The organism is Microcoleus sp. S1D4, from assembly GCF_036700765.1.
In the GTDB taxonomy this organism is placed as follows: domain Bacteria; phylum Cyanobacteriota; class Cyanobacteriia; order Cyanobacteriales; family Microcoleaceae; genus Microcoleus.
On sequence record NZ_JAUBPP010000015.1, the window covers coordinates 9656 to 67326 of the forward strand.

A 57671-nucleotide genomic window follows, 5' to 3' on the forward strand; every position below is an offset into this window, starting at 1 on the left:
GTGACAGATGTTGTCGGAGTTGGAGTCGGAGTGACAGATGTTGTCGGAGTTGGAGTCGGAGTGACAGATGTTGTCGGAGTTGGAGTCGGAGTGACAGATGTTGTCGGCGTTGGAGTCGGAGTCGGCGTTGGAGTTGGCGGTGGCGGCGGTGGCGCTACATCGTTATCTGCGATCGCCACTCTCACCCCTGGAACCACCACCACATTATACTTAGCATCAGTGCTGCTCGCACTGTGAGTAATTTTCCCGCTGTGTGAACCTTCCACCACCGCATCATCAACAGCTATCACAGTAACGGGTTGAGCGACATTCCAATTATTGGGTGTGAAAGTGATAGGGGCGATCGGCTTAATCTCATTATCTGTTGTGAGAGTGAGAGTTACAGGGGCGATCGGCTGCGATTTCAGTGCTAAAGTGTACGTACCGTTTGCACCGCCTTCGGTAGCAGTTGTTTCGGCAACACTAACAGAAACACCAGCCGTATCATTGTCCTTATTGGTAATACCAACATCCGCCACCTCTCGGTTGCTGTAATTCGCATCTGTACTAACAGCAGCAGCCGTGACAATTTTGTACTCAATATCGCCGTCAGCAATACTGTCATTAACTCCAGTTACTGTCACCGGTTGCGGCACATTCCAGCTAGCCGGAGTGAAAGTTATACTGTTAGTTGAAACTGTTCCTTCCGCAACATTGGAACTATTCAAACCGATAGTCACATCAGCAGTCGGCTGAGTATTCAAAATCACAGTAAAGTCAGTCTTAGTGCCATCTTCGCCCGTAGTCAAGCCCGCCGTCGGATTCACCGTAATTCCCGGAGTTTCATTGTCACTGTTAGTGACGGCGACATCATCAGGATCGAGGTTATTGTAATTAGCATCGGTACTGACAGCAGCAGCCGTGACTATTTTGTAAGGTTGAGGCCCATCAGCTACTAAATCGTCAACACCACTCACCGTGATTGGTTGTGGTTGATCGTAGTTAGCAGAAGTGAAAGTTAAGCTATTAGTTGAAACGGTTCCTTCTGCAACATTGGAACTGCTCAAACCGAAAGTAACATCAGCAGTTGGTTGAGAGTTGAGTTTGACAGTGAAGGTAGCAGTGCCACCGACTTCACTTGTACTTAATGCTGTTGGGTTAACAGTAAAGCCAGCTTTGTCATCATTAGTAATAGTTGTGGTAGCGGTAGCAGTGGTAATTGTCGGTGTTACGCCTGGGCTGGTGGGATTGGACAGGGTGACGGCAATGGTTTCGTCGGGTTCAACTAGGGTGTCGCCTAATACATCGAGAGTAATGGTTTTGGATGTTTCACCAGCCGCAAAATTAATTGTGCCAGTAGCAGTAGTTGCCCCTGAAGTGCCGCCGATGTTGTTATAATCGCTGACGTTTGTAGCTGTTCCGGCGATCGCATAATTGACGCTACTTGCCCCGCCGGTGTTGCCGCTGCGAGTCGCAGTGAAAGTCAGAGGTTTTGTGCCGCTATTACCTTCGGGAATGCTGGCAATACCGGCGGCAATGGCATAAGAAACAGTACCGTTGGTTGCAATAGTTAATGTTGTTTGTTTTGTTGTACCTGCAACGCCTCCGGTGATTGTGCCAAAGTTGAGGATTGCGGTTTCGGCGTTTTCAGGGAGATTGTCGGGTTTGATAGTAACTGCAACATTCTGGGTGAGAGTAGTAGTGCCGGCGAGGAAAGTAACAGTAGTAGGCGAAAAGGTGTAGTCTGAATTTTCGGTGGCTGTGCTGCTGGGGTCGATCGCAATTGGCACCGTTACATCGCTCAAGGGAGTGCCGCCACTGATGGTGACGGGAATCTCAACTGCGGTGTCTGTGGTTCCTTCTGTACCGCTGTATGTTGCAGTACCAAAATTAACTGTATTGGGTGTATTTAGCAGCACCGAAACGTTATCGGAACCGCTGTTCGTTAATGCCAAATCCGGGAGAGTATCAGCATTAAAGTTGCCGGCAATAATGGAATATGGATCTGTGCCCGCAGCAAAGTTAATGGGTGCACTAAAACCGCCAGTACCGTTACCAACTAAAATTGATGCGCCGCTGCTGCTTCTTACTGCTAAGTCAAGTTTGCCGTCTCCGCTAAAGTCATTCGCAACAATGCCTTGCAGCCCTGTCCCCGCGCTAAACTCAGTGGCCGCGCCAAAGCCACCAGTGCCATTTCCTAATAGAATTGAGACATTGTTAGAACCGTTGTTAGCTGTGGCTAAGTCGAGGAGATTGTCTCCGTTAAAGTCCCCAGTGGCGATCGAATTTGGATTTATCCCTGCTGCAACATTAGTAGGTGCACCAAATCCGCCGGTGCCATTCGCTAAAAAAACAGAAATGGTGTTAGATAAACTGTTCGGCACAGCTAAATCGGAAAAAGTATCTCCGTTAAAGTCCCCCACTGTCATGAAAGCGGGAAGTGACTGCGCGCTCAAGTTTGTGCTGAAATTCAATGCCCCGCTGCCGCTGCTATTTGCCAGCAAAATTGTGACAGTGCCAGAGGTACTGCCAGGGCTTGCATTGACTACTGCTACGTCGGAAAAGTTATCTGCGTTAAACTTCCCAACTGCAACCGAGATAGGGTATATTCCTGTAGGATATGGAGTGGGGCTGCCAAAACCGCCCGTACCATTTCCTAAGAAAATTGAGAGGGCGCTGCCAGTGCCGCTACCCACTACTGCCAAGTCGGGGAAATTATCGCTGTTAAAATTGCCGATCGCGATCGATCCGGGATTTGACACCGCCAAGGTAGGAATAGGAGCAGGATTAAAGCCACCAGTACCATTTCCTAACAGGATAGAAACATTATTATTAGATCCTACAGCTATATCGGGTTTGCCATCAAGGTCAAAATCGGCAGTAGCAATACCGTAGGGATTTGTTCCCGCACCAATATTAGTTGCCGCACCAAAACTATTCAAAACGTACTCGTAACCTGCCAATACTTCGGCTGCAAATATTAGGGGTGTTTTGATTTCTCCGGTGCTGATTTCCAGTTCCCAGTCCCCGCCCTTTGCTACACTTCCCGTGAGGTTTTGGGAAGCTGCAACACTAGCGCCGGTTAACTCACTCAAGCGTTTGACAAATGCTTTACCTGTCTCGCCTGCCGCTACGGAGCACCCGTAGAGTAGGATATTAGCTCGATTTTGACCGATCGACTCAGTTGGTGGCGCAAACCACTTCTGTAGAGAATCCCGATCGCCCTCAATATCATCTAAACTCAAGCTACTGCCGCCGAGTTGCAGGCTACCGGGAGCACCGTGAGAAACTATGTGAATGCTGTCAATATTGGTTCGATCGCGTAAAACTTCAGTAATTTGGGCGATCGCATCTTGATTCCCATCCAAAACTACTACTTCCGTACCCGGTTTTACTCCGGCAATCAAACTTTGATAATTTGGTACTTGAGTGTCGATAAAGGCGATCGCACTTACTGAAACTCGATTATTTAATTTCGGCATAATACACCTGACTCGGGTAAAAAAGACAACAATTCCCCGGTTTCGCGACTTGCATCCGAAACTCTTTTTGAAGCTTGTAGCAACCATAACAGTTGTTTCAGAGAAAACATATAAATTTTTCTCCATATAAACACTTAGTTATTAAAGCTTTGATAAAGATACAAAAATTAATTAAGTAATATTGCGTACTATCCAGCACGAAGTTGATAATTCAACACAAAATCAATGAGTTGCCAGTGTAATTATATCTAAGTATTAATATCGTCTTTTTGATAGATATGTGCGATCGGGGCGGGTTTATGAGATTATGGGTCTTAGGCAATTATTTCTCGTAAAACCCGCCCCTACAAGTTATTCGTTAGAATATTTAAGGGCGATCGTAAATGAAATGCACAAGGGCGATCGGGTGCTTTATTTCTGAGCTAAAATTGCATCATAATCGCCATGAGTCCCTATCCAAAACCAGATAATACCTTCAGGTTTCTCAACTCCCAGAGCTCGGTAACTATCGCCTACTCGCACCGATTGCAATTGCTTTCGCCTGCCAACTTTTTTTTAAATGCAGTGAAGGATGATACGGATCGACTTTTAGTAATTGTAATTTTTATCAGCTAAGGCTTGTATTTCTTTAGGTAGCTGGCGATAGCACTGCCAAAAACGCGGTAAAGTCAGATGTTTCATAACACTTTAGTCAATCCCGCTTCATACTCTGCATCAACTTCATCAAGTAGCGCATCTAACCGCCCATCCTCCAAATCCTCTTCAATTTGCCGGTCCCAAACTTGTTGGCGATACTCTATCAGCCAAGCCGTTAGCTCCGATAGTTCCTTAACCGACAAATTCATAATTGCTGTTTCAAGTTCTTTAACGCTCATACATTTTGCCACATTATGATATTATTAATATAGCAAATTATTTGCACTTAAATTCAACTCCCATCAATCCCTGCCAAAATCCTCTCAGCATCCCCGCACAAAGCATCGTGACAGCAACCGTTACTCGCCAACAATCCCCCCCACTGACTCACATCTCCCCGGTTGTACTGCAAAGCAGAACCATCAAAACGAGTAAATCGACCGCCCGCCTCAGTCAAAATTAATTCCGGTGCCGCCAAATCCCAATCCTTCGGTGCAGACTTCCCCGAAAGCGCAATATAAACATCAGCTTTTTGTTCCACAATTGTCGCAATTTTGCAGCCGATACTGCCCACAGCTAGTTGATTTTGACAAGGGAGTTTTTGTAACAATTGATTAAAGCGATCGTCCCGGTGACTGCGGCTGGTTACTATAGATAAATCTGCCACTACATTGCGCGCAGAAACCTGCAATTTCACCGCAGAACCCCCGCGACTTTCCCCAAAAGTACCAGCATCTCGAATTGCGTAATAAATCTTTTGCTGTTGCGGCCAAGCGACAACTGCCAATACCGGTCTTCCATGATATGCTAAAGCAATGTGAACGGCAAATTCGCCTGTCCTGTCAATAAAATCGCGCGTTCCATCCAAAGGGTCAATAATCCAAACCCAATCTTGAGTTAAGGCAACTTTCCCGTTTTTTTCTAAATAAGCTTTGTAAGTTTCTTCGCTGAGATAACCAAATTCTGCATTCCCTAAAACAGACTGCAATTCATCTAAAATGTAAGAATTAACAGCGACATCGGCCGCCGTAACTGGGCCGTCTTTTTTCTCTTGAATGTCCAGGTTTGGAGTCTGGGAATCGGGGTGATAGTAGGATTGCAAAATATCTGTCGCACCCCAAGCCGCCGCCCGCGCAATTTCGCTTAATTCTTCAAGATTTTTCATTTTTTAAACCGTAGATGAACGCTGATAAACGCAGATAGATGTTCGTGTTTGCAAGTGGTCAACTGTCAACTGACAACTGACAACTGACAACTGTCAACTGACAACTGACAACTGACAACTGACAACTGACAACTGACAACTGACAACTACCAATTGATATGAGGATATTTCCATTCATAATAATTGGGAAACACAAAATTAGTAAACGACACCGAAATACTCACCTCTAGCGATTTTACATGATGCCACCAACCCACAGGAATAAATATAACTTCTCCCGGTTCCAAAATTACCTCAATGATTTTTGCATCTCTGTAAAGCGGATATTTGTCATAGTCGGGATTTTCGCCATCAACCTTGCTAAAAACTCCGACATGATTGTAAAGCAGAGGTGTTTGCTGGGGAGAAATCAATTTAATCAGCTTGCGTCCCGATACCTGTGCTAAAACTAAGTTAACTGGGTCGTGATGCAGCGGCGTAATTGTACCCTTCGGGCCGAACCAAAAGAAAACTCTGCCTTTTGTATCACCGGGATTGAGGTATTCTGGGAAAATCTCAAAGTCGTTAAATAGCGATTTAAATTCTTCTCTTTCCAGAGTTTGATTGTTAGCAACCATGTAGCAGTCGTTGCTGGGGCCACCGTTGACGACCATATCTACATACTCGCGGAAGAAAACGATTTTTTTGTGGTTGTGTACCTTAATTTCGTAATCCGGGTCTGAGTTGCGGTTGGCTTGAATTTCTACCTCTGCATCTCCATATTTTTGCTGCAAATACTCCGGTGTCCACAACTGTAATGCTTTCCAGTTGTGCATGATGTTGGTAATAATTACGGGAGTATTTTTAGCGTAGTAATTTTCTAAAAAATACTCTCTGGAAAGGCTGCTTTTGCGTTCGATTGTGCCAAACTTGGAAGAGAGTGCGGCTAATTGATTGTTGATGTTAAGTTGCGATTCCAGTTTCTGCAATAGCTGTACGTAATGGCTACCTGCTTGGAAGTAAGGATGAGATGATATTTCGGTAACTTCTGCAGTTGCTGTTTCGGCATCTATGCCTGTATTTACTAGGGCTTGAATAATTTCTGCGTCTGCTTTATTTAATAATTTGTTGGCCGCTACCCACTGTTTCAAGTTGTCTGGGACTTCTGGTTTGCTTGGCGCTGCTGCGAGTAGGTTTGGTAAGTTTTGCGTCAGCCATTCTAGATTAACCTGTTGTTGTTCGGTTAAGGTAATCCGCAAGGGGGGAAGTGTGATGCTTAGGGGTTGAGTTTCAGCCATGATTTGAGTGTTTTGTTTTGGGGTAGTTTTGTTTTGCTTGCAGGTGTTTTACTAATATAGCAATCTTGTTTGATTTGTGGATTTTTTGGGCGAACCGCGAAGACGCAAAGGGCGCAAAGGAAGAAAGGAGAGGGTTGATATGATTATTTTAGCTTAACAAGTGTTGTCTGTTTCTGTTTTCTGGGTGCGATCGCTTTTTTCCGGATAGTTGGGTTATTTTAAAGTTAAGGTTGAATGTTTTTTATCCATTGACGGGTTCCGAAAGTTTTGCAGGAATCGGAAGCTATTTTGGCGGCGGCGGTGATGGCAGTTGTAAAGTTATTTTGTAAAATATAGTGACAGAAAGCGCCGTGAAAAATGTCGCCTGCGCCTAAGGTGTCTGCGGCTTGGATTTGAGGCACTTCTAAACTGCCGAAACTGCCTTTGCTGAGGTATTTAATCGGTTTTTCGCCGCGCGTGATGGCAATGTGGGGAATTCCGGCTGCTGAGAGGTAAGCAAAGACTTGTTCTGAATTGTTGCAGTCGGGCGGATGAAAGTTATCGGAACATACGGCCCATTCAATGAAGGGCAATATTTCTTCTAATCCGGGTTTCCAACTGCCGCCATCGAGGACGATGGGAATGTTTTTTGATTGGGCGAGTTCAGCGATTTCTTGGCTGGCTGGAATTTGGTGTCCGTCAAACAGTATGATATTAACTGATGTTAAAATATCCTGGTTAATTGTTTGACTGTCAACTTGCGATTTCGTAGCATTGATGGAAATTACCGATCGATCGCCCGTTGCTTCAGTTACAATAATCGAAGAAACTGGTGGAGTGTGCGAGATCCCTGGTTGCAAATCAATTATCCTGACATTATACTCCGCTAAGTCTGCACGAATCAATTGGGCGATCGCGCCAGTGCCCAAAACCCCCGCCAACACCGACGCATTCCCCAAACAGCTAAAAGTCACCGCAGCATTTGTCGCCGGCCCGCCCGCAGCAATGGTACAATCAGCAGCAACAACTTTCTGATTTTCACCCGGAGGCTTCTCGGCTAAATAAACTAAATCTAAAGTCGCCAATCCCAAAAATAATCCAGTTTTCATATCCGCATTAATCCGCGTACATCTGCGGTTAAAAACAAAAAAATCTCCTAATGCAGCCAAATCCTAACACAGGAACACTTTACATTGTCGGAACCCCAATCGGCAACCTCGAAGACATGACATATCGCGCTATCCGAATTTTACAAACAGTAGATTTCATCGCCGCCGAAGACACCCGCCACACAGGCAAACTTTTACACCACTTTCAAATCAAAACACCCCAAATCAGCTATCACGAACACAACCAACAACAGCGACTCCCCGAATTAATCGACAAACTGCAGTTAGGAAAAAGTATCGCCATTGTAACCGATGCTGGAATGCCGGGAATTTCAGACCCCGGATACGAGTTAGTCAAAGCTTGCGCCGATGCTAATATTAACATTATTCCGATTCCCGGCCCCAGCGCCTGCATAGTCGGGATAAGTGCATCGGGATTACCTACAGACAGATTTGTATTTGAAGGATTCTTGCCCGCCAAAGGTCAAGAACGCCAGCGCGGTTTAGAAGCTTTGCAAATAGAATCCCGCACTATTATTTTATACGAATCTCCCCACCGATTGCGGCAAACTTTACAAGATTTAGCAAATACCTTGGGAAGCGACAGACAGATTGTGCTGGCGAGAGAGTTAACTAAAATGCACGAAGAGTTTTGGCGTGGTAGTATAGAAAGTGCGATCGAACTTTACACCGCACGCGAACCCCAAGGAGAATTTACCCTCGTAATTGGTGGCCTGCAAACAGACGCACCAATTTTCTCCGAAGACGCCATCAAAGCCGAATTACAAACATTAATAGCAGAAGGCATCAGCCGTTCCCAAGCCAGCCGCCAACTAGCCCAACAAACATCCCTCCCCCGCCGCCAAATCTATCAACTCGCCCTCACAATTGGCGACAATGAATCACTAGAACAACCCTTAGATGACTTGTGAATAACCCTCTCTTCTCCTCCTCTGCGCCCTCTGCGCCCTCTGCGGTAAAAAAAGAAACTCAATAATCACACTAAAAATTATATGGTACGCGGAAACTACGATCGCCAAAAACCCTACTTACGCAACCCCAACATCAACAAACCAATCGCCGAAATCTATGCAGACTTAGACGCCTTTAGCTGGGAGATATTTGAAGACCAACCCCACCGCTTCGATACCGTAAGTTTCTACGTCTTGCTTCCCCCGCTATTTTACGAAGGAAAATTCATCAAAGGAATTTACTTAAGCGAAGGAGTCGAACTAATCAACAAACTATTTCCCCAACTTTCCTCAGTATTTTTATCCTTCACCTATTCCCCCGGAATCTCCTATTCCTGGGCCCCTGTCGCCGACGCATACTCTAGTTTATACAAAAACCCGCAGCGAGATAAATGGTTTCGCGAAACTTATCCAAATCGCGCCAACAAACCGATCGTACCACTGCAAGACACAGACTTCATCAACGAATACTTAATTTCTCCCCGCAACGTCCCCGCCAAAGACATCGACTTGCTAGCCGTCGCCCGAATTTCCGAAGAAAAGAATTTGCCGACGATTGCTAAAGCCTTAAAAATTTACCGCCAAAAATATCCGCAAAAACCAATAAAATTAACAGTTGTCAGCGGTCACGACTTTGATGTTAATAACCTAAATACTCTCGACGAACTCGCCTTAAAAGAATGGCACCAAGTAGAGGCAATTTTAGGCAATCCCTCCGACTACATCAACTTACTACCGCGAGTTGACTACTACAGCGAAATGCCTGTATATTATTCGCGCGCCCAAGCCTTCGTCCTCGGTTCCCTCCTCGAAGGAAAAAACCGGGGAATTACCGAAGCAATGAGTTGCAACGTACCAGTAATTTGTTTTGAAGAATTCAACCAATACGCCAGAGGAAACTCGCCTGTTTTCCCGGAAGGTGCGGGACTTTACGCCAAATTTGACCCGGAATCCTTAGCCGATACTATTCATACAGTCTTGCAAAATCAAACCGAATTTAAGCCGCGATATCAGTATTTAAAGCATTGCGGGCGCAAGAATTTTTTTAACACTTGTATCGATAGTTTTCCTTACTATCAGCATAACATTCCCGACTACAAACCGGGAGAAGCATTTAAGAATTTGTGGCTGGATTTGGCGGTGCAGCAAAATTATCAAATTAGTTTGGATAGTTTTTTGTACGGAGGTTCTCCCCTGTCTCATATTCGCGGCATAAATACGATTCAGCAAAATCTCGGTGAGTTAACTAAGTTTCAATGACAGATAATTCGGAATGATTAAACCGCAGAGGCCACAGAGGACACAGAGGAAGAGAAGAGAGAGATGAATAATTCTGATGTCAAGGGATTTGAGATTAGTCTTCATGGCGAGGAATTTCGCTAAAGGGCTCGTGGAATTGATTCCCTAGCGACTGGTAGATGGTCGGCTTCAGTTGACACTAATGCCCTATTCCCTATGGCAATATCCTCAAAAATCTTACTTGCCAAAACTCTTGCTAAATTCACAGGAACAGCATTCCCGACCATCTTATATCCATCCGCAATATACTTGTACTTGAAGATAAACTTATCCGGGAAAGTCTGAACTCTCGCACACTCTCGCACAGAAAGCCGACGGTAAGGCTGAGGGGAATTCGGGTCAAAAATGCGCTTATCTTTGCCAACCAAAATCATTTTACTAGCTTGAGGGTGCAGAGGTGCGTGTCGGCCGCCCGCCTGAATTGTAAACGAAGGTTCGCCCCAACTTCTAACTCGATTTCGCGACATATAAATGCTCGAAAACCCCAAATCTGCACATTCGTGATTCGCGACAGCATCGTGATAATTATCTACTTTACCCTTAACTGACATTGGGGCGATCGCCTTTAAGTCAAAAATCGCATCTTCCAGCGTCAAAACATCCGTTTCAGGTTTGGGAAACTCAAAACCAAAACCCAGATTTTCCCGATAACCGACAACAATTACCCTTTGTCTATCTTGCGGCACACCAAAACTTTTAGCATTCAGCAACTGGAACGAAACTCGATACCCGATCGCCTCAAACTGCGATAATATATAAGTGAAAGCATCACGATTTCTAGGCGCTAAAATACCCCGAACATTCTCAGCCAAGAAAAACAAAGGCTGCTTGTCCCGCACAATTCTGATATACTCCCAAAAAAGCTGACCCCGACTATCATCAATCCCGCGTTTCGCACCAGCCGCACTCCAACTTTGACAAGGAGGCCCGCCGATAATTCCAATACAGTCGGGAATTTCATCAGAATTAATTTTTCTGATATCTCTGCGGTCTAAAATAGTGTCAGGATGATTGAAATTATACGTATCCCAAATAGACTTATCATATTCATTCGCCCAAACCGGATTAAACCCAGCCAACCGAAAACCCAAATCCAACCCACCACAACCCGAAAACAGAGAAATAATATTTTTAGTTATCAACATCTATCTCTTTTCTTCCTTCGCGCCCTTTGCGCCTTCGCGGTTCGCAAAAAAAATCTAATTCACAAATAAATATAACACTTATCATCCTCAATGAATGCAGAATCCATCCTCCAATCTTACCAACACTTCGGCGTACACCTCGGCCTAGAAAGAATCCAACAACTCCTCCAAAAACTAGATAACCCCCACCAAAAAGTCCCCATTATCCACATTGCCGGCACAAATGGCAAAGGTTCAGTCTGCGCTTACCTCTCATCCGTACTAACAGCAGCAGGCTATCGAGTCGGGCGCTACACATCCCCGCACCTAATCGATTGGACAGAAAGAATTTGTATCAATCAAAAACCAATTTCTACAATAGCATTGCAACAGTGTCTAGAACAAGTTGTCAGCGCTGCAGAAGGTAACACAGAAACTCCCACTCAATTTGAAATCATCACCGCTGCAGCTTGGCTGTATTTCGCCGAACAAAAAGCAAATATTGCCGTCATAGAAACAGGATTGGGCGGTAGACTAGACGCGACTAATGTTTGCGAAACTCCCCTTGTCAGTGTCATTACTTCTATCAGTCTCGACCACTGCCAAATCCTCGGCCCTACTGTCGCCGATATTGCTGGAGAAAAAGCCGGAATTCTCAAATCAAAGTGTCCGGTAGTTGTCGGAGAATTGCCAGAATCTGCTAGAATAGTAGTAGAAAAACGCATTAAAGAATTAGACTCTCCGGCAATTTGGGTAAAACCAGCGGTAGATTTAGGACAAGGATTTGCAGAATATCAGTTAAGTCAAAATTCGGTTAAAATCAAATATCAATTGCCATTGTTGGGACAAATTCAATTAATGAATTCGGCGATCGCACTTGCAACTCTCCACACCCTCCAAAACCTAGGATGGCAAATCTCCCCCACCGCCATCGCCGACGGAATCGCCAAAACCCAATGGCGCGGAAGACTTCAGCAAACTACCTGGAAAAACCGCACCATCCTGATTGACGGCGCGCACAACCCCGCTGCTGCGATCGCCCTGCGCGAATATGTAGATCATCTTACCAGTTCCCCGTCCCCGATTAACTGGGTAATCGGCATTTTGGCGACGAAAGACTGCGATGATATTTTACAAGCTTTACTCAAAAAGGGCGATCGGCTTTACCTAGTACCCGTACCCGATCAAAACTCATCATCCCCCACAGAATTAGCCGCCATCGCTGAAAATATCTGCCCCGAATTAACAGTTTGTCAAGCCTTCCCCGACTTAACAACAGCCTTAGATGCTGCTGTAGCAGGCGACAATTTAACAGTGCTTTGTGGTTCCCTGTATCTCGTCGGCTACTTTCTGCAACAACAACAATCCCAAGCTTAAACGCATTATAATTGCGTTTCTTCTTCTGTAAAAATAGGAGGCCACAGTTCCGAAACGGGCAATTCCCAACCGGGAAAAAGTTCTGCTACTGTTAAGATATCGCCATTTCCTAAAACAGTGGGTTCACCTGTAGAGCGATAAATAGTCACTGTTTCTTCATCAGGATCGATCAGAATTCCGACGATCGCACCCAGTTCTATAAACTTCAAAACCTTGGTTTCTATAGGCTTAATGCGATCGCTCTGAGATTTAATCTCAACCACCAAATCGGGGACAAGTTCTCCAAAATAACGCGGACTTTGGCGCAAGCGGGCCGCCCGCACAAAAGAAACATCAGGTGCTTTGACATTCGTATCCGGCATGATGAAACCGCCTGCGGAGTCAAAGACTCTTCCCAAGCGACGGGGATTTATCCAAGCGAAAAGAAAGGCGATCAGACGGCTACTGATTTCACTGGATACGATGTCTGATGGCCCCATAATTGAAAGTCTCCCGTCTTCTAGTTCCATTTTGTAATCTAAACCCGCTTCGGAAAAAAGGGTTTGAACTTGGTTTAAATCTTTGAGTGTCATCGCTGGCATAAGAATTTTCTCCTATTCCGATCTGAGCTTTGATTTTAACACGAGTCAAATTCATGAATATTTAAGGAATTTAGGGTATTTTTGTAGAAATTATCAATCAAGCTGAATTGAGAAAGGCGAACACACGGGATAAATAAACTCGGTTTCTGGGATGAGCGATCGTTCTTATCAACAAACATTTATCTCTAAAATAGTCTAGATTAACTTATCCAGACTTCTCCTCCGACTCCGCATTGTGAAGAGGCGGTAATTTCATCATTTGATAATAACTTAAAAGCTTATATATGCTTATATATATGGTGGCACATATTTCCATTATTTAATAATACGTCAAGTTGCCAAAAAAAGCAAGGGGCGAGAGAAAATAAAATCCCGCCCCAGCTTCAATTAAAAACTACCTTTGATCCCAAGCCTTAGCCGCATCAGCAACAGCTTGGTCTACCGACTTCTCATCCAACATTGCCGCCTGCAAATTGTCATAAATCGCCTTTTGCAACTTCTTAACATCCTTGAGAGGGGGAATTAATAACTCAGCTTTCGCCAAGCCAGAAGCACTGACAATCCGAGCTCGATCGCTCGGAGCAGCATCAGCCGGAACATTCTTAAAATAAGAGTCCTGCAAAGCCTCAACCGTAGAAGGCAAAACATTAGCAACCTTCGCAAAAGCCAACTGATTTTGAGAATTAGTCAGAAACAAAGCAAACTTGACAGCATCGTCGGGGCGCTTGCTGTCGCGAGGTACAACCAAATTCATCACTGCCACAGTCTTCTTGCCGGTTTCCCCCGTAATTTGAGGCGCAGCAGCCGAGACAGCACCGATAGTCGGAGCATTGTCAGCGATCGCCTTTAAAAACTGCGGCCCAGAACCCAACAAAGCAGTTTCTCCAGCTTGATAAAGCTCGATCGCCCTGCGGTGGCCCTGCACCAAAACATCCTGTGGCAAAAGTCCGCCCTTGTACAAATCCACCCAATACTGAAAAACAGCCTTCCCCTTATCAGTATTAAAAGCAGCCTTACCTTTAGCATCAACCAAAGGCACGCCCATCTGCACAAAAGATTGCAAAACCTCCGACGAATCTTCCGGTACAAAAGTCGCAAAAAAAGCAAATTTACCAGTCTTCTCCTTCACCTGTTTCGCCACAGCCGCCAACTCAGCATAGGTAGCGGGAGGCTTAGCAATTCCAGCTTTTTTAAACAACTCCGTATTGTAAATTGTCACCCCAGTTGTCAGATACCAAGGAATCCCAAAAGTCTTGCCATCAAGTACGCTAGCTTTCCAGATATTTGGCAGATAGAGCGATCGCACTTGCTCCGAAATTCGAGAGTCCAAATCCAGCCAAGCATTGCGCCCCGCCAACAGCGAAGCAAAATCAGGATTCAGGTTCACCACATCCGGCGCAGTTTTCGCCGAAACAGCACCCAAAATCTTACTTTCCATCGCCGACCAAGGGACATCCACCCAACGCACCTTCACGCCCGGATTTTTGGCTTCAAAATCAGCGATCGTCTGATTAAAATACTCAGTAAACTGAGGTTGAAGCTGCATCGTCCAGAACTCGATTTCGTTAGCATTCTTAGTTTGGGAATTAACAGCAGGCTTGCTGCAACTGACCACCGCAGCCAGCAGCAGCCCCACCAGCCCAAAAACAGCAAACAGTTGCCAAGATTTACGCTTCATAGAATTTAATTTCAGAATCATGGGAACCGTTAGAGAAAAAAAAGCACAGCCCGCCGAGAAAACCAGAGAGTCAAGTTCTAGTCTTGGTTGCGCCAGAGCCCTGCGAGGGAAAGAGTCGGTTTTGCAGCCGCACCGGCAGGTTTTCGGTCGATCGAGCTGAAAATTGTTGACATTCGCCGGAGAATAGCTATTGTCAAGTAAATTGGATAGCATAAAATCGGAACTAGCGATCGCGCAACCAAGACCCTGCAGCGCAGCACCGCCAACGGTACTGCGAACACCGAGATTACAGCAGGCGCGTTGGAAATACATACTAGGCCAGCAATCCAAACCCGCCGGCCGATGGGTCATTCCTAATTGAAAATCCCAAATGGTATCACCCTCCAACAGCCAACGGCTGAGTCAGGCTGGCCAACCACAAAATAAACAAATAGCAACTACCGGCGACCCAATCACATGGTTAACTTTTTCAAAGGTCTACTTTCCCAACGCCAGCCAGGAATCGGGATCGAAATAGCCCCAGACCGCATCAACATCATTCAGCTCGAAAAGAAAGCTCAGGCATTAAAATTAGGCATCCTAGCCTCAATAGAAGTACCAGAAGACATAATACAAGAAGGGCAAATAGTCGATCCGCCCGGAATGGCAGAACTCATCCGGTCAGTCCTCGCCGAAAACAAAATCAAAGCCAAGAAAGTAGCCACAGCAATTCCCGGCCGCGAAGCCGTCATCCGATTAATTCCAGTTCCCGCAGAACTCAACGAAGAAGAACTGCGGGATTACATGAACGCAGAAGCAGGGCTGTACTTGCCGTTTCCCAGAGAAGATGCCGACGTAGACTATCAAAAAATCGGCCTATTTGTAGATGACGACGGCGTAGAAAAAGTGCAAGTGGTATTAGTAGCTACCCGCAGAGAAGTTACCGACACATACATCGAAACCTTCAAAGAAGCCGGACTGATCATAGACGTGCTAGAAGTAACCAGCTTTGCCCTGATTCGCACCCTCAAAGACCAACTGCAACAATTTTCATCCCAAGAAGCCGCCGTCCTCACAGACATAGAATTTGACAGTACCGAATTAGCTATAGTAGTGGACGGCATACCACAATTTAACCGTACCATCCCGATCGGCACCTACCAAATCCAGACCGCCCTCAACGAAGCCATGAACCTGCCCCCAACCAGAGACACCACCGAACTGCAAGGCATGACCCTGCCAGTAACGGATACAATGGGCGCATCGGGAGACGCCAATCCAGGCACAAATGCCATGATTAAAGTATTGGGAGAACTCGCAGACGAACTGCGCCGCTCAGTAGACTTTTACCTCAACCAGAGCGAAGAACTCGAAGTAGCGCAACTGCTGCTAGCAGGCCCCGGAGCCGCGATCGGCAAACTCGACGAATTTTTCATGCAGAGATTAAGTTTGCCCGCATCCCAAGTCGATCCCATCGAAACCCTAGGACTCGAAATCAGCCAAGAAATTAGCCCCGAACAGCGAGCAGGCTTAGGAGTAGCCCTAGGCTTAGGACTCAGGGAGGTGCTCTAACCTAACAGTTTTAGATAATAGTAGAAAAACAGATTTGAGAATTTTAGGAAAAAGCTTCCTCCGAAAAAAGAAGACCCCTGATGCAGAAGGTAAAATATTGGAGGTAAAAGGTAAAAAGTAAAAGGTAGAATATCCGAGATAGAAGCAGCCAATTCCTTCGGAAAAAGGCAGAAAGTTGTTTCCTTCTTCCCTAAATAAACCCTTAACTTGTACCGATAATCTGGCGCTCACTCTAAAATCTAAAATTTCACATTTAAAGCAACCGCCCTCACAGTTAAGACGTTCTTAATTGCTCAAACCTCAGCCGTCGATTGCCACCAAAAATCTCTCGCGCCGATCGCTAAAGCCTTCCTCCGACCTTCTTTTTTCTGATAACTGATAACGTTCGCTCGCGGGGAACAGCACTGATGACTAATGACCAATAACTAATGACCAATAACTAATGACCAATGACCAATGACTTCTTCCTTCAGCTATAAAATCGAGTGAAGCCATGTACAGCCTAGATATTAATTTTCTCAACGATCGCCCGGACTACAAACCAGTCACAGCAGCCAAAAGCTCAGCTAAAAGAAGTTCCGGTGGAGCCAAAGACCAACTGCCCCTCATAGGGGCGCTGCTGTTTGCCTTCGGCCTCAACGCCGCAGTCATGGGCGCCTGGTGGTGGGCGACCAACGAAAACACCGGCTTAGACAAAGAACAAGCAACCCTCAACCAAGAACTGGCAAAATTAAACACTCAAGCCAGCACCATCAAAGCCATCAACGCCGAAACCGACAAAATTACCGGCGAATACAAAGCATTAGCCGGAGTATTCGACCAAATTAAACCGTGGTCGGCCATGCTGCAAGACATCAGCGCCCGCACCCCCGCCGGAGTGCAAATTTCCAAAATCGAGCAAATCGACCCAAGTCCCGCCCCCGTCGCAGCACCCCCACCCCCGGCAGCAACTCCCGCCGCCTCCCCAGGGGCCAGTCCGTCTCCGGGTGCAACTCCCCCAGCCAGCCCCACCCCAGTGGCTGCTCCCACCCCCATCGTCCCGCCCCAAACTGCAAAAGTACAAATTTCAGGGATAGCAAGTACCTTTGCTCAAGTTAACGACTTTATTCTGCTAGTCCAGCGCTCTCCTTTCTTCCTCGACACCGATACCAAACTGGTAGCGGCCACATTAAAAAACAACCCCACACAATTACAAGTACGCAACCCAACCGATTCAGCAGCAGAACTTCCCAAACTCCGACCAGTGGTGGAATATAAAATTGAAACCACACTCAGCCCGACTGGAGCCTCCGAGTTGCTCTCCGAACTGCGGAACAAGCAAGCAGACGGACTAGCAATACGGATAGAAACACTTCAAGAAAAAGGAATACTAGAATCACAAAAAGGAGAAGTGAAAAAACCATGACAGCAGCAAACGAGTTTATTCCCAGCGGAGCAGAAGAGACAGGGGGTAAGGAAATATTCGGCATTAAGCTGACACCCCAAATCCAAGCCATAGGCATCGCGGTTCTCGGCCTCGGCGTGGCCGGCTACCTAGGCTACCAGTTCGTACTCCCAGAATTCCAAAAAAGCGGCGAATTGAAGCAAAAACTGGTCGAAAGCAAGCAAACGCAAGTGCAATTGCAAGCTCAAATTCAAAAAAAGGCAGAAGCAGAAGCCAAGCAAGAAGAAGCAAAACAGCGCCGCGCCCAAGTGACGGCAATGTTTGCGAGCGATGGAAGCGCCAACACCCTGCTGCTTGACATGACCCAACTGGTTAATCGCATCAACGCCGGCGTGCAAGGAGACGACCTCAAGGCTAAAATTACCAAATTTGAGCCGGATATGCAGCCAGCTACAGCAACCGCTGCGGCGGGAGCTCCAGACCCTGATATTCTCAACGATACGTCCTTCGGGCCGTCCCTTGTTGGCAAGCTCAGGCGCAAAAAATATAAGGTAGAGTTTGAAGGCAATTTTGCTCAAACCCGCAATTTTATGCGTAGTTTGGAGTTGATGCAGTCCCTGTTAGTAGTGAGGAATTTGAAATCTGAATTGCTAGCATCAAATCAGGCCATAGAAATCGATTTTTTGAAAGGGAAAATCATCCCAGTAGCTCAGCCGCAAACAAAAATTAAAACGGCTTTTGACTTGTACGCGCTCCTGCCGTTAAAGCAAGAAGAAAAACCGCCAACTCCGGCTCCGATTCCTGCCAAATAGCGCGAGGCGAGCGGATATAGCGGTTTTCAATTTCTGCGAGGTACATGAACTCCTTAATTACATGGCTTGTACAGAAGACTCTAGAAAACTGGTTTTTTACCGAAATCAAGATTTTTTTGGCTAGTGTTTTGGTGGAAAACCCGGTTTCGGGGTACTATAGCAATCAGTTTATCTAAGTCCGCTCTTGCTCGGGATATGCGTTACTTTCGCAAAGTCGGGTAACGAGCAATCCCACAAATTCTGCAAGAATTGCTGTAGATAAGTCATAAATTGTCCATTAGGAAAAATTCCATCGCACCTCATTTTTCGCTCGCAAGGCAATATTAGGAACGCAAATTGAATAATTTCAAACATCTGCTAGACTTTTTTCTCTCCAAACGTGGCGAGGTAAAAAAAGGAAGAGTATCCGACCCTGCATTACCAGGAATGGCCTGGTAATGCTCGGAACGAACAACAGTTATTTAATTGCTATTCCTTAGCTATTTCAATTCGCTGTTTCGGGAGAAGGTTGAAGGCAAAATGTCGAAGATTTGATTCACCAAAAAATATCAAAAATATTTGTGTGTGAATTTTAAATGATAGTTTGTGCCTAATTATGCCTATTTTCTCAATTCAAAAAAAACTGAAAACGAGAGAGGTTTCAGTTAGTGCCAAAAGCTCGCTAGTCAAGATTGCGAACAATAAATAACCAAGTGTAGTGGAGGAGAGAACGTGAAACAGCATCTACGGTTAAGTGGTGGAATCTTCAGCAGCGTTGCTGGAATTATAATCGCCCAAGCGCCAGTCTCGGCAGCGCCGACTCAAGTCACAGGAGTGCAAGTAAGTCAAGCCAATAATGGGGTAAATATTGTCCTGGCTACGGAAAAGGGCGATCGCCCGCAAGTTTTCGCCATCAACAGCGGCAATACCTACCAAGCCACAATTACCAACACCAAGCTCCGCTTGTCCCAAGGCAACAGCTTCCGTCAAGATAACCCAGCTCCGGGCATTTCCTCAGTAGAAATCACCCAGATAGAAGCTAACAGCATCCGCGTTGTGGTAGCCGGCACCAACGGAGTTCCCAACGGACAAGTTATGCCCGGACAAGGCCAAAACATCGTCCTCAGCGTTGCCGGACAGGGCGGGACTGTGCAATCTACCCAAGCAGCAGCGCCTGCATTGCCCGCGCTCAACCAAACCCAAGCTTTGCCCCCGCCGCCTCCGGGACTGCCGCTGAACCAAACAGCTCCCCGGCCAGCTCCCCAAATCCGCACCTCGCAAAACGAGCGCGTGCTGCTGCCAAATCCCGAAGTTACTGTTACTAGGGACGATCGCCCGCCCCTACCAAGCGAAATTCAATCTCAAACCAATCAAGCTGCCCCTTTCCTGCCCAGGGCTGTAGCACCGCCATTGGGAGATATCTCCGTATCTAACATCGCCCCCGGCGTAGGAAATATTGAGCTGAGTTCGGGAGAACGCATCCCCCGCTTGGTGCTGCGGGATGCCCCAGTACGAGACGTTTTAGCTCTGCTCGCTCGCGCTGCGGGATTGAACATTGCTTTTACAGGCGGCGGGGCGGCGGGGCCGGGGCAACCGGCGGCCGCACCCGGAGCAGCAGGAGGCTCCGATGAAGGGCCGAAGATTTCCTTGGACATCGAAAATGAGTCGGTGCAAGATGTTTTTAATTACGTGCTGCGGATCAGCGGACTGCAAGCCAACCGCGTCGGGCGCACGATTTTTGTGGGTTCTAATTTGCCCCTAGACTCGCGCAATATTATCGTTCGGACTCTGCGGCTCAATCAAGTCAGATCTACCGATGCAGCTAACTTTTTGAGCGCTCAAGGTGCGGAAACTCAACTGCCGATTACTCGGGTGACTATTCAAACCGTGGGCCAGGGAAATGCGGCGCGGGATGTGGAAATTCGGGAACCTGACATTAAGGCAATTGGCGCTAGGGACGGCAACGGGCCGCTGTTGCTGAGGGGACTGTCGGTGCTGGCGGATGCGCGGCTCAATTCGATCACTTTGGTGGGAGATCCGCGCAAAGTCGATATTGCCGTAGCTTTCTTGACTCAGCTAGATTTGCGCCGCCGTCAAGTGGCTGTCAACGTCAAGGTGATCGATGTCAACTTGCTGGGAAACAACCAAAGTAGCAGCAGTTTCTCTTTCGGAATTAATAACAATTTCTTTGTCAATGACAACGGAGCAGCAAGTCTCAATTTTGGTGGCATCAATCCGCCCAGTGGAACTGACCTTACGGGTATCAGCGCTCGGCCGATCGTCGGCAACCGAGACATTCCCACAGAAAACAGGACACCTTTCTACGATCCTAGGGGCAATTTAATCAACGTACCGCTCACGGGACTCGGTGGCGGGTTGTTCGTCCAGCCGACAGCGCCGATTACTAATGACCCCGCGCGAGTTGGGATTAGCGATTACACAGCGTTTGACCCTACAACGGTGAATTCTGCCGGAAGTGCGACTTTTTCCCTGTTCCCGCTGTTCCAATATCCGAGGAGGTTCTTGTCGGCGTTGCGGGCAACTATTCAAAGCCAGAATGCCAAAATCCTCACCGATCCGACTCTGGTGGTTCAAGAAGGAGAAACGGCGAATGTAAATATTACTGATGAGGTGCTCAGTAACGTCACGTCGCAAACGCAGACTACCGGCAATACAAGTACCACAACGGTGACGGCTGTTAAGGATCGGGCGGGTTTGCAGTTGGGGGTGGCGATCGATCGGATTGACGATAATGGCTTTGTTTCTCTGCGGGTGAACCCGATTATCAGGACACCGGGCGTCGAGCAAGCACTGTCTACGGGCGCGAACACCAATATTATCAGGCTGCTGGGCGAGCGCTCTTTGCAATCGGGGTTAATTCGCCTGCGGGATGGTCAGACTTTGATTGTTTCGGGGATTATCCGCGACGAAGAACGGGTTACGGCGAACAAGATTCCTATTTTGGGAGATTTGCCGATTATCGGTTCGTTGTTCAGGAGTACGACTAAGGCCAACCAGCGGGCGGAGTTGATTGTGTTGCTGACTCCGCAGATTTTGGATGATAGCGATCGATCGAACTTTGGCTATCAAAACAACATCAGTCCCGACGCGCGCCAACTGTTGCAGCGCAGCCAGCCCGTCCAACCGAGATAGTTGGCAGTTGGCTGTTGTCAGTTGGCAGTTGGCAGTTGGCAGTTGTCAGTTGGCTGTTGGCTGTGAGTGCCCGCCCTCTTAGTTGGCAGTCCGGCATTGCGTTAGTCCGGCGGGCCGCCAGGGTTAAGTCCCTGGCGGCCCTGCCCAGAAAAGGGAAAGGGACAAAGGAAGAAGGAAAAAAAAATCCTTTAGCCATTGACAAATGACATTTTGTTCTTTCTATTTCTCCTTTTGTCCGCTCTGAAATCCACCGAGGCAAGAAATCGGCTCTCCAAAGTGGTATTTTTTTAACGAAATTTGGGTATTAATTTAAAAAGTTGGCAAGTTCCATATAAATTAAAGGTTCCACCGATCCATAACGGTCGGCAAGACTTTAGAATAATGCAGTGAAAATTAGATGCTGTGGGGTTTTCAGCAATTAAAAACAAAAATTCCTTTTCTGACCAATTATCCTAGGGTAATTGGTATTCAGCAGGAGTTTTTCAGGGGGAAGCGGGCTGGAGCAATAGGGGACTACCCAAATCTCCAAATCCAAACTCCCAATGCAGTTACCACTCACAGCTAATAGTTGAACTCGGTTTGACGTATTTTACAAATTCCAGAAGGAGTTCGGAATGAACAAAGGTGAATTGGTTGATGCAGTCGCAGAAAAGGCTACTGTCACTAAAAAACAGGCAGATGCGGTTTTGAGCGCTGCTTTGGAAGCAATTATGGAAGCTGTCTCCGAGGGCGACAAGGTGACGCTGGTCGGTTTTGGCTCGTTTGAGTCGCGGGAACGCAAGGCCCGTGAGGGTCGCAATCCAAAAACCGGCGACAAGATGGAAATCCCGGCAACCAGAGTTCCTGCATTTTCCGCAGGGAAGTTGTTTAAGGACAGAGTTGCACCGGCGAAAAACGCCGAATAACGGGCAAACTGAGTCTTGATCAGACCTGTACACGGTGGAAATTTAGCTTGGGCAGCCGCATTAGCTGGCTGCCCAGCTTCTGCTATTCTCGATTTTTCTGCCAGTATCAGTCCTTTGGGCCCTCCTGAGTCGGCCTTGGCTGCGATTAAAGCTCGCTTGAGCAGTCTGACGGCTTACCCAGACCCGGATTATGGAGAGTTGAGGGCTGCTTTGGGTGAGGCGTTTAATGTTGACCCGGATTGGGTTTTGCCGGGGAATGGTTCGGCGGAATTGTTGACTTGGGCGGCTTGGGATTTGTCGGATCTGGAGGCTACTTATTTGGTGACTCCGGCTTTTGGCGATTACTGGCGGGCTCTTTCGGGTTTTGGGGCGCAGGTGCTCGATTGTCCTTTGGATCTCAAATCGTTGGGCCAGGAGCTTTTGAGCGGGTTAGTAACTGATGGTTTGTCGGTTTCTAACCGCTCCTTTGTTTCTCTTTTTCCTGCTGTCCCGGTTCCTTTTGCTCTGGGGGCCGATCGAGGTTTGCTATTGAACAACCCGCACAATCCTACGGGTTTGCTGTTCGGTAGGGAGGCGATTTTGCCTTATGTGGAGCAGTTAGGTATGGTGGTGGTGGATGAGGCTTTTATGGACTTTCTACCACCGGAAAAACAGCAAAGTTCGATCGCTGCTGTTGAGGAGTTTCCGAATTTGGTGATTTTACGATCGCTCACTAAATTCTATTCTCTGCCGGGACTGCGGATGGGCTGTGCGATCGCGCATCCCGATATTCTCCGCCGCTGGCAGTTGCGGCGCGATCCTTGGCCTGTGAATGCTCTGGCGGAGGCGGCGGCGGCTGCTGTGGTGCGAGATGCTGCTTTTGAGCGGAAAACTTGGGATTGGCTGCCTGTGGCTCGCCAAGAGTTGTTTGAGGGTTTGGCTAATTTACCTGGTTTGCGGCCTTGGACGGGGGCGGCTAATTTTTTGTTGGTTGAGTCGTCGCTGTCGGTGGCTGCGATTCAAAAAAGTCTGCTGGAAAAACACCGGATTTTGATTCGGGATTGTTTGAGTTTTCCTGAGTTGGGCGATCGATTTTTTCGAGTAGCTGTGCGCGAGAAGGCGGACAATCTGCGACTGATTGCTGGACTTGCGGATGTCTGTTGTCGTTAACTCGGAAATTCATCTCACGTCATAATCTTTGATTTTGGCGTGAGATGAATGTCAGAAGATCCAGAAGAGCGGGCGAATGGAATTCGCGCCTATACAGACAAAACCCGCGGAGGCGGGTTGAAGAGTGGGCCGTTGAAATTACGTTGTTTTCTTGAGTCGCATCCGGCGGACATCGATTGTATAGGCGTGGCTTCAACCGCCCTCCTATCTACTACTGACTTCTTTATCGAAAATATGGGTCTAAAACCCTGTCCTGCCAGGACGGCTTTACTTTTACACAAACTTAGTTTACCATAGTAATAGTAGTTAGGTAAGTGCAGTGTTAAAAGCCCACAAGTACAGAATCTATCCGACTAACCAACAATCAATACTGCTTGCCAAGTCGTTTGGTTCTGTACGTTGGTTTTACAACTATGCACTTAGCCTAACCAGTGAAACTTACAAAGCAACTGGCAAAGGTTTAAGCCGTAACGACACGATTAACCTGTTACCTTCCTTGAAGAAAGAGTATCAGTGGTTAACAGAACCTCCATCACAATGTTTGCAGCAAGTAGCATTAGATTTGTCTAGTGCTTTTCTGAATTTTTTTGAAAAGAGGGCTAAATATCCTAATTTCAAAAAAAAAGGACAAAAGCAATCTATTCGCTTCCCTCAAGGTATCAAGCTAGATGGCCAATTTTTAACCTTGCCCAAGTTAGGTAAGGTTTACTGCAAAATATCTAGGTTGCCTGGGGGGAAACTTAAATCTGTGACTGTATCTCTAACTGTGTCGGGCGAATATTACGCTTCTTGTCTTTACGATGATGGCAAAGCTCTGCCTGCAACACTATCACAAGGCAAGGCTATTGGCGTGGATTTGGGTATCAACCACTATGCCATAACCTCTGATGGCACTAAACATGACAACCCCAAATACTATCGTAAATATGAAGTAAAATTGTCCCAAAAACAGAAGCAACTCAGTCGGAAGCAGAAGGGATCTAAAAACCGCTATAAGGCTCGGATTAAAGTTGCTAAAGTTCATGAAAAAATCACTCGATGTCGTGAAGATTTTTTACACAAACTAAGTCGTAAATTAGTTGACGAAAACCAAGTCATAGTCGTAGAAAATCTAGCGGTGAAAAACATGGTCAGAAACCCTAAGTTGGCTAAATCTATTAGTGATGCTGGGTGGGGAAAATTATGTACCATGTTGAAGTACAAGTCCGAGTGGTCAGGGAAACTCTACATTGAAGTAAATAGATTTTTTCCGAGTTCAAAGATTTGTAGCAACTGTTTGCATCAGATAGAGCGCCTCAGTTTGGATATTCGTAGCTGGCAATGTCCCCAATGTCAAACGATACATGACAGGGATATTAATGCGGCGATCAATATCAGAGATGAAGGTTTACGACTTTTGGCGGGAGGGCATCTCGCTACCGCTTCTGGAGAAAAAGTAAGACCAAGTAAAGGTACTGCTTTTACAAGGCGTTTTTCTGTGAAGGAAGAATCCTCATACCTTTAGGCTGGGGAGTTGTCAATTATGCTTGATTATGATTTAGTGATTATTGGTGGAACTCCGGCGGGACGTTATGCTGCTTTGACAGCAACTAATTTCCCGGCCCGCGTTGCTTTGGTGGAACCGTTAAGCAATTCGCCAGATTTGCCGAGTGAGGAGAAGGTGTCGATCGACCTTGGCTTGAGATACAGCCAAACTTTGAGCGAGGCTGCTCGTTTTTACCAGCAGCTTCGCCGCCTACAGTTGGCGGTTCGCCCGGATGTGGCTGATTCGTCGGTGCGGCTCGAATTGCCCTTAGATGGTCTGTTCAAATGGACTGAAGGTGTTGTTTCTAATTTAGAAGAAATTGACGATCTCGGCGTTTTGGCTGCTCGCGGGGTCGATATTATTTTTGGTAGCGGCGAGTTTGTTGCAAAACCGAAGTTGGCTTTTGTTACGGGCGATCGATCTTTGCGATCGCGCTGTTATTTGCTAGCTTCTCCAACTTTACCGACGGTTCCCAATATTGAAGGACTTTTGTCTGTCGGCTTTTTTACTTCGGAAACTGTCGCCCAATTGACCAAACTTCCACAGTTACCTCAAAGTTTGGCTGTAGTTGGTGCCGATCCCAGCGGGGTAGAAGTGGCTCAAACTTTTGCTCGATTAGGGGTGGCTGTGACGCTTGTGGTCAAGGCTTCGCGGATTTTGGCCAAAGAAGACCGGGAGGCTGCAGGCTTGGTTCAAGCTGCAATGGAGGCGGTTGGAGTCCGCATTCTGACTTCTACTGAGGTGACTCAAGCTCGGGTGATTGAGGGTAAAAAGTGGATTCAAGCCGGGCCCAGGGCGATCGAAGCTGAGGAGATTTTTTTGGCTGCTGGCCGCGGACACAATTTTCCATCGTTAAATCTCGAAGCGGTTGGGGTTAAATTTAACAATCGCAGGTTGATTTTAAATGAAAAATTGCAAACAACTAATTCGCGCATTTATGCGATCGGCGATGTTGCTGGTGGTTATCCGTTTCCTCATATTGCTAATGCCGAAGCTGCGGTGGCTGTGAAAAATGCTTTGTTTTTGCCGCTGTTTCAAATAGATTATCGCGGGATTCCTTGGGCGATTTTTTCCGATCCGCAGTTGGCGAGGGTTGGTTTGACTGAGGCGCAAGCAAGGCGTCGTTTTGGAGACGATTTGATTGTTTGTCGAGAATATTTTAAGAATGTTGAAAAAGCTCAAATGTGCGGGGAGACTACTGGTTTTTGTAAGATTGTCGCGCGTCGCAATGGGGAGATTTTGGGAGCGAGTATTGTAGGGGCACAAGCTGCTGAGTTGATTCATGCGATCGCTCTGGCTGTGCGTCACGGGATGAAGGTTGAGGCGATCGCGGAACTTCCTTATATTTGGTCGAGTTTTTCGGCAATTAACGGTCAAACTGCTACTATCTGGGAGTCGCAGCGCTTCCGCAGCAATACTTTGATGCAGAATTTATGCGAGAATTTATTTCACTGGCGCAGGTATTGGAAATGAAAAGATTAGTCATTGGGCATTGGGCAAACAGGGCATTGGGCGAGCGCGAAGCGGAGGGATTGGGCATTGGTAATTGGTAATTGGGAATTGGCCAAACAGGGAATTGGGCATTGGTAATATCAAATCCGGTAGCATCGGAATTATAAAATCGAGTCAGATCAAATCCGCGCTTCATAGTTCTGTATTCATCTCTCTCTTGTCTTCCTCTGTGTTCTCTGCGCCCTAGCGCCGGTTAAATCACCTGACGATGCTACCGGAAATGATATAATTCGGAATTAGCACCCTAGGGTTAGTTATTGTGTTTATAGAACCCATTTGATATCTTTGAGTTTTTGGGTTGGGTGATGAGAAATATAGAGAGAAACTGGTTTCTGAGATTTACGCAAGGGGCGAGAAACCGGGTATTCTTGGAGTTTTTAGTTGGGTGACGAGAAATATAGAGATCAACCCGGTTTCTGAGATTGACGCAGAATAGATATCAAATGGGTTCTATAAGGACGGGGCTTTAGACCCAATTTTTTGGTAAAAACAAAATAGCGGTATATATAAGTGGTATCTGTACCACTTAATATATACCGCTACCTATTAAACCGAAGCTGTGGCGGAGGAAGCTGATAATGCCCAAGCCTGGTTTGGTAAGTGTTCTAGGACGGAGAGGGTGGGATTTGAACCCACGTTAAGATTGCTCCTAAAGTAGATTTCGAGTCTACCGCATTCAACCGCTCTGCCACCTCTCCAATTAAATTGAGATGCGAGCTAGAAGTATCTTACCGCACAGTGCGCCACTTTGTAAATCCTTAGAGAAAAGAAGTTTGATTTTCTTCTGATTCCAGAGTCGTCTTAAATCCCGTTGTGGGTGTCCACTGAAGAGCTCCGTCGCGCCCCGTCCAAAAAATCCGGGTTTTGCTTTGGTGCAGTTTGGCTGCGGTTTCTGGGTCGATTTCGTCTGCAGAGGCGATCGCCACTTGCGGCCCAACTGCCTCCAATAACTCGGCTGTCAGGGTTTTTCCCGACCACAACAGCACTTGCGCCGCCTTGAATGTTCCTGCGGCTGCTAATCTTTTTGATAATATATTTTGGGATTCCGGTGTCATGTCACCGACAATCAACCAAGTACGCCCCCTCACCAATAATTCTACTACCGGAATCTCTGCATCCAAGAACTGCAACCGCGTCGAACCCAAATCGATGGTACTGTTAGTTTCTAAAAGAAAGTAAACGCCTTGCCGAGATTGCACAGCCGTCATAAATTTATCATCGTTGCCGCGGTGAATTTGTTTGGAATCTTTATTATCATAAAATGTTTTAATGGGCAAGCGTTCTAGTAATTTTCCCCAACCGCCGCTCAAACCTAAATGACCGTGAGTGGCGATCGCAAAATTCACAGAATTAATACCTTGCTTCTGCAAAAAAGGCAACACTGTAAACTTCACAGTATTTTCATCACCGCTATTAATTAGCGCCACTTTTCCCCGATCTTGAATTACCAAAACTGGATCGCCAGATGTCGCCAGCAAAGTAACTTGAAACACAGATGATTTAACGTGCCAAGCAGGCAAAACTACGATCGCAATTCCCGCCATTAGCGCCAGCGGGAAAATCCAAGCCGCAGAAATCCGCAGCCGAATAACTCTGGTTTTCGCCTGCTTCCCTCTCCCCTTTCCCTGATTTTTTCCTCTTCCTACTTCCTGCTTTCCTCCTTTTTCTGCCTTGCTTCTTCTATTAGTGACATCCCGTAGATCCGTTACATCCCGCACATTGCTCGTTGCCGAACTTCCCCCCAGCCAAACCCAACAGATTAAAATGTAAAGTGCGATTAACTGAAACACCGATACTTGACCGACAGCTACCGAATTACCTGGCAATTGTGAGAAATATTGGGCGATCGCAATTAAGCCCTTTGCCGGATAGTCCAGCAGTTGCGCCAAAACGCTTCCCGCCGGCGGAAAAATCAATCCTGCTAAAGCACTAACCATCCCGCCAATACTCAAAATCCACAGCAAAGGAGCCGCAATAATATTGACTAAAATGCTGTAAGGTGATACCACACTAAAAACGTAAAGTAGCAGCGGCAGCACCCAAACAGAAGCTGCGATCGGAACCACCACAATTGAAGCGATCGCGGGCGGCATCCAGTCCAACTTTGCCATCAGCGGCGGGGCTGTCACCACTAATCCCAAAGTAGCCAAAAAACTCAGTTGAAAACCTAAATCCCAAATCCACAAAGGGTTAACTAGCAGTAAAATAGTCGCAGCAATTAACAGCAATCCTAATGGCTTAACTTCGCGGCTTAACACCAAAGCAAATAATGTGCCAAATCCCATCAATGCGGCGCGGCAAATTGAAGCTTCAAAGCCTGTTAGTGCCACCAACAAAATTAAAGCGCCTACACCAAATCCAAATTGTAACTGTTTGGAAAAACCCTTGGTTAAAGCTATAACTAAAGCCAAAACCATTGAAACTTGAGTGCCCGAAGCTGCGATCGCGTGGGCCAATCCAGCTTGCACAAAATAGTCGCGGATGTTGTAAGGTAAATCGACGGTTTGTTTGCCGAGGGCGATCGCACTTATCAGCGGGCCTTCGGGAACATTCAAATGCGATAATTGCGATCGCGCGATCCGCATCCGCATCGCTTGAATTGGCGATGGCTGCATCCCGGTTGAGTCCCAGAAAGCGCCAGTTGTGCTGTTAACTCGATTGACATCGGCGATCGCCTTTTCTCTCTTCCAGTCAACCTGACGCCCTTTGAGCCCTGCAAAAGCCCCTTCTCGGGCTAAATATGCTCGAAAATCAAAAGCCCCCGGATTCGAGGGCGGCTGTGGTTTGTATAGCGATCCCACAACTGCGATCGTATTGTCGGCGTACAAGCCCGTTGCTTGCAGTAGAGGTACTGTAACGTAGAGTTTGCCTGATACAGGGCGGTTGACGACTACTCCTCCGTCGCTACCGTTGATTCCGCTAACTACATCTGTGTCTAGCCAAAATTGCGATCGGCCCGATCGGGTTAATCGAGGGTTACTCGCCACTCTACCGCGAACTGTCACTACGACTTCTTGAGTGTTTCCCTCCGCCGGAATCAATTTGCTGATGTCATTAATTGCCGGTTGGGGCGATCGAAATACCAAATAAAAGCTAGCTAAAAATGCCAGCAAACCCGCCATTGCCCAAACCCATTTTGCTCTCGGCAGCACCTCCAACAAACTCAATTTTTCCCTCGTCTCTAAGGGTTCTTCTATAGCATTTTTGGGAGTTCTGGTGCGTCTTTTTTTAGTAGTTTTAAAATGTTTTTTAGTATGCTTGAGCAACAACTTAGGCATCGCGATTGCGACGGCGATTCCCAAAGCTAGTATCGCGTATCTACCCCAAAAAACTCCTGTAGAAATCAATCCCAGAATGTAGGCTAGACAGAAAATGACACCCGTTGCTTGATTCATTAATTAGAAACTATGGAATAAGGCAGAAGGCAGACAAGTCAACATAGATCGTGTCCGATCTATTACCACAAGAAAAACGGTTTGTAGTGCGGGCTTGAGTCCGTAGTACGAACCTTAGTTATTGCGATCGATCGGACATGATATTAGACTTTCCGATCGCCTTTTTTTAAGAGATACTTTAATTCTCTTGTCCCCCTTTTTTTAGGAGGTGCCTGGGCGATCGAGTCTAATCTGAATCACAAAAGACTGGTATTGCGTTAAATAGACAGACCCAATTTTAAACCGAAAGCTGCGTGCAGTACCATAAGTGCTAAAGCCGTCGTGCCTAAATAAGCGTGAACCGCGCGCAGTGCTAGCTTGTTCCCGCCAAAACCAGTCAGCGAAATTAAGCTGCTAACAGCCAACAAAACCAGCACTGTCGAACCAGTCCAAAAATGCGGGCTTTCCATCACGGGCTGATGCTGCATCACCAGCGACAGCAGTCCACCAGTGTAGCCCAAAGCTAAAAATAGAAACATCCACGGTGCCAGCTTGCGGTGATCCGAGCGACTTTTGAGTGCGACATCTTTATCGGTGGCCAAACGTCCCTGCCATCCTGTATAGCCGACAAAACTGCCCATCGCGACTACCACGATCCCCATCATTACAGGGTGTCCCCAATGGGTAATTGGTTCGGGAATTCCCAGACTGCGAAATTGACTGGCGATGGGTTCTAGAAGTTCGCTGAGATTGATCATTTGCTTGAGATTCCTAACTTGGCGATCGCTAATTTTGGTTTAACCAACAACTTACTATAAATAGCAATATACCTATCGTGATTTTCAATCACTGTTTCCAGCCAGAAGTCTGTATAAAATAAAAGAACCGGACACAGGAGAAGTGTATTGCCTAGCCTCAGCAGAGGATCTGCCATTTTAGTTAATTTGAGCTGAGCAGTATCCAGTTTTTTGTCCCCACACCAGTAAGAGGATGCTATGGCAGACGGCGCTATGATTAAGCCTTACCGATTTTTGCAGCGAATTGCTCAACTGTTCGCCTACGCCTACTCAGCACTGATTTTCGGTTATTTGATTCTGAGACTGATCTTTTGGGACAGGCTGTGGCCGGTTGCCTTGATGGGGGATTTTGTTCCTTGGATTTTCTTGCCAATCTTCCTGCTGCCAATTCTAGGGTTTTTTCTCATAAAGAAACGCTGGTTCGCGATTGTTTCATCTGTGGCTAGCCTCTGCCTGCTGGGTTGGCTACACGTCGCCTACTTTTCTCCCCAGCCTGCGAACATCAGTGACTCCCAGCCAACCCTCAAGATTTTTTCTCTCAACCTCGGCTGGCATCGCAAATCCCGACAAGCTTTGGTTAACCTCATTCAGTCAGAAAAACCCGACCTCATTTGTTTGCAAGAAATTAACGAGGATTACGCCGAAGAAGTATTCTCTAAGTTGGCCGTATTATACCCGCACCACCTGGGGCGCGGATACCATGTGATTCTCAGCAGATATCCGATTCGCTCTTTCCAAAAGTTAAAGCTAGCCGGTGGGAACGAACCACAACAACGAGCTATTATCGAAATGAACCAGCAAGATGTAGTTCTTTATAACATTTCAACAACCCCACCGTGGTTTCGCCAGCATAAAATTTTGCCTTTCCTCAAAATCCCAGTTTACGAGTACGGCGACCGACCAGCACAAATTCAAGATTTAGTGCGGCGACTCCAGAAAGAAACGCTGCCGACTATTGCTGCGGGGGACTTTAATCTGACTGACCAATCTCAAGACTACTATTATTTGAGAGCAGTTATGCAAGATGCTTTCCGAACAGCAGGACTCGGTTTTGGCTTTACTTTTCCTCACGGGTGGGATCTGAGTTTACTGGTTAAACAGTTAAACTGGAAATTAACTTTTCCCCTGGTGAGGCTTGACTATGTTTGGTATTCTCAGCACTGGGGGGCGAAATCAGCCCAGGTTTTACCGGCAATCGATTCAGAGCATCTGCCGGTGGGGGCAGAACTGCGGATGCGACCGAAATTGGGACGAGTGTAGGGGTGCACAACACTTTTGTGCGCCAACCATAAGGGAATTGGTGTCAATTTAAGCTCCGGGCGAAAATCATGATGATGTTGGCGAATCCGTGAAGGGTGACACCCCACATTTGCTCCCGTCGCACCCCTCTTAGATTTTCAGTAATTGCCCGCAGTTAATTTTTCGGCGTTGCTGATTTATGGTATGAAAAGCTCAAGAGGAAAATCATACAAATGATTATTCACAAAGCTGCTGGATTTTCAACTGATTTTTTTTTCATACCGTGATTAAGCAACGCCAATTTTTCTATTACTCTTTCTCTTTCTTCTTCTTTTTTGGCGTACTGGCATCTTGGCTGTTCACTATTAAACCCTCCCAAGGAAATCAAGTATTGATCCGCCAAAATTCTCATGGAATTCGCGGCTATCCAAACCAGGAATTTTAGACAAATGAAGCTGTTTTCAATCCAGCACACACTAATGGCTTGAATTAAGCCTTGCCGGCTTTGCATTTTACTTCTGAATCCCTCGTTGGTCATACTCCTCGGTCTGCGATTCACCCAATCTTCACAGCCTCATCCTCACTCTGGATGTTAAATTTGACCTGCCTGCTCAAAGTTAATTTCAATTCCTTGACTTTTGAATGCCAAAGTGGGAAATTAACATCGCAGCAGACGAGCAGTAGCACTTCTACATTTTGTTGATCGCTCTCAAGGGAGAGTCAACTGTAGCACCAAAAAACTAGGGGTTCCAAGTTTGAGGCGAATTGCATAAACTATGCCGTCTGACTGGTGGGAGTTCGATCGACTCAGCGCTAAACTGAATGTCTGAAGGCACTCTCAAAGCACCCTTGTCGGTTGAGCTACCATCAGTCTACAACCTTTAAATCCTCTCAATTAAATCGTTGGGGGTTGCCGTTGTAGGAGACAAGCACCGAATTTCGGGCTTAACCTACCTCGGAACCGTACCATCGCTAAACTCACGGCGCCGTCGCCAAAGTAGCTTCCGCAGGTTGGATCTGATACTTCACCAGATTTGCCAGTTCTTGTAACTGACTAATCGCTTCGGCACCTTCGAGTTTCATCAGTTCGCGATCGTCCCGCATCTCAGTCCAAGTGATACCGTAATCTGACACTAAAAATCGAATCAGATGGTTGTCCGTCAAACTGACCATAAATGAGGCACTGTTCATCTGACCCCCGCAAGTGTAGCAGGATGCCAAATAACCCCTACGCTCTAGCACGATCGCCAAAGCCTGAAGGTTCATTACCAAATCTTGGACGAATTTACGGTGTTGTTCTGCAAGTCTCAGAAACACAGTTGTTCTCCTATCACCACGCCGTGTATTTTACACCCAATTTAATAATTTCTTAACTATTGGGTATTTAGGTGCTGGTTCAGTATATGTTTAGTATGCTCAAAAAAAATCGAATTAGCGACCTCTTCAGCTTACTTATACTAGACTAACCGAGTTGCGAGCGCAACTAAGTATCATCAGCGACATTCAGCCAAAACAGGCTTTCCTCCGGGACTCCAGCCTCAAAAATATCCTACAATGACGGTTGATTCAGCCCTCGGACAGGCCAAAGATACAAATAACTAATCATAGCAATCGGGTTAGTTAAGAATAAGAGTTCAATCGCCCTGGGGATATTCCTCCCAAAGTGTCGTAGTCTGCCGCAAGCTCAGAAAATCGCCATTTCCCAAGATCAAGTGATCCAACAGCGGAATCGACAAAAACTGCGCTCCCGCCAGCAACTGTCGCGTCAAAGCAATATCCTCCGGGCTCGGATCGACAATTCCCGAGGGGTGATTGTGCGAGATAATCGCCCGCGTCGCCCCTTGGCGGATCACTTCTCTAAATATATCCCTAGGGTGAGCTAAAGTTTCGGTAGCTGTGCCGATCGTAATTACCTGAGTTCCCAGCAGCCGATTTTTTACATCCAGCAGCACCACAGCAAAACGTTCCTGAGACTGCCACATCAAATCCTGACTCAGAGCATCCGCAGCCGCTTGTGGAGAGTCAACCACAGCCATTTCCGGCGGTCGCGACTGAAACACCCGCTTCCCCAACTCCACCGCAGCCAAAATCGAAGTCGCCTTAGCAGGGCCAATCCCGTGAATTTGAGTCAACTCCTGAACGCTAATACTGCGGAGCACCGCCAGAGGGTCACGGGAATGCTGGCTCAACTGATTTAAAATATACTGTCCCAGTCCGACGGCGGAAAGTTTGCCCTGTCCCTGACCGGTACCCAGCAGAATCGCAATCAATTCCGCCGTTGCCAAACTTTTCGGGCCGCCCGCCATCAGCCGTTCCCGCGGCCTTTCGCTGGTTGGCAAATCGACAATTCTGAGGCTATAAGTCATAGATGCACTCTTTACCGCAAGCTCAACAATTAGATCATGTTAGCCGATCGATTTGCGTTCTTCACATCAGTAAGATTACCGAAAAAATCCCAGGCCTTAACTGATGTTTTTGGCGATCATAATTTTCGTGAAAAAAACCGATTTATCGCCCTAACCCGGCATAACTCCTGGTAAAATTTTTCGTAACGCTGCCACAAAAGTGAGGTGTACGGGCAGCTACGTTCAGCGCAAAGGTTCGCTGACCATAGATTCTTGGCATTGAGTTGAGGCTAGCAGCGCCGAAGCAACTGGCTGCGGCGGCTTAGGTGCTGTCACTCCCACCAAAACAAACGAAACTGCCATCAAAACGCCGTATAAACTTATAGATAGCTTGCGATCGCCCATTCCCACCCATTGCGGATTCACCAGACCCAGACAAAAAGCTGGCATTGAAAACATAAAAGTTAAAACAAACAAGCTAGACATCACAGCACCTCCGACTCGCTAACTCCACCGATCAATTACTTCTCTCTTCCATTAACCCATCAAAAATCCGCTAAAAAAAGTTGTAATTGATGATTTATGACTTGGGAAGTATTCCCTGTTACTAAACAATAAAAAAATCAGTTAAATCTACTACTTGAGGTATATGTTAAAAGAATTAATAGCTTTTGATATCATCAATAAATCACGTTTAAAATAGACACTAAATTTCTCAATCAAAATATGCAAGTCCGCTTTAACGTAGTCCGCCAAAATCAAAACGAGGCTCCCCGCGTTCGCGCTTACACCCTAGAGGTGGAAGAAAGCAATACCATCCTAGACTGCCTCAACAGTATCAAGTGGGAACAGGACGGCACTTTAGCTTTTCGGAAAAATTGTCGCAACACAATTTGCGGCAGTTGTTCAATGCGAATTAATGGGCGATCGGCCTTAGCTTGCAAAGAAAATGTCGGTAGCGAACTCGCCAGACTGCAAAAAATAGCTTATTCCAGTTCGACAGAACAGCCTGCCGATTTTATCCCAGAAATTACCGTCGCCCCAATGGGAAATATGCCGGTAATTAAAGATTTGGTTGTTGATATGACCAGTTTTTGGGACAACCTAGAAGCAGTGGAACCCTATGTCAGCACAGCCTCGCGAGCAATCCCCGAACGGGAATTTCTGCAAACTCCCGAAGAGCGATCGAAACTCGACCAAACAGGCAACTGCATCCTCTGCGGCGCGTGCTATTCTGAGTGCAACGCCCGCGAAGTCAACCCGGAATTTGTCGGCCCCCACGCCCTCGCGAAAGCTTACCGCACGATCGCCGATTCCCGCGATAGCGAAACCGAAAACCGGCTCGAAAAATACAACGAAGGTACTTCCGGCGTGTGGGGATGCACTCGCTGTTATTACTGCAACTCGGTTTGCCCGATGGAAGTTGCGCCGATGGATCAAATTGGTAAGATTAAACAAGAGATTCTCGATCGCAAAGACGACCAAGCTAGTCGATCGATCCGCCACCGCAAAGTATTGATCGAACTCGTCAAAGAAGGCGGTTGGATAGACGAGCGCAAATTTGGGATCGAAGTAGTAGGAAACTACTTCCGCGACGTTAAAGGTTTGTTCAGTCTCGGCCCCTTGGGCTTGAGAATGATCGCTCGCGGCAAATTTCCCCTGTTTTTTGAGCCTTCCGAAGGTACCGAAACTGTGCGGAATCTGATCGAATCGGTTCAAAATTTAGAAAATTCAGCAGATTAGCTATCGGCTGTCATTTTCCGGTAAATTGGAAGTTGTGCGATCGCAAAACTTCCCAAAAATCTTGTTTCAAAACTCGCAACTCAAAACATTTAAATGACTGCTAAAACACCTCCATCTCCCCAACCAACAGCCCCAAATACCCCAACACCAGCAGCACCAGCCTTTGGCTGGAATGCCTACTCCGAAAGAATCAACGGACGATTTGCGATGGTGGGATTCGTGGCACTTTTGCTGCTAGAATTCTTCACGCGCCAGGATTTTTACACTTGGCTCGGCCTGCGTTAAATCGATCGCCATCTGCGCTAAAAATGCTAGGAAACCTGCTTATTTAACGATTCTATGGCTGTCACCAAGTATTTTTGTTAAAAGACTCGGTTTCTGGCAACCCATGCGTAATATCAAATCAGTTAGCATCGGAATAGTAAATTCAGGCGTTGACTGTTGACTGTTGACTGTTAACATCATGTATGAGTGTAACTGGAATTGATATAATATCGTGTTCGATCGGCGATCGTAACAAAAACTGTTCGTAGTGCGGAATGCGATTCCGCACTACGAACCAATTTTATCTTTTTCAATCGATCGCACACGATATAAAAAATAGATAATTATCTATTTTTTACCTGAATCTCTGCTTTATCAAAGCGGGAATAGAGTTAAGTTGTTGCAAATTTAACCTGTAATTGTGACCCTGGTTTGTAACTCGCAGATCGAGGAATTTTAGAAATAGATAATCGATTTCGAGACAATTAATCTGGTGCTGTTTCGCGGACGGTCAAACTGTACTTACCTCTACCTTTGGGAGGCGCATCGTAAGCATTGACAATGACGCGGTAGCGACCGCTCGCAGATAAGGTAACAGTCAGCTCTGAATTGGAATTTTGCTGCGTGACATCATCATTTTCTGCAAGTAGCTCGCCCTTGGAGTTGAAAATAGCCAGATAAGTATCAAATTCGCTACTTTCTACGCTAATAACCACTTTCTGACCCTGATTCCCTTCAAAGGTATACTCGTCGTACAAACTGCTGTCAGAGGGCAGTACAGAAGACTTAGCAGGGCTGAGTTCTCCCTTTTGATCTAATATGACCTTAGACGAAGCCCCTGCTGGACTTGGCGAAGGTTCGACAGTTGGACTCAGAGTTGGCGAAGGCTTGGGGCTTGCTTGAGCTAGAACAGCTTTGCTTGTAGAACTCGCATCAGGTGAATTTTGAGGCAATTCTGCTGAAATGAGGGTAGAACTGTTGTTAGCAACTCCTTGGGAGTTTGAAACTGGCACCGAGAAAGTCGGCTTGCTAGAAAAAGTAGCTAGTAAAGCAATTGGCGCGATCGCCCAAAATCTAAATTGACGCATGAATTACCTCGATTTGCAACGAAGGAAGAAGGAAGAGGGAAGAAGGAAGAAGGAAGAAGGAAGAAGTTATTAGTTATTGGTTATTGGTTATTGGTTATTGGTTATTGGTTATTAGTCATCAGGAAGAAAGAAGAATAAAAATAATTCGACCAATGCCCACCCTTCGACTTGCTTCGACTTGCTTCGACTTGCTTCGGCTTCGCCAGCGGACAAGTCGTGATCGGGCAAGATGCCCTGTTTTGCCAATGCCCAATGCCCTGTTTTGCCAATCCCTCCGCTTCGCTGGGGCCAATTCCCAATGCCCTGCGCGGGCCAATTCCCAATGCCCTGCGCGGGCCAATTCCCAATGCCCTGCGCGGGCCAATTCCCAATGCCCAATTCCCAATTCCCAATTTTCAACGGACAGTTAGAGTATAACGACCCCGGCCCGAAGCATCAAAAGCATTGACAACTACGCGGTAGCGACCCGTAGCGGGCAAAGTAACACTCAGAAACGCATTTTTAGTCGCATCGCTCACATCGTCATTTTCTGCCAGCAATCGGCCGTTGGGGCTAAAGATAGCCACATAGGGATCGAAATCTGTACTTTCTAGGGAAATGGTTACAGACTGACCCGATCGACCTTCAAAAGTATACTCGCGATACAGACTGTTGTCAGACGGCAATACCGGGCCGCCTGCGACTAAAGCGCCTTCTTCTTGCAAAATCGCCTGAGAAGGTGCTGTAGAAGCACTCGCTTTCAGTTCTAACGTATAAGCCCCGGACTGCCTAGCTTGGTAGGAATTTGCCAGTAGGGTGTAAGTGCCGTCTGCTGGCAGCCTGAGCGTTATTTTGGCGTTTTTACTACCTGCACCGTCATCGTCTTGCGCGATTTCGCGCTGGTTGGGCCCGAGTAAAATTAAATAAGGGTCAATTTCTTGACTTGTCATTTCAATTGTGATTTCCTGGCCCGCTTTTCCTTCAAAGGAGTAGAGGTCAAAAAAGCTGTTGTCTGCGGGGAGAACGCTAGACTGGGTGGTGAGTTTGCCGCTCAGGGCGGGCCCGTTTAACGCAACTTTTTGAGGTGATTTGTTGCCAAAGGGCGATCGCCTCTGAGCAACGCGGGGAGCTCGCCCTTCTCGCACGGCTGTCAGGAAATCGGGTACTTTGTCTGCTGAAATTGCAAAACCAATACCGATATTCCCTCCACCTTGACCGCGAGTAAAAATAGAAGTATTGACGCCGATTAATTCTCCAGAACTGTTGAGCAGCGGGCCTCCTGAATTGCCGGGATTGATGGCTGCGTCGGTTTGAATTAAGCCCCGCTGCGGGTCAATGCGGCTGACTATTCCCACTGTCAAAGTACCTTGAAATTGACCGAAGGGATTGCCGATCGCAAATGCTTGTTGTCCGACTTTCACCGAACCGGGACGGGCGATCGAAATTGTGGGCAAATTGTTTTGACCGCGAATCTTTACGACCGCTAAGTCTAGACCATCTTCGCCGAATCCGACGACATCGGCGACAACTTTTTTGCCGTCTGACAGAATTATATTCACCGTACCGCCTGCGGAAACAACGTGGGCGTTAGTTAACACCATGCCGTCGGGGCTGATAATTGTGCCGCTACCGTTAGATTTATCTGTATCGACGGTGACAACCGCCGGACTTGCTTTTTCGTAAACTCGAATGTTGATTTGTTCTTCGGCATTATTTTGGGCGATCGCACCTGGGAAATGCACCGAGTTAAATTCATTTAAATCAGCCTCCGGCCGCCCCGGGATCGCCGCAACAACCGCAGCAGGGCTGGCTGCAACCCCAATTGTGACAATTCCTGATACTGCTAAACTTAAAAGTTTGAAATTCATGGTCGTGAATTAGTATTTAACTGCCAACAGGTAGCAGTTAAGTTTTTGGAATAAATGCTAACTGCCGCCTCTAATTATTTTAGGACTTGCGCGAGGGTATTGAAAAATTGAAAGTTGAGATTGCTTGAATTTTTCACCTGCGGCTGGGTTTTGGGAGAATTGGTCGATCGCCACAGGGTGAGTTTTTTGTTCGTAAACTACGAGGTTCCAACAGTTTCGGCAATTCTAGAATCGAGTGGGCGATCGATATAATGAACATTAGCTTGCCGCACCTTAGCATCCTCATTGCCATAGAAAAAAGACAGCAAAGCAAAACGCTGCCCGCTAATCACCGGTGTTGCTTCGTGCAGCAGAGAACACGAAAAAATAATCGCCGTACCAAAATCCCCTTTATAACCGTGAGGCGCGTACTCAGGAAACCGCAAAAATCCCCCCGTATACTCCGCCGGATTCAAGTTGAGAGTCATCGCAAATCGGCGGTGCATAGTACCTTTGCTCGTATTGTCGCGGTGCGGCCGGAAATAACCGCCGCTCTCAGCATCGTAACAGCCCACCAAATACCGTTCAAACCTAGTAATTGTAAACTGGAAAGCTTTTTCAACTTCCGGCTGCACCCGGCGCAAAATAATCGCACTCAATCGCTGCTGCAATTCGGCGTCTTCAATATAGAAATCCCGGCGTTTCTTAAAATTATCGTCATGAATGCCAACAGTTTTCCCGTCTATTTGCCTCATAAAGCCCGAGGGACTGCCACCGTGAGTTTTGTATAAATCGATCAAAGCGCCGCAAGAAGCTTTGTCTAAAACGTTAGGAATTACTAAGACGGGGGCGTGTCGAGTAGCTTGTCGGGCTGTCTCTAAGGGCGGCAAATTTTTGAGAAAATCCAATACTTGCAGCGCGTGTTGGTGGGGATCTCCCATCGGGACAATGTTAATTACCTGAAGGTTTTCGTTGAGAACAAAAGTTTGAGGTGCATAGTGAACTCCGGCTACTCCATTTTCTTCGATATCTCGGCAAACGCCGTACTCTTGGCTGAGTTTTTTATCAAAATCCCAGAAAAAGATGAATGACGGAGCAATTGTTGTCCGTCTGTCTTGTTCTTGGTCTGCAGCATCAACGCTAACTCCGAACAGCGGTACTTGCAAGTTTTGGAATTCTGCTGAAAGTTCTTCAAAGCTTTTGAGCATAACTTGAATTTCTGCGAAAGCTGTGCTGGCAAAGAAAAATAGCACAGTTCGTCGGCCGCCAACCGTCGAAAAATGAAATAAGGGGTTATTGGAGGCAGCTATGGAAAACCAAGGCGCGGGATCTCCTATTTGTAGTATTGGCATATTGCTGATTCGAGGTTTGAGATTTCATATTTGAGACCTTTATATTTTTTGTTTGTTCCACAAGTTGTATTTTGGGCGATCGCACAGGTTTGTAGTGAGGACTTTAGTCCTTCTCAAATGCGAACCAAATTCCTTGCTACAAACCTGCAAAAAACGTTGCTTGGGAATATCATTAAATATTTTAAATAGTGTTTCTTGTATTAGTTTTTATTTTTATTTTACTTAATCTAGCTAACTTGATATTCATATTTTGGTGTTATTTTAAAAATATCATAATGTTTGAAAACATAGCATTCTTCCTAAAAATCGGATGAGGTATTGACCGAGGAAGCATCTGGTGTTTTGTATTAAGAGTGCTGTCCCCGATCGCGATTTGTACAAAACTCGCTCTTCGGGGACAGCACTCAAGCAAAAAAATAATTTTTACAATGCAGGAAATGCTTCCTTGACTGATCGATCCCTCAATCCTTCAATCCTTCAATCCTTCAATCTTTCAATCTCAACTTGTTGAGAAAGGCTATAAGTAGATGGGCATCGATAAACGCAACTTAATATTTTGCCTTGCTGGCGCGAGAAATGTTGAGTTTCACCCACCTACTTATAGCGGTTCTCAAGCGTCATGAGGTATGCCCGATGCCCGATGCCCGATGCCCAGCGGCACCTCATCTTTCGCTCGAAATGCTATATATTTTCCTATTTGTCGAAACTGGGAGAATTATCCGGTTGGTCTTCCGGGTATTCCACTGGTCGGTACTCTACGTAGTCTGATGGCGGTGCTTCCACATCGCGGGCGGTGCTGGGGCGAGACCTCGACCCTTCCGCAGGACGGGTTTTTTTGGTTCTCGGCGGTGTGTCGGAACTCGGGTTTTCCGAAGCGGGGGGGCGACGGTTGCGGCTGCGGGCCGGTCTTTCTTCGGGGTTGTCTGAAATGTCCCAGTTGTCTGAATCTTGCGCGGGCGGGGTTTCAGGGCGGGAAGGACGTTTGCGCGATGGTCGATCGACCATCGAGTCTGGCTTGGATGTATTAATGCTGCCGTTGCGACTCGAAGGACGACGGCGCGACTCGTCGTCGTAGGTTTCCCGCGAAGAACGGTAGTCTTGGCTACCCCTAATACGGGGACGCTGCGGGTAGTCTTCTTCTGGTTCTAGCTGGTCGATGTCGCTATCGTAGCCCTCGTAAGCGTAGGCGTTGCTGACGGGCCGCTCTTCATCTACGTATTGGGCGCGACTTTTGGCTTGGGCTGTGGTCGCTCCCCGCAGCTTTATGCTTTCGGCTGCAAAAAATATTGCCGAACCGGTGAGCAAGAACTGACCGAAGGCCAGAATTGGATCGAGCCGCCATCCTTGAAATAACAGAATACCGCCACACAGCAGACCGACTGCTGCAAAAAAAATATCGTGGTCTCGGGCTAGTTTGGGACGCCACGATCGCAGAAAGTACAGTCCTGCCCCTGCTACTGCTAGGATGATCCCTAGCAGGCTGCTCCAGTTCAATCCTAAATTGACCATTAGCCTATCTCCTATGTCTTTCCTATGTTAGCGAGTTAGATTTTAGGCGTTGCTTAATCAGGGTATGAAAAAAATAAGTTGAAAATTCAGAAGTTTTGTGGATTCTGGTTTCTATGACTTGCATATTTAGCCTTTCATACCGTAAATCAGCAACGCCAGATTTTAAATCTATCAATAAGTCTGTTATCCCGACTGTACTTTTAAATGGCAGCACCCACCCAGGCTTTCAGCTTGGTTCGGGAACCTTATAGTAATGAGTTTAACGGGAAAAAACCTCAGCGAAAGCCCTCAACCGAAGGTTTTGCCTTCACAGTTGCTGGTAGCCGAGGTTTCTTGGATCGGGGAAATGCCCGACGTGTAGTCGAAAATTGACTTTCACGCCGGACTTAGAAACCCCCAGACTTTTTAGGTGCGCTTGATTTTGTCTTTTTGGCTGATGAAGATCAGACCGATCGTTGCTGGAATCACTACTACCGCCACGCCCGCCAGCAGGCTGTACAAAAAGTTCGCGAGTGAAGGAGTCATAGATTCAAGACCTTTGTTACAAGAGTTTGATTTTTATTAATTTTATCAGCACTCAGTTCTTACGGGGAAGTTCGGCCAAGGATGTTGCAATGGATGTAGGGATGTCGCGGATCTAGGGCCGAAGCAATATTTTCCCTCTCGCCAACTCGAACCCTCGCACCCTCAAAGTCTAGCACTCTGTCGCTTTGAAGGTATAAGACCGGAAAAAATCTGCCGTTTTTGTTCGATCGCACCTGTGAAACGGTTAAAATTATGAAAAGCTGACTTAACAAAACTTAAAATTTCGAGATAAGACCCATGACTGGTATTACCGTTGCAAGTTGGATTCTGGGCTCTGTCCTAGTGGTGATGACTTTACTATTTATTTTTCGCATCGTCCTGACTTGGTATCCCGAAGTAAATCTGAGCAAATTGCCGTTGAGCCTGATTGCTTGGCCGACGGAACCGTTTTTAGCCGTAACTAGAAAGATTGTACCGCCGATCGGCGGAGTGGACATTACACCGATTATTTGGGTCGGTATCTGTAGCTTGTTCAGGGAAATGCTTCTCGGTCAGCAAGGAATCCTGACGATGATGATGTAATAGTCAGTTGTCAGTTGTTAGTTGTTAGTTGTCAATTGTTAGTTGTCAGTTGTCAGTTGTCAGTTGTCAGTCGTCTTGACTACTGCCAGAAAGAAAATTTCGAGTTCTTAAGGATATTCTTCACCAGATTGACGCGGGCCGCGCAGGCATTGCCCACCTTAATCCCACTAAGGCCCACTGCCCACTGACCACTGCCTACTGCCCACCAATAACAACTGCCCACTAACAACTGCCCACTGCCTACTGCCCACTGACAACTGCCCACTGCCTACTGCCCACTGACAACTGACAACTGCCTAATGACCATTTTGGTTCATAAACTGTTCGACAAAATTCGTATAAACTTCGCCGCTGAGAAATTCGGGGCTATCGAGGATTTTTTGGTGGAAGCTGAGGGTGGTAGGAACTCCGGTGATGGCGCATTCCCGCAATGCCCGTTTCATCCTGCTGATGGCTGAAGGTCGATCGCGCCCCCATACAATTACTTTACCGATTAAAGAATCGTAGTAAGCAGGTATTTCGTAATCGGTGTAAACGTGAGAGTCCATCCGCACGCCGGGGCCGCCGGGAGGCAAATAACCGCTGATGATGCCGGGGTGAGGCCGGAAATTGCGATCGGGATCTTCAGCATTGATCCGGCACTCGATCGCGTGGCCGCTTAAAATTACTTGATTTTGCTTGATTTGCAGTTTTTCACCTTGGGCGATGCGAATTTGTTCGGCGATCAAATCCAGGCCCGTAATCATCTCCGTGACAGGATGTTCCACTTGAATCCGGGTGTTCATTTCCATGAAATAGAACTTGCCCGATTTGTCAAGCAGAAATTCGACAGTACCCGCACCGGTGTAGTTGATAGCTTTTGCAGCAGCCACCGCCGCGTGACCCATTTGATCTCGGAGTTTCTGGCTGAGGGCGGGACTGGGCGCTTCTTCCAGAAGTTTTTGGTGCCGGCGCTGAATCGAACAATCTCTCTCACCGAGGTGGATGACATTACCGTAGTTATCCGCGAGAATTTGGATTTCGATATGTCGGGGCTTTTCGATGAATTTTTCCAAGTAAAGTCCCGGATTACCAAAAGCTGCATCGGCTTCACCTTGGGCTGCATGGAAAAGTTTGGGAAGTTCCGACGCTTCTCTGACTAGCCTCATACCCCGGCCTCCCCCGCCGGCGGTAGCTTTAATCATCACAGGATAGCCGATGTCGCGGGCTACCGACAAAGCCTCATGTTCATCTGCCAGCAATCCGCCGCTACCGGGAACAGTCGGAACTTTCACCCGCTGCATAGTTTCTTTCGCCGTGGATTTGTCGCCCATCGCCCGCATTGCTGCCGGGGACGGGCCGATGAAAGTAACTTGATGGTCAGCACAAATTTCGGCAAATCGGGCGTTTTCCGCGAGGAAACCATACCCCGGATGAATCGCTGCGGCGTTGCGCGTCAGGGCCGCCGAGATAATGTTAGGGATGTTTAAATAACTTTTACTGCTGGTGGGGGGGCCGATGCAAACGGCTTCGTCTGCTAACTGGACGTGCAGGGCGTGTTTATCTACGGTGGAGTGAACGGCGACCGTGGCAATCCCCATTTCCTCGCAGGTGCGAAGTATGCGGAGGGCTATTTCCCCCCGATTAGCGATTAAAATTTTTGAGAACCCCATCTTCGCTGCTTAATTCACTCAATATTCTGTACAATAATGCCTTTCGGTATGTTCTGGACAATGCTTTTGCAGAAATTGTTCATAAAAATTTATTTTACATTTTGCGCGTAGTGGTGCTATGATTCTAAATCGGCGGTGCAAAAGGGCAAGTCACAAGTTAAATGTCAGGAACCTCAACCTGTGAATCTTTAACTCGTAACGCAAAAAACCCAGAGATTGCCGGAAAGAGCGGATGTGGCGGAATTGGTATACGCGCACGCTTGAGGTGCGTGTGGCATTATGTCCTTGCGAGTTCGAGTCTCGCCATCCGCATGGAATATGTAAAACAACTGTTGACGGTTTTGGCTGTCGGCAGTTGTTTTATATTTGATTTTGAGGCGTTGCTGAACCAGGGTATGATGAAGTTGTCCTCCGAGCGCCAAAAATAACACACATTTAAAATAAATATTATGCAATGCCCTGAATGCAATTCAACTCATATCAATAAAAATGATCACAAAAAAGGCAAACAGAATTATATTTGTGCGCAATGCAAAAGATAATTTATAGATGACTATAAGCCTCAAAGAGGATATTCGGAAGAAGTTAAACCTGAATGCCTAAAAATGTATGATAATGGCATGGGCTTTAGAGCAATTGAAAGAGTCAAAAATGTACATCATACTACAATCATTAATTGGGTAAAATCAGCCGGTAACTCTTACCAGATTTTGACGAATCAAAAACAAATCCCGAAGTGGGAGAATTAGATGAATTACAAAAATTTGTGGGCTAAAACGAACAAAGCCTCGCTGTGGAAAGCGGTAGATCATTTTAAGCCAGGTATTTTAGAATTGGTTTTAGGCGACCATAGCGCCAAAATTTTTGAACCACTATGGGCGGAGGTTAGTAAATGAAAATGCTACTTTTCTGTAACAGGTGAGTGGAAAGTTTACCCAAATTTTATCCCGGAAGGATACCCGGTTTTCAGCAAAACCTATATGACAAAAATTGAGGGTAAAATACAATATTTAGACATTATTTGGTCAGGAAAAAAAGAGAATTATTTTGTTATTTTCGCTTATAAAAAAGCCAGGGCATTCAATTAAATTACTAATTCATGATTTAAAATTTGGAGATGTTCCAATTACCCACCAAAATTCCAGAAATCATTTTCGGCTCCCCTCTCGTATTTTTGCCCGTATCATACTCTGATTCACCAGCGCCGATCAAATAGGCTTACCAGAAAAATTGGGTTTAAAGCCCTGTCCTTATAGGACGACTTTAGTTTCTACAAAGTGTAAAGAATGATTAAACATACGCATTTTGTAAACATAGTGTTTCGTAGTACGGTAAGATACTTGAATGATCGCATTAGAGTTTAAGTTGAAAGCCAAAGCGAAGCAATACCGAGTCATTGACGAGATGATTAGGACGGCTCAATTTGTCCGAAATAAAACTCTTAGGTATTGGACAGAGAATCAAGGGGTTAAGTTGGTTGACCTGTACAAACAATGCGCCATTATGGCAAAAGAGTTTGAAGGGGCAGGTAAGCTTAATTCGATTGTACGTCAGGCTTCAGCCGAACGTGCCATTTTTGCTATCCAACGTTTTTGGGCTAATTGCAAAGCCAAGAAACCAGGAAAAAAGGGATACCCGCCTTTCAAGAAACACACTCGTTCGGTCGAATACAAAACGTCAGGATGGCTACTTTCTACTGACAAAAGATGTCTGACATTTAAAGACGGTTTTGCTGCTGGGAAGTTTAAGTTGATCGGTAATCGGGATTTGCATTTCTCGGTGCCTGATGAGATCAAACGAATCAGAGTTGTGCGTCGTGCCGACGGCTACTATGCCCAATTCTGTATTAACGTGGAGCGAAAAGAGGAGCCTGTTCCTAATGGTAAAGCTATGGGGATAGATCTGGGATTGAACCGCTTTTACGAAGATAGCGATGGTAAGACGGTTGCCAACCATCGCTATCTTCGTAAAAGTGAAAAAGCTTTTAAAAGATTGCAGAAGCGGATTTCTCGAAAGAAGAAAGGTTCTAGCAATCGAAGAAGAGCGCTCAACAAGTTAGGAAGAAAGCATCTGAAAGTCAGCAGGCAGCGCAAAGACTTCGCCATTAAGACGGCCTTGTGCGCGGTAAAATCTAGCGATTTTGTAGCCTACGAAGATCTTCAGGTGCGGAATATGGTGAAAAACCATAAGCTTGCGTTGCGAATTAGTGATGCAGCGTGGTCACAATTTACACAATAGTTAGAATACTTTGGAAAACTGTACGACAGAACAGTAATTGCTGTTGCAGCTCAGTACACTTCTCAAGACTGTTCAAACTGTGGCAATACTCTCAAAAAAATACTTTCAACTCGCACCCATATTTGCGGTTGCGGTACGAGATTGGATCGGGATCGTAACGCCGCAATTAACATTTTGGGAAAAGGTTTGAAAGCCCGTGCAGGAATCACTTTAAATAGGGTGGGATACACCGAAATTAACGCTTGGAAACCGATCTCTACTCGTTGGTGGCAGCATCAACGAGCAAATTAACTAATTGATCCAAGAATCCTCGCGTCTTCAGACCGAGGAGTGTCAAGCAGTTACTAAACTGATAAGATGCGTTGCAATGCACGCTAGGCCGAGTGAAAGCTTTTGAGGTGAAACATGAAACGTCTGGTTATTTGCTGTGATGGAACTTGGCAACAGCTATCGAGTCCTTACCCAAGCAATGTAGTTAAGCTGGCTCAATCTGTGAAACCGATCGCAAGTGATGGAGTTCCACAGGTAGTGTTTTATGACGAAGGCATTGGCACCGAGAGTCAAAAGATTTTAGGCGGAGCCACGGGACTCGGAATTGATCGCAACATTGAGGATGCCTATCGGTTCCTCAGTCTCAACTATGTAGATGGTGACGAAATTTATCTATTCGGGTTCAGTCGCGGTGCTTACACCGTCAGAAGTCTAGCGGGAATGATTTATTGCGCCGGTCTTCTATCACGCCCTCACGTGACTAAAACCCACGAAGCTTACGAGCTTTACCGTCATCGAGACGTTAAACCGCGAGATAAAATGGCTGCCGATTACCGCGACACCTATGGCGATCGCGTCCCGATTACCTTGATTGGTTGTTTCGATACCGTCGGTTCCCTAGGAATTCCTAGTGTACCTGCCTTCAAGCAGGTTCACGAACAACTCAACAAGCGCTACAGATTTCACGACACGACTTTAAATAAAGGGATTCAGAATGCGTTGCACGCCGTGGCGATCGACGAAATCCGCGAAGCTTTCGACGTAACTCCCATGAAAAAGCATCCTGATACTGAGAACCAGCGGGTAATTCAAGTTTGGTTTCCCGGCGGACATAGCTGCGTAGGCGGTGGAACGAAAGAATACAGTGGGTTATCAGATGCCGCCTTGCAGTGGATGTTGGATTCAACCCGTAAACTGGGACTTGGGCTAGAATTCGATCCTAGCGTCATTCCAACAGGTATCAATCCTAATTATGAGTGTGACTTTAAGAACGATCCAGGGGTTTTCAAATTAGCAGGAATCAAGTTGCGTGAAGTGAGCGATGCAATTGAAGAACTGCATGAAAGCACGATCTTGCGCTTGCAAAACCGCCAGGATTACCGCCCCAAAAATCTACAACGACATCTCCCAAAACTTGATTCCATCCAGCAGGCAGAAAAGACTGCATCACAATCTGAAAAATTAGCAACATCACCACCTAGAACCGAGCAATACCGAGAATCTGAAAAATTAGCAGCATCACCTCCTAGAACCGGAAAATACCGAGAAAGAAAAACCATAATGGCAAGCAAAAGAGATACTTCACGGGACGGATTTAAAAACAAACTGGAGACGGCAGCTTTAACTGGCTTAAAGCCAATTTGGAGCTTTATTCAAAACAATTCAGGTCTTGCCCAAAAAGTCAATAAGACACTGATCAACAATGCCATCAATAAGATTCCGGTTCGTCCCTATCAGTTTAGCACTATGTCTCCCTACACATCTTGGGATTCATTGATCGATCGCTCGTACTCTGGACTCCAGTTGCCGCCTTTAGATTGGAAACCCTTGACCAACGAAAATCACGTCGGCATTAATTTAGCGCCTACCGAAGAGTTTGAGAAAAATCTGCCGCCGATTCAGGATTTGGAAATTTTGTATCGCAAAGACGGGGAGACACAATACTCGCCCAAATCTTCACTGATGTTTCCCTATTTTGTGCAGTGGTTCACTGATAGCTTTCTGCGTACAGCCCGCGACGATCACCGTAAAAATACTTCCAACCACCATATCGATCTGTGTAATGTCTATGGGTTGAACCCCAAGATTACACAGATGTTGCGATCGCACAAAGGCGGCAAGATGAAAAGCCAATTTATTAATGGCGAAGAATATCCTCCGTTCTACTACGACGAGGATGGACGAGCCAAAGAAGAATTCGCAGAATTACCTCATCTTTACACCGAAAATTCCATCCCAAAATCCGAGACATTCTCTCCCGAAAAAAAACAAAAATTATTCGCGATGGGAATTGAATTAGAACGGGCAAACGTGCAAATTGGCTATGTCATGCTGAACGTTCTTTGCTTGAGAGAACACAATCGCGTGTGCGACATCTTAGCAGAAAACTATCCAGCCTGGGATGATGAACGTCTGTTCCAAACTGCCAGAAACATTGTAGTAGTTGAATTTCTCAGGATTGTGTTAGAAGATTACATCAACCATATTACTCCCTATCACTTCCAATTCTTCACCGATCCACAGGCCTTCACTAATGAAAAATGGTATCGCCATAATTGGATGTCGGTAGAATTTAGTTTGGTATACCGCTGGCACAGTATGTTGCCTGATACTCTCATTCACAACGAAGAGACAGTACCCATGCCTGCCTCCATGTGGAACAACAACATGATTATCAGCAAGGGGTTAGGAGGCATCTTTGAAGAAAGTTGTTCCCAACCCGCCGCGCAACTGAGTTTATTCAATACGCCTGAATTTCTGTTACCAACCGAGTTAGCCAGTATTCGCATGGCTCGTCAATCAAAACTGAGAAGCTACAACGATTATCGTGAGTTGTGCAAGTATCCCCGCGTCACCGATTTTGATCAGATTAGTGGCAATAAAAGAGTTCAACGAGAACTAAAAAGTTTGTACGGACACGTAGACAATATTGAGCTTTATGTCGGACTCTATGCCGAAGATTTGCGTCCCAACTCAGCCCTACCTCCTTTGGTGGGACGATTAATCGGAATTGATGCGTTTTCTCAAGCGTTCACCAATCCTTTATTAGCAGAAAACATCTTCAATCCAGAAACTTTTTCGCCTGTGGGCTGGGAAATTATTCACAATACCAAAACGCTTTCTGAGGTAGTACACCGCAACATTCCTCAAGGTAAAAACTATCGAATTTCGTTTTACCGCTACAATTGGAAACCCGTTTAATCAGCAAACGCATCAAGGAAAATATGAGCAATAAGTTGTTTACAGAATATCCCGAACAGAATGAACGTGAATATTGCGATCGCCTAGTCGAGCAAACAAATATCCGCATGGATAATCTTTATAAGGACAAGGAGCGGGCGCTGCGAGATACTCACACCAAAAGCCATGCTGCTGTTAAAGGAATTCTCGAAATCTTTGACTTTGATGAGGAAGCGATTAAACGCGAGTTGAACAAACGCGCCTCGTTGACTTCTTCCCAACTCAATGCTATTTCCCTTAAGCAAGGCTTGCTGTCTTTGCCCAAGGAATATCCTGTTTGGCTGCGATTTGCCAACGGGGCTTTCCAACCCAAAAATGATTGCGAACCAGACACCCGCTCAATGGCAGTGAAAGTGATGGGAGTTGAAGGGGAACGGCTGGTGCAAAGCTATGAGTCGAAAACCCAGGATCTTATTGTTCATAATTCAGCGTTTTTCTTTGTTGAAAACATCAAAGATTACTACGGCTTTTTTTCTGCCGTCGTTGAGTCGAAGGAGGCAACAAAGAAGTGGCTGTATCAACATCCGAGGCAATTCTTAGCACTCCTCAAGGGTACGAGTTCGACTCCGAAAAGTTTACTAACAGAACGATATTGGAGCAGTTCAGCCTCTGCTTTGGGTCTCAAACCCGATTTTGATGCTTCCAAAACGAGTCTAGTTCCTGTCGAATATCCGGCTGTGATTAAATATGCGTTTACTCCAGTTTCAGGCGAACCGCCGCACAACAAGATTTTATCTCAGTCTCGACCTGGGATTCCTAAACTTCCTTTTAGCGATCGCGCCAAAGCTTTAGGTTTAGATCCCAATAAACTCGACAATTACTACCGGGATGACATCATTCAAGCCCTTTTCCAACCTGATGCTCAATTTTGTTGGGACTTTGGCATTCAATTCCAAACCAACTCCAAGATGTCGATCGACGATACCACGATTACTTGGAAGGAAAGGGAATCTCCTTTCTTCACAGTAGGTCGTCTCACTGTCAAGCATCAAATCATTAATTTTGAGAAACAATACGATTTCTGTGAAAACCTGCGATTTTCTCCTTGGAACGGTCTAGCAGTCCATCGTCCGGTTGGTGCAATAAATCGGCTGCGTGGCATTGTTTACCCGGTTGTCGCTTCCTATCGCTATCAGAAGCTAGGTCTGAGCGACCCAATCCCAGAACCAACTGGAAACGAGACCTTTTGAAGAAGACTGGGCGGTTGAAACCGCGTCTACACAAACACTCACGCGCATTGCCAAGGGTTGAATACCGGGGGGTTGAAATTACATTATTTCTTCAGTCCGCGGAGGCGGACATCGTTTTTGTAGGCGCGGTTTCAACCGCCGTCTTAATCTAATTTTTGGCTAATTCTGGCGGGCGGCCCATTAAGCCGGTCATCAGCCGCAAGGATACAAATCGGACTGGGGGAATTGTTCGCAAACACCACAATCCGAAGCGGCGAAATGCTACAATTGGCAGCCAAGTATTGGAAAATAATCTATCAAGAAAGTCGGTAAAGCCTAACACGATTAAATTTTCTTTTTTGCGCCAGTTGTGATACCGTTTTAATACTCGTAAATCGCCGATGTCTTCGCCTTTTTGGTGGGCTTGCTGCAAGATTTGGGCGATCGCCCCAGCATCTCGAATGCCCATATTTAATCCCTGTCCGCCGACAGGATGGCAGCAGTGGGCAGCGTCGCCAATTAATGCTAATCTGGGCAACACGTAGCGATCGCTCTGCATTAACTGCACCGGGAACAAAAAGCGATCGCTCTCCAATTCCAAACGCCCCAAAAGCCCGCCCGTGCGCTGTTCTAACAAAGCTAAAAACTCTTTTTCGTCCATTGACTGCAAAGCTTTCGCCTCCGCGTGGGGTGCAGTCCAAACTACTTGACAACGGTTCCCAGGTAATGGTAAGACTCCCATCGGGCCACTCGGCCAAAAGCGCTCAAAAGCGATATCGTTGTGCGGTTTTTCTGCTTTAATGGTGATAGCAATGCAGGATTGCCAGTATTTCCAGCCGCGCGTGCTGATGTTGGCTTCGGTGCGGATGCGCGATCGCGAACCGTCGGCTGCAACTAATAATTTGGTGCGAATTGTGCGAGTTTCGCCGTTTTGTTTGATTTGAATTTCAGCCGAATTAGTTAAATATTTTACTTCGACTACTTCGGCAGGACAAAGCCAATTAAAATTTGGATTTTTTGCCAAAGATTCCTGCAAAGCAGAAAGCATGACTCGGTGCTCGCCAACGTAACCTAAAGCTGTTTTTGGCACCGGCAATTTGCCAGTATTTCCCAAATCCGGGCGGTGGAATTCGACGACACCGGGATAGTCGCCGTCGCAGAGACTAATTTGCTCGAAGGTGGTGATTTGTGGCAATATTTGCTCCCATACGCCGATACCTTCTAAAATCATTCCCGACAGTAAAGTAATTGCATAAGCTTGTTTTTTGGCTGCTGCTGCTGCGGGGAGTTGGGTTTCAATTATGGCGATTTTTAATCCTGAATCTTTGAGGGCGCAGGCTAAGGTAGCGCCAACTATGCCGCCTCCGACGATGGCTATGTCAAAGTCGAGTGTTGGTGTCTGGAGGGGGGCCACTGTTTGAGAAAGTTGGTTTACAGGCATTTTCAAGGGATTTTGTCAAAGTTAATTGGATTGTTACTTTTTTATTGTAAAGAGTTATTTCGATTTAGGGCGATCGAGCGACGGAGACGGGAGATGGGGAGACGGGGAGATGGGGAGACGTTGAGAAATTTATGATTAATGACAACCATCAACTGCCCACTATCAACTGTCAACTGTCAACTGTCTAATGACTGCTGACCATTTCCTTGACGTTTTCTGCAGCCAGGGCTAATAATTTCTGGCAAATGGGAATCTCTACGATAAACTCTGCACCTTCCCCGGGTGCGGAAACACACTGCAATTGGCCTCGGTGTTTCTCAACAATAATCTGATAGCTGATTGACAGTCCCAATCCGGTGCCTTTGCCAACGGGTTTAGTAGTAAAAAATGGGTCGAACAACTTGCGAATGATTTCTTGATTGATTCCGATTCCGCTGTCGGCTATCCGAATTGTTGCGGTGTCTGAATTCGCACTGGTGCTAATCCGAATTGTGTTGGGAGGAGAATATATTTCTTGGGAAGAATGATTGCTGTTGTATTCTTCTAGGGCGTCGATCGCATTTGCTATAAGATTCATAAATACTTGATTGAGCTGACTTGGATAGCACTCGACTTTTGGAAAGTTGCCGTATTCTTTGATAATCTTAATAGCCGGACGACCTGCATTAGCTTTGAGTCGGTGCTGCAAAATTAGCAAAGTGCTTTCGATTCCTTCGTGAATGTCTACTAGCTTCATCTGCGATTCGTCGAGTCGGGAAAAGTTCCGCAAGGATACAACTAAGTCGCGGATGCGATCGGCTCCTACTTTCATTGATTCCAAAATCTTCGGAAAGTCGGCCATTAAGAAGTCGATTTCCATATCTTCCGTTGCTTCGGCAATTTCTGGGAGGGGATTTGGGTATTTTTTCTGGTAAAGGTGGAGTAAACTGAGCAAGTCTCTGGCGTATTCGCTGGCGTGGGTGATGTTGCCGTAAATGAAGCTAATCGGGTTGTTAATTTCGTGGGCGACTCCGGCAACTAGCTGGCCGAGTGAAGAGATTTTTTCGGTTTGGATTAGTTGAGTTTGAGCTTGGTGCAAGTCGCGGAGAGCTTTTTCGAGCTGGACTGCTTGCGATCGATATTGTGCGGCTGATTGTTCCATCGCTGCCAAAACTTGCACTCGATCGCTAATATCGGTGTGAGTTCCTACCCACTCGCGAACGCTGCCATCGGCTGCCAAAATGGGGACGGCGCGCACCCAGAAGTGTCTGTAGCTGCCGTCTGCACCCCGCAAGCGGTGCTCGACTTCGTAGAGACTTTTTGTTTCTCTGGCGCGCATCCAAGCTTGTATTGTGCGATCGCGGTCTTCTGGGTGCACTGCTTGTATCCAGTTGTCCGTCATCTCTTCCAAGCTCATGCCCGTGTAAGCCATCCAATCCGGCTGAGGTTTGTCGAAGAGTCCGCTAGCGTTGGTCATCCAAACCATCTGTGCGGTGGCCCTTGCCAGCGATCGATATCTTTCCTCGCTCAAACGCACAAATTCTTCGGCTTGCCGGCTGGCTGTCACGTCGCGCAAAATAGCTGTGAAGATGATTTCGCCTGCAACTTCGAGTTTGGAAATAGAAGCTTCGGCGGGAAATTCCGTACCGTCTCGGCGGCGCCCGAAAATTTCTTTGCGGTTGCCCATTTTTCGGGCTTGTTTAACGCCGCCGAAATTCCTGACGAGGTGACTGTGAGAGGTGGCAAAAGCTTCGGGCAACAGTAGGCTCAGGGATTGCCCGATCGCCTCCGCTGCAGTACACCCAAAAATCCTTTCTGCACCTTGGTTGAACAGGATAATTTTTTGGTCAGCACCGACGGAAATAATCGCGTCGTCGGCAATTTCTACAATCCCGGCGAAACGAGCTTGAGACACTTGCAGCGCTTGTTCAGCTTGTTTGCGATCGCTCATGTCGCGGGCAATAGTTGAAATGTATGCGAGTTTGCCGTCGGATGCCGAGTGGGATAGGATGACTTGGCTGACGGGAATTTCCAGGCCCGATGCTGAGACAAAGGTTGTTTCTCCACTCCAAAAGCCCTCGGAAACAGCGGTGGCGATCGCGCCTTTCAAAGCACTGCGGGCTGAGGCTGCCGTGAATTCTGCAACTTGTCGGTGGGATATATCTGTATTTTCGTCGATACCCACCATTTTTCTGCCTGCTTTGTTGATGTAAACGGCACGTCCTTCGAGGTCGCAGATACCTACAAAATCCGGCGTTGCTTCCAGAATTGCTGCCAGACTTCTGTTGGCAATTTCGGCTTGTTTGCTCTCAGTAATATCCCGCGCGACGCTAACTATTCCGCTGATGTTTCCTTGCCCGTCCCGGTAAGCGTTTTTTGTCGAAAGAAATGTCCGCAAATTGCCTTTAATTGGTAGTTGTTCTTCGATAACTTGCGTTTTTCCCGCTGTTACAATCTGGCGATCTGTTTTCCTAATATTGCTCGCAATTTCGGGCGGAAATAACTCGCTGTCATCTCTGCCGATAATTTCGCCGACAGATTTGCCAATTATACTAGCGCCCGCATCGTTTAGCATGATGTAACAACCATGAATATCTTTGACAAATAGGGCTGTTGGCGTACTGTTAATGACTGTCACCAGCAGGTTGTAGTTTTTTTCAAGCGCCTGCTTTGTTGTTTGAGAATTTATAATTTGTTGCTGCAATTGCTCGTTGGCGACTTGCAGTTGAAGAGTCCGTTTTTCAACTTGAGTTTCTAAGTCTGATTTAGCTTTCCTAAGTCCCAGTTCTGCTCGATAGCGCTTCCGGTCTGCGGTACACAGAGTTTTCGCGTTCTGCCAAATCAGAACTGTAAAAACGATCGCATTCAAGACACTTAACAGCGATAGTCCTAGCTCTGGTTCGTAGGCTTGAAATCGCTCTCCGTAAATGATTAAAAAACCCGCTAAAGGCGGAATAATGATTGCCTGTGGCAACAAGCGCCTTGCCATGATGCCGCCCGCGCGATCGCTCGCCATTACTGCTATTAATCCTTGCTCTGGATTGGTAAATAAAATGCCGAGGCTGAGCAACATAAATGCTGCGGACGTGTGCAAGGCCATGCCTGTATGATCGCCAATTCGGTAAAATAAAGCTTTGCCGTAGAAATAGCCTATCAAACCCAGAAATGCAATTAAAAATGTACAACAGCTTAATATTTGAACCGGCGGGTATTTAGGGCGGCGTTGTGACAGCAGCAACTGGGCTGTTCCCAGAAATAAAAAAGCAGCAGCAGTATTCGGTGCCATGCGTCCTGGTGTTCCGGGGTTTGGCAAGGTGTAACTTTCTTTAAATAACAGTTGGTCGATGCCTAATTCTAAATTAAAGCTGTATTGAACTAAGGTTAACAGGCTAATGAGTATGATTAAAATGGAACTGCTAACAATTAAAAATTTAGATATTTTTTGAAGTTTTATTGTTGTTAATTTGGCGCGTCCTTGTTGTTGGAGGCACAGAGAAAGCCCGCCCAAAATAAAGCATACCGCTGTATTGGCTTTCATGGTTACGAGTCCGGGCAGAATGCTTTTTAAGAGTTGCAGATCGAAGATCCAACCCAAAATGACTGTACAGCCGATCGCGATTACTGCAATTCCAGCTTTTTTGGCAAAAGACTGGAGCGCAACAATTGTGGTTGAAGGTGGCTGCGCTTGTGCGGGTTCAAAACGTTCCAATTTCTCGATACCTCAAATTATTGGAGTTTATACTTATCTAAGGTAACAATAAAGACTGTCGTTATATTGTTGCGCCTTATACAAAGCTGCTTAATATCTTGTGAAAATTGCCTAGCCCAAAATATTAATTATCTTATCTAATTTCAGAGAGAGTGTCAACTAAAAGTAGAAGGCTAGAGATGTAGAAAAAATTTGGCGTAATTCAAGATTTTTTTGGGCTGGTTAGTGAAAATCAAAGATTGCTTGTTTGTTGTTCCTTCGGTTTTTTTCATTCTATGTCAAAAATTAGCCATCGCCCGATTCATCGGTTCAGGCGAGTGTTTGCAGTCAGTCGTTGGAGGGGTTATGGTGGCGGATTGTGCGATCCTCTACGTTGATCAGCCTCCCATAGGGGCGGGCTGCACTAACGGCACAAAAAATAAGACTCGGCGGTTGAAACCGCGTCTACACAAACTTTCGTCCGCGCAACGCGAGACTCAATAGGGCGTATTAAAACCGGATTTTGGTATCAAATCTCACATCAATGGTCTTGGGTTTCGTTCTTTAACTAATGACTAATGACTAATGACTAATGACTACTGTCAACTGTCAACTGTCAATTGTTGAAGTGCGAGCATTGCTTCGGTTGCTGATGGGTAACGCTGGGGAAAAGCGTACAGCACCATCTGGTCTAAAATGCTAGCAAACTCCGGGGTGACAGTTGCATTTTTCTGCCAGATGAGATTGCCTAAATTATCGACTTTGAGTTGTTTCGGCCGCATCCCTGTCAAGGCTTGAATGCCGATGATTCCGACAGCGTAGATGTCGCTGCAAAATTTTGGCGAACCGATGGCTTGTTCGGGGGGAATGTAGTCTTGCTGGGTGCCGCCGCGCGATCGCGTTTGACCTGTGCTATTTTGCGAAATGTTGATTTCTTTAACTGCTCCAAAGTCAATTAATACAATCTTGCCGTCTGATGCACGCTCGATTAAGTTTTGAGGG

Annotated in this window: 44 protein-coding genes, 2 tRNA genes and 3 pseudogenes (1 of these 49 cut by a window edge); 23 read left to right on the forward strand and 26 right to left on the reverse strand. The window is 46.5% G+C overall.

All coding sequences use genetic code 11. The features are described 5' to 3' along the window. From QT998_RS16615 to QT998_RS16635, 6 genes and pseudogenes are all read right to left on the reverse strand, one after another. Positions 1-3461: DUF4347 domain-containing protein (locus tag QT998_RS16615; protein ID WP_333115765.1), on the reverse strand; the 3461-nt coding region annotated here is incomplete at its 3' end. 411 nt (positions 3462-3872) lie between these two features. After that, positions 3873-4004: pseudogene (locus QT998_RS27550) on the reverse strand (ParE family toxin-like protein); the annotation flags it as partial. A gap of 134 nt (positions 4005-4138) precedes the next feature. Further along, positions 4139-4336: a hypothetical protein gene (locus tag QT998_RS16620; protein ID WP_333115767.1), complete on the reverse strand. Its 198-nt coding sequence runs from the start codon at positions 4334-4336 to the stop codon at positions 4139-4141. A gap of 53 nt (positions 4337-4389) precedes the next feature. Further along, complete coding sequence (locus QT998_RS16625; protein WP_333115770.1) at positions 4390-5262, reverse strand: 3'(2'),5'-bisphosphate nucleotidase CysQ family protein; 873 nt, start codon at positions 5260-5262, stop codon at positions 4390-4392. A gap of 146 nt (positions 5263-5408) precedes the next feature. Beyond that, the gene (locus QT998_RS16630) at positions 5409-6539 is read right to left on the reverse strand and encodes a cupin-like domain-containing protein (protein ID WP_333088806.1); all 1131 of its coding nucleotides are present in this window, start codon (positions 6537-6539) and stop codon (positions 5409-5411) included. A gap of 224 nt (positions 6540-6763) precedes the next feature. Beyond that, positions 6764-7627 carry a PfkB family carbohydrate kinase gene (locus QT998_RS16635; RefSeq protein WP_333088804.1) on the reverse strand — a complete coding sequence of 288 codons (864 nt, stop codon included), beginning with the start codon at positions 7625-7627 and terminating at the stop codon, positions 6764-6766. A 50-nt stretch (positions 7628-7677) separates the two neighbouring features. On the opposite strand from QT998_RS16635, the gene rsmI reads away from it, so the two are divergent. Further along, a complete protein-coding gene (rsmI, locus tag QT998_RS16640) occupies positions 7678-8559 on the forward strand; it encodes a 16S rRNA (cytidine(1402)-2'-O)-methyltransferase (protein WP_333088803.1) in 882 nt (293 codons plus the stop codon). 81 nt (positions 8560-8640) lie between these two features. Continuing rightward, complete coding sequence (locus QT998_RS16645) at positions 8641-9858, forward strand: glycosyltransferase (RefSeq protein WP_194012791.1); 1218 nt, start codon at positions 8641-8643, stop codon at positions 9856-9858. Positions 9859-9977: 119 nt separating this feature from the next. Here the strand turns inward: QT998_RS16645 and QT998_RS16650 are convergent, their stop codons facing one another. Then, on the reverse strand, positions 9978-11042 hold the full coding sequence (locus QT998_RS16650) for a DNA cytosine methyltransferase (RefSeq protein WP_333088801.1): 1065 nt from the start codon (positions 11040-11042) through the stop codon (positions 9978-9980). Positions 11043-11132: 90 nt separating this feature from the next. Between QT998_RS16650 and QT998_RS16655 the strand changes: the two genes are divergently transcribed. Further along, the gene (locus tag QT998_RS16655; protein WP_333088799.1) at positions 11133-12398 is read left to right on the forward strand and encodes a bifunctional folylpolyglutamate synthase/dihydrofolate synthase; all 1266 of its coding nucleotides are present in this window, start codon (positions 11133-11135) and stop codon (positions 12396-12398) included. Positions 12399-12403: 5 nt separating this feature from the next. On the opposite strand, the gene QT998_RS16660 is transcribed toward QT998_RS16655, so the two are convergent. Continuing rightward, positions 12404-12979, reverse strand: coding sequence for a Uma2 family endonuclease (locus tag QT998_RS16660; protein WP_333088797.1), 576 nt, complete (start codon positions 12977-12979; stop codon positions 12404-12406). A gap of 394 nt (positions 12980-13373) precedes the next feature. Next, positions 13374-14657, reverse strand: coding sequence for an ABC transporter substrate-binding protein (locus QT998_RS16665; protein WP_333115960.1), 1284 nt, complete (start codon positions 14655-14657; stop codon positions 13374-13376). 456 nt (positions 14658-15113) lie between these two features. Here QT998_RS16665 and pilM point away from each other — a divergent pair, with 456 nt between their 5' ends. From pilM to QT998_RS16710, 9 genes are all read left to right on the forward strand, one after another. After that, positions 15114-16208, forward strand: a complete 1095-nt coding sequence (gene pilM, locus QT998_RS16670; RefSeq protein WP_194012787.1) for a type IV pilus assembly protein PilM — start codon at positions 15114-15116, stop codon at positions 16206-16208. 493 nt (positions 16209-16701) lie between these two features. Next, positions 16702-17613, forward strand: coding sequence for a PilN domain-containing protein (locus QT998_RS16675; protein ID WP_333088791.1), 912 nt, complete (start codon positions 16702-16704; stop codon positions 17611-17613). After that, the gene (locus tag QT998_RS16680) at positions 17610-18404 is read left to right on the forward strand and encodes a pilus assembly protein PilO (protein WP_333115773.1); all 795 of its coding nucleotides are present in this window, start codon (positions 17610-17612) and stop codon (positions 18402-18404) included. Before QT998_RS16675 ends, QT998_RS16680 begins: the two co-directional genes overlap by 4 nt. Positions 18405-19115: 711 nt before the next feature. Beyond that, positions 19116-21536, forward strand: a complete 2421-nt coding sequence (locus QT998_RS16685; protein WP_333115776.1) for an AMIN domain-containing protein — start codon at positions 19116-19118, stop codon at positions 21534-21536. 14 nt (positions 21537-21550) lie between these two features. Further along, positions 21551-21742 (forward strand): hypothetical protein, encoded by a 192-nt coding sequence (locus QT998_RS16690; protein ID WP_333115778.1) that lies wholly within the window; start codon positions 21551-21553, stop codon positions 21740-21742. A gap of 408 nt (positions 21743-22150) precedes the next feature. Then, positions 22151-22441 (forward strand): HU family DNA-binding protein, encoded by a 291-nt coding sequence (locus tag QT998_RS16695; protein WP_194009466.1) that lies wholly within the window; start codon positions 22151-22153, stop codon positions 22439-22441. Positions 22442-22456: 15 nt separating this feature from the next. Further along, positions 22457-23590 carry a threonine-phosphate decarboxylase CobD gene (gene cobD, locus QT998_RS16700; RefSeq protein ID WP_333088785.1) on the forward strand — a complete coding sequence of 378 codons (1134 nt, stop codon included), beginning with the start codon at positions 22457-22459 and terminating at the stop codon, positions 23588-23590. 319 nt (positions 23591-23909) lie between these two features. Then, positions 23910-25094 (forward strand): RNA-guided endonuclease InsQ/TnpB family protein, encoded by a 1185-nt coding sequence (locus QT998_RS16705; protein ID WP_333088782.1) that lies wholly within the window; start codon positions 23910-23912, stop codon positions 25092-25094. 18 nt (positions 25095-25112) lie between these two features. After that, on the forward strand, positions 25113-26588 hold the full coding sequence (locus QT998_RS16710) for a dihydrolipoyl dehydrogenase family protein (RefSeq protein ID WP_333115781.1): 1476 nt from the start codon (positions 25113-25115) through the stop codon (positions 26586-26588). A 650-nt stretch (positions 26589-27238) separates the two neighbouring features. Here QT998_RS16710 and QT998_RS16715 read toward each other — a convergent pair. From QT998_RS16715 to QT998_RS16730, 4 genes are all read right to left on the reverse strand, one after another. Next, positions 27239-27325, reverse strand: a tRNA-Ser gene (locus QT998_RS16715). Between the two features lie 60 nt (positions 27326-27385). Continuing rightward, entirely contained in the window at positions 27386-30022 is a 2637-nt protein-coding gene (locus tag QT998_RS16720; protein WP_333088779.1) for a ComEC/Rec2 family competence protein, read from the reverse strand. Between the two features lie 257 nt (positions 30023-30279). Continuing rightward, a complete protein-coding gene (locus QT998_RS16725) occupies positions 30280-30759 on the reverse strand; it encodes a DUF4079 domain-containing protein (protein WP_333088777.1) in 480 nt (159 codons plus the stop codon). Beyond that, a complete protein-coding gene (locus tag QT998_RS16730; protein WP_333088776.1) occupies positions 30756-30935 on the reverse strand; it encodes a hypothetical protein in 180 nt (59 codons plus the stop codon). The genes QT998_RS16725 and QT998_RS16730 overlap by 4 nt, the downstream gene beginning before the upstream one ends. A 61-nt stretch (positions 30936-30996) precedes the next feature. On the opposite strand from QT998_RS16730, the gene QT998_RS16735 reads away from it, so the two are divergent. Further along, on the forward strand, positions 30997-32058 hold the full coding sequence (locus QT998_RS16735; protein ID WP_333115784.1) for an endonuclease/exonuclease/phosphatase family protein: 1062 nt from the start codon (positions 30997-30999) through the stop codon (positions 32056-32058). 220 nt (positions 32059-32278) lie between these two features. On the opposite strand, the gene QT998_RS16740 is transcribed toward QT998_RS16735, so the two are convergent. The 4 genes from QT998_RS16740 to QT998_RS16755 all read right to left on the reverse strand — a co-directional run bounded on the left by QT998_RS16740 (position 32279) and on the right by QT998_RS16755 (position 34868). Further along, positions 32279-32575: a hypothetical protein gene (locus tag QT998_RS16740; protein WP_333115787.1), complete on the reverse strand. Its 297-nt coding sequence runs from the start codon at positions 32573-32575 to the stop codon at positions 32279-32281. A gap of 440 nt (positions 32576-33015) precedes the next feature. Continuing rightward, complete coding sequence (locus QT998_RS16745) at positions 33016-33354, reverse strand: DUF1815 family protein (protein ID WP_333115790.1); 339 nt, start codon at positions 33352-33354, stop codon at positions 33016-33018. A gap of 317 nt (positions 33355-33671) precedes the next feature. Next, positions 33672-34403 (reverse strand): RadC family protein, encoded by a 732-nt coding sequence (gene radC / locus QT998_RS16750; RefSeq protein ID WP_333115792.1) that lies wholly within the window; start codon positions 34401-34403, stop codon positions 33672-33674. A 222-nt stretch (positions 34404-34625) separates the two neighbouring features. Next, a complete protein-coding gene (locus QT998_RS16755) occupies positions 34626-34868 on the reverse strand; it encodes a hypothetical protein (protein WP_333088767.1) in 243 nt (80 codons plus the stop codon). A 240-nt stretch (positions 34869-35108) separates the two neighbouring features. Between QT998_RS16755 and QT998_RS16760 the strand changes: the two genes are divergently transcribed. Both QT998_RS16760 and QT998_RS16765 read left to right on the forward strand, forming a co-directional pair. Further along, the gene (locus QT998_RS16760; RefSeq protein WP_333115794.1) at positions 35109-36125 is read left to right on the forward strand and encodes a succinate dehydrogenase/fumarate reductase iron-sulfur subunit; all 1017 of its coding nucleotides are present in this window, start codon (positions 35109-35111) and stop codon (positions 36123-36125) included. A 93-nt stretch (positions 36126-36218) separates the two neighbouring features. Further along, a complete protein-coding gene (locus tag QT998_RS16765) occupies positions 36219-36410 on the forward strand; it encodes a chlorophyll a/b-binding protein (RefSeq protein ID WP_333088762.1) in 192 nt (63 codons plus the stop codon). A 464-nt stretch (positions 36411-36874) separates the two neighbouring features. Here QT998_RS16765 and QT998_RS16770 read toward each other — a convergent pair whose 3' ends face one another. After that, positions 36875-37477, reverse strand: a complete 603-nt coding sequence (locus QT998_RS16770) for a DVUA0089 family protein (protein ID WP_333088761.1) — start codon at positions 37475-37477, stop codon at positions 36875-36877. On the opposite strand from QT998_RS16770, the gene QT998_RS16775 reads away from it, so the two are divergent. Continuing rightward, the gene (locus QT998_RS16775; RefSeq protein WP_333115796.1) at positions 37469-37615 is read left to right on the forward strand and encodes a hypothetical protein; all 147 of its coding nucleotides are present in this window, start codon (positions 37469-37471) and stop codon (positions 37613-37615) included. The genes QT998_RS16770 and QT998_RS16775 overlap by 9 nt on opposite strands. A 257-nt stretch (positions 37616-37872) precedes the next feature. Here QT998_RS16775 and QT998_RS16780 read toward each other — a convergent pair whose 3' ends face one another. From QT998_RS16780 to psbX, 4 genes are all read right to left on the reverse strand, one after another. Next, positions 37873-39324, reverse strand: coding sequence for a trypsin-like peptidase domain-containing protein (locus QT998_RS16780; RefSeq protein WP_333115802.1), 1452 nt, complete (start codon positions 39322-39324; stop codon positions 37873-37875). 197 nt (positions 39325-39521) lie between these two features. Further along, positions 39522-40655 (reverse strand): 2OG-Fe(II) oxygenase, encoded by a 1134-nt coding sequence (locus QT998_RS16785; RefSeq protein WP_333115803.1) that lies wholly within the window; start codon positions 40653-40655, stop codon positions 39522-39524. Positions 40656-41348: 693 nt separating this feature from the next. Further along, on the reverse strand, positions 41349-42164 hold the full coding sequence (locus QT998_RS16790; protein ID WP_333115806.1) for a Ycf66 family protein: 816 nt from the start codon (positions 42162-42164) through the stop codon (positions 41349-41351). Between the two features lie 405 nt (positions 42165-42569). Next, positions 42570-42689: a photosystem II reaction center X protein gene (psbX, locus tag QT998_RS16795; protein WP_333088749.1), complete on the reverse strand. Its 120-nt coding sequence runs from the start codon at positions 42687-42689 to the stop codon at positions 42570-42572. A gap of 297 nt (positions 42690-42986) precedes the next feature. Here psbX and QT998_RS16800 point away from each other — a divergent pair, with 297 nt between their 5' ends. Further along, on the forward strand, positions 42987-43271 hold the full coding sequence (locus QT998_RS16800; protein ID WP_333088747.1) for a YggT family protein: 285 nt from the start codon (positions 42987-42989) through the stop codon (positions 43269-43271). A 296-nt stretch (positions 43272-43567) separates the two neighbouring features. Here QT998_RS16800 and accC read toward each other — a convergent pair whose 3' ends face one another. After that, positions 43568-44923 carry an acetyl-CoA carboxylase biotin carboxylase subunit gene (gene accC / locus QT998_RS16805; RefSeq protein ID WP_333088746.1) on the reverse strand — a complete coding sequence of 452 codons (1356 nt, stop codon included), beginning with the start codon at positions 44921-44923 and terminating at the stop codon, positions 43568-43570. A gap of 228 nt (positions 44924-45151) precedes the next feature. Between accC and QT998_RS16810 the strand changes: the two genes are divergently transcribed. From QT998_RS16810 to QT998_RS16835, 6 genes and pseudogenes are all read left to right on the forward strand, one after another. Then, positions 45152-45235: transfer RNA gene (locus tag QT998_RS16810), tRNA-Leu, on the forward strand. Between the two features lie 137 nt (positions 45236-45372). Further along, positions 45373-46117: pseudogene (locus QT998_RS16815) on the forward strand (IS1 family transposase). A 150-nt stretch (positions 46118-46267) separates the two neighbouring features. Continuing rightward, positions 46268-47161, forward strand: a complete 894-nt coding sequence (locus tag QT998_RS16820) for an RNA-guided endonuclease InsQ/TnpB family protein (RefSeq protein WP_333088744.1) — start codon at positions 46268-46270, stop codon at positions 47159-47161. A 12-nt stretch (positions 47162-47173) separates the two neighbouring features. Continuing rightward, positions 47174-47452, forward strand: a pseudogene (locus QT998_RS16825) (zinc ribbon domain-containing protein); the annotation flags it as partial. A gap of 114 nt (positions 47453-47566) precedes the next feature. After that, positions 47567-50353, forward strand: coding sequence for a phospholipase effector Tle1 domain-containing protein (locus QT998_RS16830; protein ID WP_333115809.1), 2787 nt, complete (start codon positions 47567-47569; stop codon positions 50351-50353). Positions 50354-50376: 23 nt separating this feature from the next. Next, a complete protein-coding gene (locus tag QT998_RS16835; RefSeq protein ID WP_333115812.1) occupies positions 50377-51582 on the forward strand; it encodes a catalase in 1206 nt (401 codons plus the stop codon). Positions 51583-51730: 148 nt separating this feature from the next. Here QT998_RS16835 and QT998_RS16840 read toward each other — a convergent pair whose 3' ends face one another. The 3 genes from QT998_RS16840 to QT998_RS16850 form a co-directional block, all read right to left on the reverse strand. Then, on the reverse strand, positions 51731-53002 hold the full coding sequence (locus QT998_RS16840) for an FAD-dependent hydroxylase (RefSeq protein WP_333115814.1): 1272 nt from the start codon (positions 53000-53002) through the stop codon (positions 51731-51733). A 184-nt stretch (positions 53003-53186) separates the two neighbouring features. Beyond that, the gene (locus QT998_RS16845; protein WP_333115817.1) at positions 53187-56690 is read right to left on the reverse strand and encodes a PAS domain-containing sensor histidine kinase; all 3504 of its coding nucleotides are present in this window, start codon (positions 56688-56690) and stop codon (positions 53187-53189) included. 581 nt (positions 56691-57271) lie between these two features. Beyond that, a protein-coding gene (locus QT998_RS16850; RefSeq protein WP_333088738.1) for a serine/threonine-protein kinase crosses the window boundary here: on the reverse strand, positions 57272-57671 show its 3' end. Its footprint extends 575 nt past the window's final position; 400 of the gene's 975 nt are visible here — the last part of the coding sequence; its start codon lies beyond the right edge, outside the window; its stop codon occupies positions 57272-57274.

Coding starts and splice junctions, on each gene's coding strand:
- QT998_RS16620 (WP_333115767.1), bottom strand. CDS start 4,336: ATGAGCGTTAAAGAACTTGAAACAGCAATTATGAATTTGTCGGTTAAG.
- QT998_RS16625 (WP_333115770.1), bottom strand. CDS start 5,262: ATGAAAAATCTTGAAGAATTAAGCGAAATTGCGCGGGCGGCGGCTTGG.
- QT998_RS16630 (WP_333088806.1), bottom strand. CDS start 6,539: ATGGCTGAAACTCAACCCCTAAGCATCACACTTCCCCCCTTGCGGATT.
- QT998_RS16635 (WP_333088804.1), bottom strand. CDS start 7,627: ATGAAAACTGGATTATTTTTGGGATTGGCGACTTTAGATTTAGTTTAT.
- rsmI (WP_333088803.1), top strand. CDS start 7,678: ATGCAGCCAAATCCTAACACAGGAACACTTTACATTGTCGGAACCCCA.
- QT998_RS16645 (WP_194012791.1), top strand. CDS start 8,641: ATGGTACGCGGAAACTACGATCGCCAAAAACCCTACTTACGCAACCCC.
- QT998_RS16650 (WP_333088801.1), bottom strand. CDS start 11,042: ATGTTGATAACTAAAAATATTATTTCTCTGTTTTCGGGTTGTGGTGGG.
- QT998_RS16655 (WP_333088799.1), top strand. CDS start 11,133: ATGAATGCAGAATCCATCCTCCAATCTTACCAACACTTCGGCGTACAC.
- QT998_RS16660 (WP_333088797.1), bottom strand. CDS start 12,979: ATGCCAGCGATGACACTCAAAGATTTAAACCAAGTTCAAACCCTTTTT.
- QT998_RS16665 (WP_333115960.1), bottom strand. CDS start 14,657: ATGAAGCGTAAATCTTGGCAACTGTTTGCTGTTTTTGGGCTGGTGGGG.
- pilM (WP_194012787.1), top strand. CDS start 15,114: ATGGTTAACTTTTTCAAAGGTCTACTTTCCCAACGCCAGCCAGGAATC.
- QT998_RS16675 (WP_333088791.1), top strand. CDS start 16,702: ATGTACAGCCTAGATATTAATTTTCTCAACGATCGCCCGGACTACAAA.
- QT998_RS16680 (WP_333115773.1), top strand. CDS start 17,610: ATGACAGCAGCAAACGAGTTTATTCCCAGCGGAGCAGAAGAGACAGGG.
- QT998_RS16695 (WP_194009466.1), top strand. CDS start 22,151: ATGAACAAAGGTGAATTGGTTGATGCAGTCGCAGAAAAGGCTACTGTC.
- QT998_RS16710 (WP_333115781.1), top strand. CDS start 25,113: ATGCTTGATTATGATTTAGTGATTATTGGTGGAACTCCGGCGGGACGT.
- QT998_RS16720 (WP_333088779.1), bottom strand. CDS start 30,022: ATGAATCAAGCAACGGGTGTCATTTTCTGTCTAGCCTACATTCTGGGA.
- QT998_RS16725 (WP_333088777.1), bottom strand. CDS start 30,759: ATGATCAATCTCAGCGAACTTCTAGAACCCATCGCCAGTCAATTTCGC.
- QT998_RS16730 (WP_333088776.1), bottom strand. CDS start 30,935: ATGGCAGATCCTCTGCTGAGGCTAGGCAATACACTTCTCCTGTGTCCG.
- QT998_RS16735 (WP_333115784.1), top strand. CDS start 30,997: ATGGCAGACGGCGCTATGATTAAGCCTTACCGATTTTTGCAGCGAATT.
- QT998_RS16740 (WP_333115787.1), bottom strand. CDS start 32,575: ATGACCAACGAGGGATTCAGAAGTAAAATGCAAAGCCGGCAAGGCTTA.
- radC (WP_333115792.1), bottom strand. CDS start 34,403: ATGACTTATAGCCTCAGAATTGTCGATTTGCCAACCAGCGAAAGGCCG.
- QT998_RS16755 (WP_333088767.1), bottom strand. CDS start 34,868: ATGTCTAGCTTGTTTGTTTTAACTTTTATGTTTTCAATGCCAGCTTTT.
- QT998_RS16760 (WP_333115794.1), top strand. CDS start 35,109: ATGCAAGTCCGCTTTAACGTAGTCCGCCAAAATCAAAACGAGGCTCCC.
- QT998_RS16765 (WP_333088762.1), top strand. CDS start 36,219: ATGACTGCTAAAACACCTCCATCTCCCCAACCAACAGCCCCAAATACC.
- QT998_RS16770 (WP_333088761.1), bottom strand. CDS start 37,477: ATGCGTCAATTTAGATTTTGGGCGATCGCGCCAATTGCTTTACTAGCT.
- QT998_RS16780 (WP_333115802.1), bottom strand. CDS start 39,324: ATGAATTTCAAACTTTTAAGTTTAGCAGTATCAGGAATTGTCACAATT.
- QT998_RS16785 (WP_333115803.1), bottom strand. CDS start 40,655: ATGCCAATACTACAAATAGGAGATCCCGCGCCTTGGTTTTCCATAGCT.
- QT998_RS16790 (WP_333115806.1), bottom strand. CDS start 42,164: ATGGTCAATTTAGGATTGAACTGGAGCAGCCTGCTAGGGATCATCCTA.
- psbX (WP_333088749.1), bottom strand. CDS start 42,689: ATGACTCCTTCACTCGCGAACTTTTTGTACAGCCTGCTGGCGGGCGTG.
- QT998_RS16800 (WP_333088747.1), top strand. CDS start 42,987: ATGACTGGTATTACCGTTGCAAGTTGGATTCTGGGCTCTGTCCTAGTG.
- accC (WP_333088746.1), bottom strand. CDS start 44,923: ATGGGGTTCTCAAAAATTTTAATCGCTAATCGGGGGGAAATAGCCCTC.
- QT998_RS16820 (WP_333088744.1), top strand. CDS start 46,268: ATGATCGCATTAGAGTTTAAGTTGAAAGCCAAAGCGAAGCAATACCGA.
- QT998_RS16830 (WP_333115809.1), top strand. CDS start 47,567: ATGAAACGTCTGGTTATTTGCTGTGATGGAACTTGGCAACAGCTATCG.
- QT998_RS16835 (WP_333115812.1), top strand. CDS start 50,377: ATGAGCAATAAGTTGTTTACAGAATATCCCGAACAGAATGAACGTGAA.
- QT998_RS16840 (WP_333115814.1), bottom strand. CDS start 53,002: ATGCCTGTAAACCAACTTTCTCAAACAGTGGCCCCCCTCCAGACACCA.